Origin of the sequence: Brachybacterium sp. (genome assembly GCF_052095815.1) — a bacterium.
Taxonomy (GTDB): Bacteria; Actinomycetota; Actinomycetes; order Actinomycetales; family Dermabacteraceae; genus Brachybacterium.
This window is the reverse complement of the sequence record NZ_JBQDLF010000004.1, coordinates 14,515-70,591: the sequence shown is the minus strand read 5'-3', so window position 1 is coordinate 70,591 and position 56,077 is coordinate 14,515. Positions and strand designations below refer to the sequence as shown.

Here is a 56,077-nt window from a genome sequence, read left to right as displayed (position 1 = left end):
GACGTCAGCGACGAGGTCTGGGTGACGGTCACCGACTTCATCGAGCCCACCACCCTCCAGCTCGGGGACCTCGCCGACGTCGCGGGCGGCGGCGAGCCGGGCGAGCTCGCGGTCATCAAGTCCGCCCCGGCCCGCTTCGAGTCGGAGGGCCTGGACGTCAGCCAGCACTTCGCGACCAGCGACGATGGCACCCGCATCCCGTACTTCGAGATCACCCGGATCGGGGAGACGGACGCCGAGGGCTCCGACGAGCCCCGACCCACCCTGCTCTACGGCTACGGCGGTTTCGAGATCTCCTTGACGCCCTCCTATCTCGGGGCGATCGGTAAGACCTGGCTCGAGCGCGGCGGCACCTACGTGCTGGCCAACATCCGTGGCGGCGGAGAGTACGGCCCCCGCTGGCACCAGGCCGCGCTCAAGGAGAACCGACACCGTGCCTATGAGGACTTCTCCTCGGTGGCGAAGGACCTGATCGAGCGCGGCGTCACCGACCGCGCCCACCTCGCGGTGCGCGGCGGCTCCAACGGCGGGCTGCTCACCGGGAACATGGTCACCCTGTACCCGGAGCTGTTCGGCGCGGTGATCATCCAGGTCCCGCTGCTGGACATGAAGCGGTACAGCCACCTGCTGGCGGGCGCCTCCTGGATGGCCGAGTACGGGGATCCCGACACCGAGGACTGGGAGTACATCCGCACGTTCAGCCCCTACCACCTGCTGCAGGAGGGCAAGGGCGCCCAGTATCCGCCGACGTTCGTGCTCACCTCCACGCGGGATGATCGCGTCCACCCCGGACACGCCCGGAAGTTCGCCGCCGCCATGGAATCCCTGGGAGCCGACGTGCGCTACTGGGAGAACATCGAGGGCGGCCACGGGGGAGCGGCCAACAATGAGCAGGCCGCACGGATGAACGCGCTGCTGTACACCTTCCTGTGGAACACCATCGGAGATCGTTCGTGAACGTCCCCGCCTCAACTCCGCACGGGCCCGGCGCTGATCCTGCGGGATCAGATCCTGAGGACGCCCGACCTGCGAACCCCGGCCCCGCGAATCCCGGCCCTGCAGACCAGGTCGAAGGGCTCGACGACCTCGTGGACCGGCTCGCTGCGGAGCAGCGGGACGCCGTCGCCGCAGAAGAAGCGCAGGCGCAGGAGATCGCCGACGAACCCGGCGAGCAGCGACCCGAGCCGCCGCTGCTGAGCGGAGAGCGGGAGACCCTCGAGGGGTTCCTCGACTTCCTGCGCGCCACCATGCTCTGGAAGACCGAACGGCTGAACGATGAGCAGGCCGCCCGACGACTGGTCGGCTCGGAGACCACGGTGACCGGGATGCTGCGACATCTGGCCGATATCGAGCGCTACTGGTTCCGGGAGGTGCTCGGCGGGGTTCCGCTCGAAGACGTCGGCTACCGCTGGTCAGACGGTCGTGACCCCGGCGGCCAGTGGGCGCTCCCGGTGGGGGCCTCGCTCACGGAGGCGCGCGAGGACTACCGCAGCGCCACCGCGCAGTCACGGGACCAGCTGGTCGGCCGCGAGCCGGAAGAGGAGCTGCGTGGCGGCGGCGAGGTGCGCACCGTGCGCTGGGTGCTGGCCCATATGGTCGAGGAGACCGCGCGACATGCCGGACAGCTGGACATCCTGGTGGAGCTGCTCGATGGGAGGATCGGCGAGTGATCGCTCTGCCCGGACTCCGCTCCACCCGTTCTCGACCCTCGGAGTTCTTCGACCGCGCCGCACAGGACGATCTGCTCCAGCTGCGCAACGACCTGATGACGGTCTACCGCGAGTTCTCCGCCGAGGACCCGCGGCTGTTCCCGCTGCGCTACGCCCGCACGGTCCCGCGCCGCGCACATGCGGTCCGGGCATCGGCCGAATCCGGCGCAGCGGGCGCTCGGCCCCTCGCGGGGCCTGCCCCGCGCAACACTGCCGCGCCGCAGGTGCCTGTGCTGCTGATCCCCGACGGTCCCGCGCGGGCCTCGGTGCTGCCCTATGACGTGCTGCGCCGCAGCCTCGCAGGGCGGGGCCTGGACGTGCTCATGATGGAGCACCGCGGGGTGGGTCTGTCGCGGCTCGACGCGGAGGGCGAGGACCTCCCGCCGCATGCGATGTCCCTGCGTGAGGTGGTCGGCGACCTGGTGGCGGTGCTCGACCACGCCCGGGTCCCGCGGGCGGCGGTGGTGGGCAGCGGCTACGGCGCCTATCTCGCGCAGCTGCTCGCGATCTTCCACCCGGAGCGGGTGCACTCGCTGGTGCTGGACTCCCCGTTGACCGGTGCGGGGGACGAGGTGATCGCCCAGGAGGCGCTGCGCGCGCTGTACTGGGAGGGCACCGAGCCGTCCACCGGTACCACCGCCCGCACGCTGCGCAGGCTCGCGCAGGAGGGCACGGTCGACGCCTCTCGGGCGGGGCCGGTGGTGCTCGCCGTCCACGAGCACGGCGGGCCGGAGGCGGTGCGTGATCTGGTGGATCTGCTGGCCGTGGGGCGCGGGCATCTGACCTGGACCAGCGTCCGCCAGGTCCTGAACCAGTCCTGGCTGCAGTCCACCCCGTACGTGATCGAGCACGACCTCACCGCACGGATCCTGCACACCGAGCTCGGCGGCGGGCATCACGCCGATGGCGGCCCGCTGGATCCGCTCCTGCTGGAGGCGGAGCAGGCACGGGCGGTGCCCCCGTTCACCGGGGAGCAGCTGAACCTGCATGAGCTGGCACCGGCGATCACCGCACCGACACTCGTGATCACCGGTTCCCAGGACCTGATCTCACCCCCGTGCATCGCGCGTGAGCTCGCGGAGCGCATTCCCGGTGCCCAGCTGCTCGAGATCCCCGGCGCCCGGCATTCGATCCTCGACACCCGCAGTCGGATCCTGCAGGTCGCCGCGCGCTGGAGCGCCTGCGGAGCAGCGGCCCAACTGCCGGGGCGCGCCGCCGAGCTCGCGGCGCTGCCGGCGTCGGCGACCGATCTCGCGCTCTCGCGGGGGCTGCAGATCGCGCTCGCCGCAGAACGCTATTCTCCGTGGCGGCTGCGCCTGGAGTCGGCGCGCGCCGAGCGTGAACGACTGCTGCGGGAACGCGCCCGCTCCGATCCCCGGCCCCATCGGGGTCGCCGTCCGCCGCACGAGCGGGCGGATCCGGTGTGAGCCCTGCCCCTCAGCAGATCATCGGAGGGCATGCGCCAGTATTCTGAGCCGAGCACAGCACAGCACAGTCAGGGAGAGCATCGATGAGGTCTGGGTCGAGCAGGCGACGCGCCACCGGCATCCGCAGCAGCGCGCCGCTGACGACCCATCAGGGCCTGCTGCGTGCACTGGCGATCGCGAGCATCGTCGGGGTCGGTACGGTGACCGGTTTCGGAGCCGCCGGGATGGGACCGCTCGCCGCCCTCGCCGGTGACGCCGGGGAGAGCCCCGCCGAGCTCCCCGTCGCGACCGATCCCGCGACGCCCGCCCCCTCGGACGGCGGCGGAGCCCCGGACCCCGCCGGCACGCCGATCGCACCGGTGCCGACCGAGCCCGCCGCAGAGACCACGCCGGCGGAGACCGAGAGCGCCTCGCCCGAGGAGACGCAGCCGGCACCCACCGAACCTGCGGAGGATGACCCCGGGCGTGAGGCCGAGGGTGGGCGTGACGACGGCTCCACCGGCAATGACTCGCCCCGCGGCGGCAATGGCGGCTCCTCCGACGGCGGCACCAAGCCGGGCAACGGCTCCGGCGGCGGTAGCTCGACCCCGCCCTCGGCGCCGGAGACTGGAACTACCTCGCCTCCCGCGGAATCCACGACGCCGAGCGACGATCCTGAGTCTGGGAGCCCGGACCCCGGGCAGGAGACACCTGAAGACGGTGACTCTTCGACTCCCGGGGACGGTGACTCCTCGACGCCGGGGCAAGGCGACTCCACCACGCCAGGGGCTGGCACCGGCGAAGAGACCGCAACGAACCCGGAGAGTTCCGCCGATCCCGATCCCGAAGGCGCTGAGGGCGGCAACGGTTCAGGCGGCGCTGAGGGCGAGGGCGCCAGCGATCACGGAGCGAACCAGCGGGGAACGAACCCGCAGGGGCTGAATCAGCAGAGCACTACGGCCGGCACACGACGGTGAAGCCGCCGTCCTCGAACTCCGTCTGATACTCCGCGTCCCACTGCTGCTGTGCCCAGCTCGGCAGATCCTGCGGCGGGCCCTCGCCCCAGGAGAAGGCGTAGTCGTCGCTGAGCACGCAGTCCGGCACCCGTTGATTGGGTCCGTGCAGCCACTGCACGTCATGGTCCGGGACCGCCTGGGCCATCAGCGTGATGTCCACCGCGAGCACTGACCCGTCGGGCACTGCCGCGAGCGCCTCCGCTGCGGGCTCCGCCCGCCAGGTCGGCTCCCACAGCTGGGGCCGCAGCACGTCGAGCACCGGCATCGCCGGGCCGAGCAGCAGGGTGACCGCTGCGGAGGCGGCGACCGCGGTGATGCGGATCCGGCGCACCGGGAGCGGAGCATCCCGCCGCCACCAGGCGGTCGCGCGTCCTGTGCGTCGATCCCCGAGGGCGTCCAGCATCGCGGCCAGCGCGATCGGCATCAGCACCGCGTTGTAGTGCCAGTACCAGTCCCAGTAGAACTCGACGGTCCCGGTGAAACGCCAGGCGAGGGTGGGCAGCATCAGCGCGATCAGCGGTGAGCGGCCACCGATCAGGCCCGCGACCAGCAGCAGCATGAGCACTGTCAGCCACTTCACCGGCGGCCAGAACACCTCGAGCGGGGAGCCGAGGTTGTCGGTGTAGTCGTACTGACCGGCAGTGTTCAGCAGCGGCAGGAGCACGAAGGTCGACAGCACGAACCACCCCGCGCCCCACCCGGCCAGCGCCCATCCCGCACGGCGGTCGCGCGAGTGCTCGCGGTGGCGCAGCGCGATCAGCACCCCGAGCAGGGCGACGGTGAGCCCCAGATCCTCCTTGACGAAGACCAGCGGCGCCGCCCACAGCACTGCGTCGAGCACCCTGCCGCGCAGCAGCGCCGTCAGCGACAGCGCCAGCAGCGGCACCGCGAAGGCGATCTCATGGAACTGGACCGATGCTGCGGACTGCAGCCCGAAGGAGAACACATATGCGCCCCCGGCGAGGGAGCCGAGCCCCGGGCCCAGGCGGTCGATCGCGAGGCGGGTCAGCGGGATCGCGGACACCCCGAACAGCAGCGCCTGCGTCCACAGCAGCGCCTCACCGGAGGGCCAGGCCCACCACACCGGGGCCAGCATCACCAGCAGCGGATGGAAGTGATCGCCCAGCAGATTCACCTCGTCCCCCTTGATGGGGACGATCGGGGCACGCAGCTCCCCGTAAGCGCGTGCGAGCTGGGTGAAGATCCCCAGATCCCACGAGCGGGCGACGAGATGGTGGAACTGCTGGGAGCCCAGCATCCCGTAGGCGAGGGTCGCGGCGAGGGCGAGCAGTCCGGGCACCAGCCGTCGCGAGAGTCCGCCAGCATCGGGGGTCTCCGCTGTTCCGTGCTGGGTCACGGAGCGGGCGTCGGCCGGAGTATCCACGGTGCGAGGGTATATGCCATGACCGGAGGAGCCTCCACGCTCTACGATTCGCCTATGACCTCGAACTCCACGGCTTCCCTGCTCCGCTCCGCCGCCGCTGCGGCCACCATCGGCGGGCTCAGCCTCATCGAACCCCGACGGCTGGGCCCATGGTCGCGCGCCGCGTACCGGATCGGTACGGCAGGGGTGAGCGGTCTGCTCGTCGCTGACACCACGCGCGAGGAGGAGGTGATGCTCTCGCGAGGCCTGGACGGTGTGATCATCGGCGCCGCGACGCTCGGCCTGATGGATCTTGTCGAGCATCTCGATGCCCGGATCGTCGATGCGATGGGCCGCCGCGGGATCTCCCGGCCTCGCCTGGTGCTCGCCGCGCTCGGCGCGGCCGGAACTGTCGCGATGTACGCACTCGACACGTACCGGGCCTCGGAGGAGCACGGCACGGAGATCGAGGAAGACGTCGAGGAGCGCGAGCTGCCCACCCCGGTCCGGGACCTCGTGGACCTGTTGCTGGCGGCGGAGGGTACGGACCTTCCCGGTGCGGCGGCACTGCATGCCCAGCTGCCGGAGGCGAACGCACACGGTCCCTCCGAGGAAGCTGCAGAGGTGTGGCTCTCCGTGCCCGAAACCGCCGAGCGCGCGGTTCCGCGCCAACAGACCTGGCCGGTGCGTGGCGTCTTCACCCAGAAGGGCCATCGCTTCCAGGCCGAGCTGCAGATCGACGACGGTCTGCTGAGCATGCTCAGCATCGTCCTCGCCGACGACATCGAGGAGGCCGACGTGGATGCGGCGCTCGAGCACCTCTCGGGCACGGACTTCTCGCTGCCCGGGTCCGACGAGATCAAGATCGTCCGCGAGACGGCGACGCCCTGACCGGCCGAGGCCGCCCCAGCTTCCGCGGGAATTCTTCGGTTCTCGGCTTCGAATCGCTGATTCTCCCTCCTCGGCTGGGCAGTTCGTGATGGAATGCTGAGCGCCGGTGCGCACCGGAGGGCCCGGGCGCGATGATGCGCAGCGCACCGCTCATCCCATCCCCGGAGGAATGCAACGATGCACTTCAACCGTTCACGTCTGCTCAGACTCCGCGGCGCGCTCGCGGCCGGCGCCGGTGCGGCCCTCGTGGCCGGCCTGCTGGTCGCCCCGCCCGCTCTGGCCGAGGGAGGCTCTCCCGAGCTCCTCGGCACCGCTTCCGAGCTCGGCGTCGAGGTTCCCACCCCCGACGACGTGCTCGATGTGGCCGAGACCGCGATCCCAGGCCGCTGGCTCGTCCAGGTCGATGGCGCCCCCACGCTCCGCGGCGGCAGCGCCTCGACGAACTCCCGCGCCCAGGAGCAGGTCCACGAGCGTGCGGAAGCCGCCCAGATCCCGATGGAGGTCGAGGAGACCTTCGTGGCCGGCTGGAACGGCATGTCCGTCGTCATGGACGATGCCGACGTCGCCAAGCTGCGCGATGTCGCCGGCGTGACCGCCGTCTACCCGGTGCTCGAGGTCTCGATGCCCGAGCCCGTCGACGCCGCACCGAAGGACGTCTACGGCAACGCCATGACCGGCGTGGACCAGGTCCAGCAGGTCGACGGCCTCACCGGTGAGGGCGTCACCGTCGCCGTCATCGACTCCGGCATCGACTACAACCACCCCGATTTCGGGGGCTCCGGCACCAACGACCAGACGGCGGACTTCCCGGGTGAGCGGGTGGTGGGCGGTTACGACTTCGTGGGAGATGACTACGACTCCCAGACCGGGGTCCCCGTCGCCCCCGACGAGTACCCCGACGACTGCGGCGGCCACGGCTCCCATGTCGCCGGCATCATCGGCGCCGACGGCGAGGTGCTCGGCGTGGCACCCAAGGTGGACCTGCTGTCCTATCGCGTGTTCGGCTGCGACGGCTCCAGCAGCACCGAGGTGATCCTCGCAGCGATGGAGCAGGCGATGGAGGACGGCGCCGACGTGGTGAACATGTCCCTCGGCGCGAGCTTCGTGACCTGGCAGGACTACCCGACCGCACAGATGTCCGATGTGCTCACCGATAACGGGGTCACCATGGTGATCTCCGCCGGGAACGAGGGCGTCGCAGGCACGTTCTCGAGCGGCGCCCCCGGGGTCGCGGCCGACGCGATCACCGTCGCATCGGTGGACAACACCCACTTCCGCTCGCCCTACGCGACTGCGGCGGATGCCGAGATCGCCTACAGCGGCGCCACCGGCGGAGCGGCGATCCCGACCTCCGGTGAGTTCGCCCTGATCTCCGCTGGAGCCCCGGGCAGCGCAGCAGGTCAGGCCTGCGACCCCTCCGCCGTCGTTCCGGCCTCCGGTCCAGGTCAGGCACTGCTGGTCGAGCGCGGGGTCTGCTCCTTCTACGAGAAGGCCTTCTCCGGCCAGGCCGCCGGATATGACGCCGTGATCCTGTACAACAACGCTCCCGGCGCCGTGAACCCGACGGTCGAGGGCGATCCGGCGATCACGATCCCCGTGGTGATGATCAGCCAGGATGACGGCCTGGCGCTGCAGGAGGCGGCCGCCGCCGGCGACGTCACCTGGGCCTGGCAGGACGGCACCGTGACCCTCGAGAACCCGACCGCGGGCCTGGTCTCGGACTTCTCCTCCTACGGCCTCACCGCAGAGCTGCAGCTCAAGCCCGACATCGCCGCCCCCGGCGGTTCGATCTGGTCGACCGTCCCGCTCGAGCAGGGCGGTCACGGCGCCAAGTCCGGTACGTCGATGGCGGCGCCCCATGTCGCCGGCGCCGCGGCGCTGCTGCTGGAATCCTCTCCGGAGCTCACCCCTCGTGACGTGAAGACCGCGATGATGAACACCGCAGATCAGCTGACCTGGTCGCTGATCCCGGACGTCGGCTACCTCGAGCCGGTCCACCGTCAGGGTGCGGGCCTGCTGGACATGGTCGGCGCCGTGCACACCGCTACCCGCGTCGATGAGCCCTCGATCTCCCTCGGCGAGGGTGAGGACGGCCCGAAGACCGTCACCCTCACGGTCCACAACGATTCCGAGGCGGAGCAGACCTACCAGGTCGGCGTCCGCCACGGCATCGCCACCGGCCACCCCGCCTATGACCCGGCGTTCTATGACGCCGCAGGCATCGCCGAGCCCGCCGCCGACACGGTGGCGGTGCCCGCCGGGAGCAGCACCGAGCTCGACGTGGTCCTCGGTGAGGCCTTCGGCGAGGACGGCATCATCTACGGCGGCTGGATCACCCTGACCGGCGCGGAGGATGACATCGTCGTCCCCTTCGCGGGGCTCTCCGGTGACTACCAGGCGCTGCCGGTGCTGGATCCCCAGGGCCTGGGCCTGCCCGTCCTCGGCGTCTCCGACGGGGCCGGCAGCGTTCTGCTGGATCCCGATGGCGGCCACACGTACACGATGCAGGACGGGGACATCCCCTACCTCGCGTACTACTTCGGATACCCGGTCGAGCGGCTCGAGATCAAGGCCTACTCGATCAACGGGGGAGGGAAGGCCAAGCCGGTCAACCCCTCCGTCGGCCTGATCGACGCCGGCGATCACCTCGGCCGTTCGGCCGCACCCGAGGTCTACGGCTGGGACGGCAGCTACGCGCTGAAGAACCAGAAGTTCAAGACCGTGAAGAACGGGGACTACATCCTCGAGATGCGGGTGCTGAAGCCCCTGGGTGATCCGGCGAACCCGGACCACTGGGAGACCTTCACCTCCCCGCAGTTCACGATCGACAACCCGAACCCGGGCAAGCCCGGAGCTCGCTGAGCGGGGCCTCGCTGAGCGGGAGCGCACTGAAACGGAGCGCACCGAGTCGCGGCCCGCTGAGCCTGACCCAGCGGACCGCATGACGGAGGGCGGCGGCACCATCACGGTGCCGCCGCCCTCTGCCTGCGAAATCGGCTCCGAGCTCCGAGCTCCGAGCTGCGAGCTGCGAGCTGCGAGCTGCGAGCTGCGAGCTGCGAGCTGCGTCCGGCGGTCGCTCAGGCTGGCAGCTGATCCGCGGTGATCCGTGCGAAGCGGATCTCGCGGGCCTCGACCTCCCAGAGCACTCCGATCACGCCGTCATCCAGCGCCTGGACCACGGAGTAGTCCAGCGGACCGGGTTCGAACACGAGCACCTTCTGCCAGGTCTCCCCGTCATCGTGCGAGGCGCTGAGCGTGCCGCGGATCCGGGCGAAGCGGTCGTGGGCACCGGTGAACAGCAGCTCCCGTGCCCGTGGGTCCTCGGCGCCGGCATCCGGCCAGCGGCTCGCCAGCTGGGCGTTGTTGCCGGGATCGAGGAACTGCACATCGATCCCGGGGTTCTGCCAGCTCTCCCCGCCGTCGGCGGAGACCGCGATCCGTCGGTGCCCGCCGCGGGCGTGATCGCGCGAGTTCAGCAGCACCCGGCCGTCCGAGAGCTCCACGATCGTGGTCTCGTCCATGTCCTCGCCCACCGGGGCTCCGCGCTGCCAGCTCTCGCCATGGTCGTCGGAGAAGAGCACATAGGAGCGCACCACCTCACCGGCGGCCGGTCCCTCTCCCGCACGGCCACCCTCGCGGAACCAGCCGCAGTAGGGCTGCAGCAGTCTGCCGGCGTGCGGTCCGCGACACAGCACGATTCCGGCACCGGAGGTCGGGAATGCGGTGCGGAGCAGCTCCGGGGGAGCGGCGACCGCGGTCACGGAGCGGAACTCCCAGCTGCGGCCGGAGTCATCGGAGAGGCCGACGGCGGAGCCCATCACGTCCCGGTCCGCGTCATCGGTGCCGGCCACCGCGTCCCAGACCCCGCGGTCCTTCGCATGGGTGTGGAAGACGAACAGCCTGCCGGTGGCGGGGTCGTGGAGATAGCTGGGATCGCAGTACCACTGGCGGTCTTCGCGATCCGCCGCGCGGAGATCCTCGAAGGGGCCCCAGCTGCGGCCTCCGTCCAGGGAGCGTCGCTGCACCAGGCCCGTCGGATCCGGGACGTCCTGACCGGTGTCGCGGCCGTCGAAGGCCGCCAGCAGGTGCCCGTCGCCGAGATGGATGAGCCCCACGATCCGGTACCGGGGCCAGGGCCCTTCCCCGGCGCGGGCGAGCACGGTGTGCGGGACCGGGGCGTCGGGGACCGGCGCAGGGGAGGAGCCCAGTGAGATCATCGCAGCCGAGTGCCCGAGGCGGCAGTGTCCGCAGCATCCTCCACTGCGGTGCGGAACCAGCGGGTGATGCTCGTGGGATGCGTGATCGCGGTGCCGACCACGATGGCGAAGGCCCCGGCGGCGCGGGCGTCGGACGCCTCCTGCGGGGTGTGGACCCGCCCCTCGGCCACCAGTGCCGAGGTCGCGGGCAGCTGCTGCGCGAGCTCGCCGAGCAGCTCGAGATCGGGTCCGTCCGTCGTCGGGCGCGCCGCGGTGTAGCCGGCGAGGGTCGTGCCGATCAGCTCGATCCCGAGATCCGCGGCGATATGCGCCGACTCGAGGCTGTCGCAGTCCGCCATCAGCGGTCCGTCGAAGCGCTCGCGCACGGCCGTGACGGTCTGGGCGAAGGTGCGCCCGTCAGGGCGGGGACGGGTGGTGCCGTCCAGGGCGAGGATGTCCGCGCCCGCGTCGATCACCGCGAGGCAGTGATCGAGGGTGGGAGTGATGAAGACTCCCTCCTCCCCGTCCTTCCAGATGCCGATCACCGGCACCTCGACGGCGGAGCTGACCTGGCGGATGTCGTCGAGCCCCTGCGCGCGCACCGCTGAGGCGCCGCCCTGTTCCACTGCGGCGGCGATCTGCGCCATGGTGCGGGGATCGCGCATCGGCTCTCCGGGATAGGCCTGGCAGGAGACGATCAGTGAGCCCTCGAGCGGGGCGACCAGAGGATGCAAGAGAAGTCCTATCGGCGGAGTGGACGGTCGGTGTCAGGCGGTGAGGTCGTCGAGCGCTCGAGCGGCGGCACCCAGCAGCGCGGCATGCTCTCCGGCGCTCGCTGACAGCACAGGGGTGGACGCGACGACGTCCATCGCCTCCTGCGCGATGCCAGCGGTCACGGCATCGCGCCACGGCGCTCCGGCTCCGTGGACACCGCCGGTCAGGGCCACCACCTCGGGATCCAGCACGTTCAACAGCGCCCCGATCACCCGCCCGGTCGCGATACCGGCGACCCGGTAGGCCTCCAGCGCCGTGGCGTCCCCGGCGATGGCCGCGGCGGCGAGCGCTCGGCCGTCGCTCAGCGAGCTGTCTGCGCCGAGGCGGGTGGCCAGCTGGAGGATCCCCGGCCCGGAGGCCAGTCCCTCCAGATGTCCCACCCGGCCGCAGGGGCAGGGCACCCCTGCGGCCTCGGGGACCGGCACATGGCCGACGTGGCCGGCGGCGCCGTGCGCGCCGAGGACCCCCCGCCCGCCGAGCACGTGGCAACCGCCGATGCCGGTGCCCACGGCGATCAGCAGGAGCGAGTCCCGGTCGCGACCGGTCCCGAATCGGGCTTCGCCGAGCCCGTGGGCGTGGACGTCGTTGAGCGCGCTGACCGGCACTCCGAAGCGGTCGGCGAGGGGGGTGAGGAGGTCGGTCCCGGCCCAGCCGGTCAGGGAGGCGGTGGCGTGCGAGACCCGTCCTCGGCCGCTGTCGATGACACCCGCTGAGGAGAGGCCCACCGCCTGCACCCGTGAGCCTGAGCGCACCTGGTCGGCGAGGTCCGCCGCGGCGCCGAGGATCGCGGCCGGTCCGGCGGTCGCGGGCGTCGGCACCTCGGCCACTCGTTCGAGCCGGGGCGCGATGCCTCGCTGGGCGTCGTCGGCTCCCGCGCCGTGCACCAGCGCGGCGCGGATCTTGGTGCCCCCGAGGTCGAGGGCGAGGACAGGATCAGGCATCCGTGCCCCCGTCGGTGAACGCCCCCTCGAGCAGCCCCGTCTGCTCGAGGATCGCGCGGATGCGACCCACCGCGTCCCCCTCGATCGGGGACATCGGCGTGGCCATCGTGTTGGTGGAGAAGATCCCCAGCTCCCGCAGCGCGGTCTTGAAAGCGCCGACGCCGGCGGCCGGGCCGACCTTGTCGGTGGGCTGGAAGACGATCTCGAACAGCTGCGCGAGGTGCTCCTGTTCGCGACGCACCTGCTCCCAGTCGCCGGCCTGGGCGGCCTGGTGCATGCGCACATAGCCGGCGGGGTCCACGTTGCCGAGCCCTGGCACGGAGCCGTCGGCCCCGGCGAGGTAGGCGCCGTCGACAACCACCTCGTGGCCGGTCAGCAGCGTCAGCGGGGAGCCCGCAGCACGGTTCGCGGCAGCGAGCCGCCGGAAGCCCACATCGTCGCCGCTGGAATCCTTCACCCCCGTGATGATGCCATCGTTTCCGAGCCGCAGCATCTGCGCGGCGGAGAGCTTCGTGTGCACGCAGACGGGGATGTCGTAGGCCCAGATCGGGCGCTCGGTCACGGCGGCGACGGCGCGGAAGTGGGTATCGATCTCCTCCGGTCCGGTGATCGCGTAGAACGGAGCGGTGACCACATAGCCGGCCAGATCGAAGCGCTCGGCGGCGCGGACGTGCTGGATCACGCGGTCGGTCTGCATATCGATGACGCCGGCGATCACCGGGACCTGGCCGGCGACGGTGCCGGTGACGGCCTCGAGCACGGCGGCGCGGCGGGCGTCGTCCCAGAAGGCGACCTCCCCGCTCGAGCCGAGGGAGAAGATCCCGTCCACTCCGCCCTCGAGCAGGTGGGCGACCAGCCGCTCGAGCGAGGGCAGGTCGATGTCGCCGTTGGCGGTCAGCGGGGTCAGCAGCGGGGGGACCACACCGGTGAGGGTGGAGGGGGAGGTCATGGCGGTGGTGCTCCTTCGAAGAACGGTGGATATCAGGATGTTCGGAGTGGGGCTGTCACAGCAGCGATGTCACAGCAGTGCCGTCACAGCTGGGCTGTCACAGCAGCGACGGGGCTGCGGCCAGCAGGGCTCGGGTGTATTCGTCCTCGGCGCCCTCGAAGATCTGCTCGACGCTGCCATGCTCGATGACCTTCCCGTGGTGCATCACGGCGATGGTGTCGGAGATGAAGCGGACGGTGCTGATGTCATGGGAGATGAACACCAGTCCCAGCCCCAGCTCGTGCTTGAGGTCGGTGAGCAGGTTCAGCACCTGGGCGCGGACGGAGACGTCCAGGGCGCTGGTGGGCTCGTCGGCGACGATGATCTCGGGCTCGAGCGCGAGGGCGCGGGCGATCGCGACGCGTTGCCGCTGCCCGCCGGAGAGCTGGCGCGGCAGCACCTCGAGCGCGGACTGGGGCAGCCCCACCAGGTGGAGGAGGTCCTTCACCCGGGCCAGGCGCTCGGGCTCGGTGCCGATCCCGTGCACGCGCAGCGGGTCGACCAGCGTCTCCCGCACCGCCAGGCGCGGGTTCAGCGCCGTCGCGGGATCCTGGAAGACGACGGACACCTTCCGGCCCAGCTGCTTGCGGGCCGCGCCTCCGCGCCGCAGCGGCTGGCCGTCGAAGAAGACGTGACCGCTGGTGACGGGCTGCAGCCCGGTCATCACCCGGGCCAGGGTGGACTTCCCGGAACCGGATTCGCCGACGATGCCGAGCACCTCGCCGCGGCGCACGGAGACGCTCACCCCGTCGACGGCGCGGATGGTGTCGGGATGCAGCAGGCTTCCGCTGCGCAGGCGGTGGACGACGTGGACGTCGACCAGCTCGATCGTGGGCTGCTCCCGGCCGGCGGTGTCCGAGGTGAACTGCGGGGTGGAGTCGGTGGTCATCGCGGATCTCCTGCCAGAGGTGTGGGGACGGTGCCGGTGGTGGCCACGAGGTGACCGCTCATCCCGATCTCGACCAGTCGCGGGTGCGCGGTGGGATCGGCCGACGGATCCAGCGAACGCGGGGCGAAACGGTCTCCGGCGGCGAAGTCGCGGGGTGAGGGGACGGTGCCGGGGACCTGGTGCAGGCGCTCGGCGCCGGCCTCGATCGACAGCACCGAGCCCAGCAGGCCGCGGGTGTACTCGTGGCGGGGATCGATGAGCAGCTCGTGGGTGGTGGCCTGCTCCATGACCTGACCGGCGTACATCACGGTGATCCGGTCGGCGAGCTGGGACACCAGGGCGAGGTCGTGGCTGACGAACACCATCGCGAAGCCGAGCTCCTCCCGCAGCCGGTTCAGCAGGTCCACGACCTGCTTCTGCACGGTGACGTCCAGGGCGGTGGTGGGCTCGTCGGCGATCACCAGCTTCGGGTCGCGGGTCAGGGCCATTGCGATCAGCACCCGCTGGCGCTGACCGCCGGAGAGCTCATGCGGGTAGGAGTTCAGCATGCGCTTCGGATCCAGGCCCACCAGCTCCAGCAGCTCCTCCGCGCTGCGGGTCCCGCCGCGGCGGGTCAGCTGGGCCATCTGGGAGCGGATCAGCATCGAGGGGTTCAGCGAGCTGAGCGCGTCCTGGTAGATCAGCGATCTCGTGGCCGCGCAGGGCGTTCATCTGCTTCGCGGGCAGGGACAGCAGGTCCACACCGTTCAGCAGCACCTTCCCGCTGATCCGTGCGGTGCGGGGCAGCAGACCCATCACCGCGAGGCTCGCCACGGACTTGCCGGAGCCGGACTCGCCGACCAGTCCCATCGTCTCGCCGGGTCGCACCTGGAAGGAGATCCCGTCGAGGATGTCCGTCCCGCCGTGCGCGGAGGGGAAGGCGACCCGCAGGTCCTGCACCTCGAGCAGAGGCGCGGACACGGTCTCGGAGGCGACGCGCTCGGGCCGGGACAGCTCGGCGCTGCGCAGGGCGGAGAGCGACTCGAGCAGCAGCCGCTGGGCGGTCTCCTCGTCGGTCGCACCGAGCACCTCGTGAGGGATCTCGTGCGCAGTGCTGGCGGGGCCAGCGGCAGCAGCGACGGCGGACCCGGACCCGGACCCGGACCCGGCGTCGAACCCGGACCCGGACCCGGCGCCGGCGTCGGTACCAGTGCCGGGTCCGGTGCCAGCCTTCCGGCCGTCGACCGCGGCCTCGACGAGGGACTGCTCATCGGCCTCGACGTCGACCTTGACCTTGACGCGGGGGCTCGCCATCGCGTCGGTCAGGCCTTCGGAGAGGATGTTCAGGGCGAGCACGGTCAGCAGGATCGACAACCCGGGGAAGAAGGTGGGCCACCAGTAGCCCGACAGCAGCAGCTGCTTGCCGTCGGCCAGGATGTTGCCCCAGGAGGGGCTGGGCGGCTGCACACCCGCGTTGATGAAGGACAGCGAGGCCTCGAGCACGATCGCATCGGCGACCAGCACGGTCGCGAACACCATGATCGGGGCGATGCAGTTGCGTGCCACGTGCTTGATCGACGATCTTCGAGGCGGCGGAGTTGTCGGTCATCTTCCAGGGGCCCGAGCCCACCGGGTTCGAATCGAAGGCCTTCGGATCAGCTTCGACAGCAGCCTTCGGCACGATCTTCACCGTCGACAGCCGCTCGGCGAACACTCCGGTGGGGTGGAGGAGGGTGAAGGTGACGGTGGTGTCGTCCTTCTTCTCGATCGTGTCGATGAAGGGGATGAACTGCGAGTACAGCGACGCGTTCGCCGGGTCCTTGACCCGCTCGAAGGAGAAGACGACGTCGTCGACGGTGACGGGGGAGCCGTCGTGGAAGACCGCACCCTCGCGCAGGGTGACGTCGACGGTGTCGCCCTCGGCCGAGGGGACCTCGGTGGCGAGCGCCGCGTACACCTCACGCGTCACGGGGTGCAGCTCCGTCAGGCCCTCGAGGGTGTGCCAGTTAACCGCGACGGTCAGCGCCGCCGAGGTGGTCATCGGGTCGTAGCCGTTGGTGCCAAGCTCGTAGCTGATGGCGGCGTTGATGTGGCCGTCCGGATTCGCCTCCCCCGCGGGGGCACCGCCGCCGTCGGAGCCGCTGCCGCCGTTGCCGCCGTCACCTCCGCTGTCGCTGGGTGCGCAGGTGCCGATGCCGGCGACGATGCCGGCCGCGCCGGCGATGGCGGCGGTGCCGCGGAGGAAGCCGCGTCGGCCGAGCCGACCAGTGGAGTTGGAGATCACCGTTGATACATCCCTTCGGAGGGTGGTCCCGGCGCCGGTGGCGACGGGGATGGTCACGCCGTCTTCGCGAGTCGGCGGGAAGTCCGCCACCTCGCGAAGATCAGACGTATGATGTCTGATGACTGGGAAGAGTGCATCACGGATGGCGTGATCGCCACCACCCCAGAGAGCGGTCGTCACCGAATGGTGACCACGCGGCTGTGAGGTCGCCACGCACGAGGAAGACCCTCCGGACCGGAACGCGGCGGAGGGCCGGGCACGGCATGATGAGACCTGTGTCGCACACTGCGGCGGGTCCGAGAGGAAGAGGCATGGTGCGCAGCAGAGGCACGGGCAACAGCGCTGTCGAGCGGATCCAGGACCTGATCCTCGTCGAAGGGCTGGTGCCGGGAGATCCCATGCCCACCGAGAGCGCGCTGTGCGAGCGGCTCGAGATCTCACGCTCCTCGGTGCGCGAGGCCATGCGCACGCTGGCCTCGCTGGACATCGTCGAGGTGCGGCACGGGCACGGCACCTTCGTGGGGCAGCTCTCGCTCTCCCCGCTGGTGGACGGGCTGCTGTTCCGGGCGCGGCTCGACGACGGCAACGACCTGCGGGCCCTGCGAGAGGTGGTCGAGCTGCGAATAGCCCTCGATCTCTCGGTCGCGGATCAGCTGGTGGCGTCCTATCAGGACACCACGAACCCCGAGCTCGAGGGGCTGGTCGAGCAGATGCGGGATCTCGCCTCCGCGGGCCGCCCCTTCCCCGAGGCGGATGCCGCCTTCCATACGGCGCTGTTCTCACACCTGGACAACGGGCTGCTGCGCCAGCTCGCGCAGGCCTTCTGGGAGATCCACACCGTCGCCGTCCCGCTGCTCGAGCTCCCCCCGGCCGAGGACATCCTGGACACCGTCAACGCCCATCAGGCCATGCTCACCGCCCTCGAGACCGGCGACGCGGACGCCTATCGCCAGGCCGTCCACGCGCACTACCTCCCGCTGGGAAGGGTGCTGGACGCAGCGGCGAAAGCTCAGAGCTCGGCCGCGGAGCCCGCCGCAGCAGAAACGGTCTGAGGCCTGTGCACCTGAGCGAGGTGCTCGACGACGCGAGGGCTCGTCCCTGGGCCGCGCAGCCCTGGGCGCGGGACCTCCTCGATGCACTCCCGGATCGGCTGCGGGCGGTGCTGTCCCGCTGGGAGCTCACCGTGGTCCGGACCTTCGCCGACGGGGCCGAGCTGCCCGTGCTCGAGGTGCACGGACGCACCACCGGCCCCGCCGTCCTGAAGCTCAGCGGACACGGCTCAGATCATGCCCAGCAGGTGCGGATTCTCCAGGCGGCCGACGGGCGCGGCTATGTGCGAGTGCTCGAGCAGGCCGACGACCTCCGTGCGGTGCTGCTGGAACGTCTCGGCCCCTCGCTGTGGGCGTCCGTCCCCGACCCCGTCGCCCAGTCCCTGGCCCTCGCCGACCTGCTGCCCACCACCTGGGAGCTTCCCGTCGCCGTCGGCGCACCCTTCACCCCCGCCCAGAAGGCCACCTCGCTGCTGGCCCTTGTGGACGGCGCGCTCGAGAGCGGGCTCGCGAACGACGTGCTCGAGGGCGCGAGCGGTGGGGCGCTGGAGCGCGCGAGCGGTGGGGTACTGGAGGGTGCGGGCGGTGGGGTGCTCGGGGGCGTGGGCATTGAGCCGGGGGAGCGCGAGGTCCTCGAGCGGGCGCGGGCCCTCGCCCTCGAGCTGATCGCCGATCCCTCTCCGCGCCAGGTGGTGCTGCACGGAGATCCGCATCCGGGAAATGTGCTGCGTCGTGGGCCGGAGCATGTGTTCATCGACCCTGACGGATTCCTCGGAGAGCCGGAGTATGACCTCGGGGTGGCGCTGCGGGACCACCAGCGGGTGATCGACGACCTCGATCATCGCGAGGGAGTCGGTGCAGGGCGGCGCTGGCATGCACGGCTCGTCGCGCAGCTCGCGGAGCGGCTCGAGCTCGACGCGGAGCGGACCGCGGCCTGGGCAGGGCTCGAACGCGTCACCACCGCGATCCACCTGGCGAAACTGGGCTGGGCCGAGGAGTCCAGGGCCTGGCTGCGCACCGCGCAGCGGATGCTTCGGTGACCGCCAGACTCAGTTGTTGCGCGACTTCTTCTGCCGGATCAGGTCCAGCACGATGCAGCCGCCGATGACCGCCAGCCGCAGCTGAGGCGGCGCCGTCGGGTCCATCGCGAGCACATAGCGGCTGTGGCCGAGGAAGCCACGGGAGAGCCCGCCCCACTGCCGGGCGACCGTCGCGGCGACGAATCCCTCGACCTCGACGGTGAAGTCCATCCCCAGCATGTCCCCTTTGAGCTCGAGCGAGGGTCCGCCCACCACCGAGATCCCCACACGTGTCGAGAAGAGCGCGAAGTGACTGATCACCTCGGCGAGCGGAGCGCCCTCGGGGGTCGAGAGCTCGAAGCGGTCGAAGCCGATGCCCGGCGGATCCTGGACGTGCAGCAGCGGTGTGCCGTCGGCGTCGGCGACATCGAGCGCGCGGCTCCCTGCGAAGAGCCGTGACACCCCGCTTCCCGAGGTCGTGACGTGCCCGATCACCTGCTCGCCGGTGGCATCGAGGATGTCGAAGTCGTTGGACATGAACCCGGTGATCTGCTGCATCACCAGGGTGTCGTGGCCGAGGAGCACGGAGCCGGGAGCTGGGTTGGGCATAGGGGTGGGTGCGGAGGAGTCCATCGCCACAGTGTGCCAGGCGTCCAGGGCGCTACCGTGGTGCTCATGAACGTTGTGGACGAGTCTGCGCAGCAGGCCGCACTGGACATCTTCCTGCCCTCCCCGCCGCCCGACGTCGAGCAGCAGGAGGCCTTCCTCGACGAGGCCGCGGCCCTCGCGCTCGCCGGCCAGCCGATCACCGTCTACCTGCAGGACGAGGACGCCTGGGCCTTCGAGGAGTGCGAGCCGGTGCGTGCGCTGCTGGAGTCCGCAGGGGAATCCGCGCTGCCGGTGACGCTGCTGGGCTTGGACATCGTGGTCAGCTCCGTCTACCCCACCACGGAGCAGATGACGCGCTTCGCCCAGGAGGGAGGTGCACCGCGGGCACCCCGCTCAGCGGCGGCGTCGGCCTGCGGACCTGGCGGTGCTCCCGGCGCGGGCGCTGTTCCGCTGCCGCGCGAGGCGGGTGGCTTCGCGGCGCAGCTGCTGGGTGTCGCCCCGGCTCCGGCACGGCCCGAGGGTGGGCCGGACATCGGCGCACGACGGAACCTCATGGGCGGGGACCACGGCGACGGGCTGCCCGGCCAGGAGGCCCCGGCCCGCTGAGTCGCTCAGAGCGAGCAGGCCACCCCGTTGAACCCGTGGTTGCAGTAGCCGCCGGGATTCTTCTCCAGGAACTGCTGCTGCTCGGGCTCCGCCGTGTAGTACACGCCGTTGCCGGCCTCGGACAGCGGTGACAGCTCGGTGGTGATGGCACCTCGCCCGGCCTCGTCAAGCGCCTGCTGATAGCGCTCTGCCGAGCTGCGCACGACCTCGCCCTGCGCTGTGGACGTCCAGTACACGGCGCTGCGGTACTCGGTGCCGACGTCATTGCCCTGACGGTTGGCGGTGGTGGGGTCGTGCTGCTCCCAGAACTGTGTGAGCAGGGCGCGCAGCGTCGGCTCTCCACCGGAGTAGATGACGCGCACAGCCTCGGTGTGACCGGTCTTGGCGGAGAAGACCTCTTCATAGGTGGGATGCGGCGTATATCCGCCGGCATAGCCCGAGGAAGTGGTGTGCACGCCAGGGACCTGCCAGGCGATGCGCTCGATGCCCCAGAAGCAGCCGCCGGCGAGGATGATCTCCTCGGTGCCCGCGGGCCAGGGACGCGGATCGACGGGGGAGTCCGGCCCGAGCATGTCGGTCCCGAGCACGAGGTGCTCGCGCGCGAGCGGGTAGGGATAGCGGTCGCGGCCGGGGAGGGCGTCTTCCCGCGCGACCATTTCCTTCTTGTGCCCGTACAGGAGGTCCATCATCTGCCACATGCCCCTCACGGTAGTCCTCGCCGACCTGCCGTGGAGGTCTGGAGCGACGTGGAACACCTGGGTTCCGCCCAGGGCGTGACGCACGGCGTGACCCTTCCTCCCCACCACCCCTTCGTCCACATTCGGGATGCAGACCTGGTGCTGCCACGGAGCGGAGCGCACGCTTGTTCGAACAGCACGACAGCCCCGGACACAGTCGTCCAGGACCGTGACCAGGCGTGAAGGAGGGCAGAGGCATGAGCGCCAGCGCGATGCAGTGGACCACTGACCTCGAGCTCCTTCTCGACGCTGCACCGTCCCTGGAACAGCTCCCCAGGGGGCATGACGACGCCCTCATCGATCTCATCACCGCCATGGAGCACGGCAAGGCCCGCCTCGCCGCCGTGCAGGCGCAGGCAGAGACTGTCTTTCACGACTCTCAGATCCGGGAGCAGAAGCGCCTCGGGGTGCCGCGCGATGAGCTCGGACGTGGCATCGCCGACCAGATCGGTCTCGCGCGCAGGATCGCCCCCAAGCAGGCCTCCGATGAGCTTGCGCTGCGACGGATACTCGTCACCTCGATGCCGCGCACCACTGCGCTGCTCGGCGCCGGGAAGATCAGCGAGTGGGCCGCCCACATGGTGGCGGCCAATGTGGTGGTCCTCGACGACGAGGACCGTGCCACCATCGATGCCGAGTTCGAGGCCCGGCTCCCGAAGGTCACCGCAGGCCGCGCGAGCGACATCACGCGGGCGCGGGCTATGGAGCTCGACCCTGGAGCGGCGGTGGCTCGGAACCAGCGAGCGGTCAGCGGCCGACGGGTCACGCTGCGCCCCGCCGTGGATGGGATGTCGGTGCTGCGAGCGGTCCTCCCGGTGAAGGACGGCGTCGCCAGCTTCGACGCCCTCACTCGCGCCGCCAAGGCCGCCAAGAGCGGGGGTGATCCTCGGGGGAAGGGTCAGATCATGGCCGATACGCTCGTCGAGCGGACCACCGGGGTGGAGACCGTGGACGACGTTCCGGTGGAGGTCCAGCTGCTCATGACCGATCTGACGCTGCTCGGCGAGGACGTCGAGACTGCCTGGATGGGCGGGATTCCGATCCCTGGCCCGGTCGCTCGCGACATCGCCCTCGGCACCCGCACAGCGCCCTCCCGGCGCCAGCCGGATGTGCACGAAACGCCACCGTCTGAGCTCGGAGATGAGCCTGCCGCGCTCGCCCTGCCTGCCCTGCCTGTCGACGACGCCGAATCACGCTCCGCTCACGCGCACCCTGCCGAGCTGGCCGCGTCGGATGGACCGGCACTCGCCGGTTCGCCCGAACAGCCGATAGTGCCTTCGCCGCCGACCGAGGTGACCGCAGAGCCGTCGACCACTTCACCTGCCGGCCTGCCGAACGAAGCCTCCGCAGGCCCGAAGAATGTCATGCCCGCAGCACCGTCGGCCGGTCCTCCTGAGGAAGAGCTCGAGACCAGCCCACCGGATCCCGCGACGGCCGCAACAGATTCGCGGGAGGTGACCGAGGCGAAGCGCTGGATCAGACGCCTCTACACCGACTCGCCCACGGGCGATCTGACAGAGGTGGACGGCCGCCGTCGGCTCTTCCGCGGCGAGGTCCGACGCTTCATCCTCACGCGGGACCAGCGCTGCCGCACGCCCTTCTGCGATGCCGCGATCCATGACGTCGACCATGCGCACCGCCACGCCGATGGGGGCAGCACCGACGTCGGCAACGGCGTGGGCCACTGCCAACGGTTCAACCTGGCCAAGGAGATGCCCGGATGGACCTCGACCTTGGACCCCGCCGCCGATGAGGAACCAGGTCTGCTCACCATCGAGACGCCCACCGGGCACCGATATACCTCGACCTCGCCGCTGCTGAGGCGGCTCCTCGACGGGCCCGACGGAGAGCGGGCCAGGATCCTCCCGAACGCGCCGGAGGAGTCTCAGGACGCTCAGGGCCAGACGGACGCTCAGGCCCAGCCGGACGTTCAGCAGCGCACGGAGGACGAAGCGCCGCCGGACTTTGCAGCCTCAAGGTGAGGCGGTGACCCAGTGCTCTTTCGCTGCGATCTCACCGCTCGCGGGGCAGCACCGTGATGAACAGTCCGATCGCCGCGAGCACTCCGAGCACCATCATCCAGGGACCGAGCTGCACCCCTGCGAGCCCTGCCACCAGCAGCCCGCCCAGCAGGCTCAGGACGAGCACCGGGAGCAGCCCCTTGCCGGCGAGTAACCAGGCGCTGCGGGCAAACACGCCGTGCACGGGAATCGTCGCCGCGAGGGCGAAGGCGCTGTGCGCGATCAGCAGCAGGAGCCCGATCCCGGCGGTGCGCAGCATCGAGACCTCGCCCAGGCCGAGGACTCCCAGCACGATCCCCGCCGGTGCCAGCAGCCCCAGATCGGTGTCCGGGTTGCGGAACTGGAACAGGAGCCCCAGCGCGACCGTGAGGGTGATCAGGACGGTGCCGACGTGGGTGAACAGCCCCGTGACCCCGAACAGCATCAGCAGCGCGAACACCGTCGCGGCGGTGCCGGTGATGCGCAGCAGCCACTGCGTGGCGCTCACCTTCTGCAGCTCGAGCAGCCGCTGGGCGACGGGATCGACCACCTGTCCCATCCGCATCAGGACCTCCTCATCCGGGGCGCCGTACGGGCCGCCGAGAGTGACAGCAGCACGGGGGCGAGAGAGCTCGGACCTTCCCAGGCCGTGACCGGCACACCGGCTTCGCGCAGCTCGCGCACCGTCTTCTCGCGCAGCAGGCGGCGCATCGCCCAGGCTTCGGGCCAGAACCGGTCGGAGACCTTGCCATCGATACGCAGCGGCTTCCCGTGCAGCACCGAGGTGTCGCCGATGCTCGGCGGCAGGGTGTCGACCACGATGACGTCGGCCCCATGCGAGACCAGCACTCCGATCTGCGCGATCGTGTCCCGGCTCAGCAGCGGCGTGCACACCACGGTGAGGGTGCCCGAGCGCACCGAGCGCAGGCGCCGCGCCGGGCGCAGCGCGCCGGCATCCCGGCTGGCCCGTGACAGGGCGGCGGTCAGCACGCGCAGCTGGCGGGGACCGGAGCCGGGCGGCACCGGGCCGATGAGATGACCGATGTCGAACACCGAGACGCGGTCCCCGGCGGTGAGATAGTGACGGGCGATCGCCGAGGTCGCCCGGATGGTCATGTCCAGGCTGGTGGGCGCCTCCGCATCGGACCAGGGCGCGGGAGCGATATCCGCAATGGTGTCGGTGACGATCAGGACCTCGGTGTCCTGCTCGGTGAAGGTGGCGTTGGTGTGCAGCTCGCCGGTGCGGCTGGTGACGCGCCAGTTGATGCGATGCAGGCGGTCACCGGGGCGGAAGGTCCGCACCTCGGAGAGCGCGGTGCCATCGCCGCGGCGGCGGGACAGGTGCACCCCGCTGACCCCGATCGGGGTGGGCACCTCGACGGGGGCGTCGAGCACGGTGGAGGCGGGGACCACCTGCACCTCGGCAGGGGCGAGGGTCCGCTGGGCGCGGTAGGCGCCGAGTGCGTCGGCCACCAGCACGTGCATCGGGCCCACCCGGACCTTTCCCCAGCGCTGCGCGCTGACCCGCATCTGCAGCTCCCCGTCGCCGGCGAGGGAGCCGTGGCGCGGGGCGATGTCGGCGTGGGGCGGCATCGGCAGCGTCGCCGCGGTGAGCACCCCAGGGTCCGTGCGCACGGTGACGGCTGCGGTGCCACCCTCTTCGATGCTGCGGCGGTTCACCCGCTGCTGCGGATCCACCACCGCCCGCTCCTCACCGCGCAGGGTCCGTCGAGCCAGTGCCACCAGGGCCCAGACCAGCAACGGCAGCCCGACCAGGATGATGTCGGGCCGGCCCATGACCAGGGCGAGTGCGAGGGCGGCACCGCCGATGATCGCGGCCCGCACCAGCGCCGCCGTCGGCCGGGTCCGCAGCTCGATCTGCCGTGAGTCCCCGGAGCTCACGCCGAGGCCTGGGGGACCGGTTCGACCGCTGCGGGGACCGGCACCTGCCCGAGGACCGCGTCGACCACGCCGGCGCCGGTCGCGTTCTGGAGCCACAGCTCGGGCTTGACGGTGACGCGGTGGTCCAGGGCGGGATGGGCGAGTGCCTTGATGTCCTCGGGGACCACGTAGGAGCGCCCCCGGATCACCGCGAGCGCGCGGGCACAGGTGATCAGGGCGAGGGTGCCTCGCGGTGAGGCGCCGACCAGGGCGTGCTGGTGGCTGCGGGTCGCGGCGGTGAGCTCGACCGCGTAATGACCCACCGAGTCCTCGACGTGGACATCCTCGACGGCCTGCTGCACGCCGAGCAGCCCGGCGGCATCCAGCACCTCGGGCACGATCTGCTCCTCGCGGCGGCGATCGATGCGGCGGGAGACCACCTCCCACTCCTGTGCGGCGGTGGGATAGCCGAAGGAGAGCCGCAGCAGGAAACGGTCCAGCTGCGCCTCGGGCAGGGGATAGGTGCCCTCATGCTCGATGGGGTTCGCGGTGGCGAGCACGTGGAACGGGTTGGGCAGCTTCCGGGTGGTGCCCTCGACGGAGACCTGCCGCTCCTGCATCGCCTCCAGCAGCGCGGACTGGGTCTTCGGCGGGGTGCGGTTGATCTCGTCGGCCAGCAGCAGCCCGGTGAACACCGGGCCCGGACGGAACACGAACTCGCCGGTGCGCTGGTCGAACACCTCGGCGCCGGTGAGATCCGCAGGCAGCAGGTCGGGAGTGAACTGGGCACGCTTGAAAGGCAGTCCGAGCGCCTGCGCGAACGACCTCGCGGCGAGGGTCTTGCCCAGGCCCGGGAGATCCTCGAGGAGCACGTGCCCGCCGGCGAGGATGCCGGTGAGGACCAGTTCGAGGGACTCGCGCTTGCCGACCACGGCGGTCTCGACGGCGTCCAGCACGGTGGCGGCGGCAGCGGTGGCTTCCTGGGGCGACATCGCCCGGGGCGTGAGAGCAGTGGGGGAATCAGGGGTGGGGTCGGTCATCGGTCCCTCTCCTCGCGCGAGGCGAGCTCGGTCAGGCAGCGGTGCAGGGCACGTCGGTCGATGGGGCCGACGGGATGGGTCTCGGCATCGGAGTGGCGGGCGATCTCGAGCAGCCGCTCCAGACCCGTGCTGAGTGCGGGGGCTTCGGGGTCGCGGGCACGTTCCTCCGCGATCTCACCGAGCGTGCGGGCGAGGCCGCGGCTGGTCATGCGGCGGCTGGGCTGGGCGCCATGGGCGAGATCCTCGAGCCGGCGCACCCGCGTGTCCTGGGCATGGGGCAGCGCGTAGTCGGCGTCGAGATCGAGTTCGGGGGCATGGAGCTGATCGGCGCGGTCAGCGCCCTCGTCGATGATCCACCAGATCGCGCCGCAGGCCAGGCCCACGGAGAACAGGATCGGCAGCGGCAGGTACAGCCCGAATAGCGTGCAGATGAAGTACAGCACCAGGGCGAGCACCACGGCGATCGCCAGCTTCACCAGCAGCGGCAGCCAGGAACGGATCATGCGTAGCCCTCCTCAGCCGGGCCGTTCCCAGCCGGGCCGTTCCCAGCCGGGCCGTTCTCCGTCGTGCCGCCGCCGAGATCCGCGGTCAGCCCGTCGAGCAGGGCGAGTGCCTCCTCGCGGTCCGACTCCACCAGGGGCTGGGGGTCGAACAGCGCCCGACGGTACAGATGTGCGAGCCGATCCAGCGCCGAACGGTCGAGGTCCAGGGCGCCGAGCACGGCGACGACGAACTCGAGCGTGGTCTGGGAGGGGGCGCGCCGCACCCCGGCCTCGGCGATCGCGCGCTCCAGCGCCAGCCAGGCCGCGATCACCGCGTCATGGGCGTCGACCACGGTGGACAGATGCGCACGGGCATCCTCGAGCGCGGCCATCGCCTGCTCGGCGGTGAGCTCATCCTCATCGGCGTATCCGGCCAGCGCAGGCGCAGGCCGGGCGAGCTTCCGCATCCGGTACGCCACCCAGATGGCGAGGGCGAGGAGGATCACACCGAGCACCACCAGGGCGATGATCAGCCCGGTGTTCGGACCGTCGGGATCCGGCGGCTGGGTGGGGAGGTCCTGGGTGGCCCAGTCCGGCTCGTTGTAGTCCTCACGAGCGGGAGCGAACTTGTACTCGCCCTCGGTCTCCCCGGTGTACACCGCGCCGGGGCCCCGGTCCGCGGCGGCGCCGAGGGCGACCAGGCCGATCGCGCCGAGGGAGACCACCAGCAGCAGCACCGCGACCAGACGGCGGTGGGCATCGACGCGGGGGGAGCTGTCCGTGCTGCGGGCAGCGTCAGCTCCGGCGTCGGCGTCGGCGTCAGCGTCAGCAGTGGTGGTGGTGCTGCTGCTGGCGCCGTTCCCGGTACTCATCGGACGGCCTCCTGCGCGGTTCCCTGGGCGGCGGGGCTCGGATGCGGGGAGGCGACGATCACGGACTGCTCCCCGCCGATGCGGGTGAGGATCAGGGTCGCGGATTCGTCGCCGAAGCGGCGCGGGCGCAGTTTGCGACGCAGCTCGTCGGGCTCCACGGCGGTGCCGCGCTTCTTGATCTCCAGAACGCCCAGGCGATGCTCCCGCAGGTAGGCGGTCAGCCGCTTGAGGCCGAAGGGCATCACGTCACGCACTGTGTAGCCCCGGACGAAGGGGGTGCTCACCAGGCGGTCGCCGGTGAGATAGGCGATCGTCTCATCCAGGGTGTGGGCGCCGAGGTGCTCGGCGAGAGTGCCGATCAGTCCGGCCCGGATCACGGCGCCGTCGGGCTCGTAGAAGTGGTCCCCGACCGTGCCCGGCGTGGGATCGCCGGCGGAGTCGACGCCCCGGTCCAGGCGGTGCGCACCGGCGTGGTCGATGAGCAGGGCGGAAGAGAGCACTCCCTCGCGTGCGAGCGGCCCGCACCAGGCGGCGGCCTCGAGGACCTGCCCGTGGTAGGACAGCCACTGGACCTCCACCTCGCGCGGCAGCGCCTCCCGGGAGACGGCAGGGCCGAGCTTCGCGCCGAGCGGTCCCAGCTCGTCGGCGGTGCCGAGCCGGCGCGCCAGGTCCAGGACAGCGGACAGCGGCGGCTCGTACTCCTCGGGGTCGTGCAGGCGCCGGGTGCCGCCGCGGGAGGGGGCTCGGCGGGCGGGATCCAGCCAGATACCGTCGGTCGACGTCGGGTCGTGCTCCGCGGCGTCACCCAGCTGGGCGCGCGCGTTCGGGAAGGGGCGCAGGTTCACGGTGGCCACGGTGACTGCCGCGGGATCGCGATCCACCGCCGTCACCTCGAGCCCCAGCCCCGCCATCGCCATCGAGTCACCGCCGATGCCGCAGCCGAGGTCGGCGACGCTGCCCACTGCGGCGCGCTGGAAGCGCTTGGCGTGGAGCGCCGCGATCGGCAGACGGGTGGCCTGCTCGAGACCGTGCGGGGTGAACAGCATGGAGGAGGCGAACTCCCCGAACTTGTCCGCAGCGCGTGCGCGCAGCCGCGACTGGGTCAGCACGGCGGCGACCAGCTCGGGGGAATGCCCGGCCTCACGCAGCTGCGTCGAGTGCCGCAGCACGTCGTCCTCACGATAAGGAGGCAGGGAGTTCAGCAGCGCCCAACCGCTGGGATGCAGCACCGGCTCCAGGGCACGGAGGGCGGCGTCGGCATCATCGGCAGAGGGCACAGGCATGAGAAAAGGGTACCTGCTGGACATGTGTCCGGGCTCACCGCCGCGAGCCGGTACGTGCCCCGCGGCTCAGGCGCCGATGTCCAGCACCAGCTTCCCGCGGGTGTGGCCCTCCTGGAGCCGCACATGCGCCTGGTCGATCTGACTCATGGGCAGCACCTCGGAGACCTCGAGCGGGTAGCGACCAGCGCGGATGCCCTGAGCCAGGCGGTCCAGCCGCTCCCGGCTCTGCACGATCGACGGGATCCTAGCCTCGATGCCCCGCTCGAGCGCCGGGGTGAGATCCGCGAGCGTGGGCAGGGCGACGATCCGGCCGCCGGGGGCGAGCTGGTCGAGGCTGGGCAGGAAAGTCGCGTGATAGTGGGTGTCGAGCACGACGTCGACCCCGCGGCCTTCCGTGAGGCGCTGCAGCTCGGAGCCCCACTCGCCGGTGTCATAGGGGATGGGCACCGCGCCGAGCTCACGGATCCGCTCGACGTTCGCGGACCGTCCGGTGGCATAGACGGCAGAGGCGCCGGCCTCGAGCGCCATCGGGATCAGCAGCTGTCCCACCCCGCCGCTGCCACCGTGGATCAGCACCGTCTCGCCCTTCTCGATCCCGGCGGTGTCCCGCACGGTGGCGATCGCGGTGAGTCCCACCAGCGCCAGCCCCGCCCAGCGCGGCAGGTCCTCCTCGGGGATCTCCCCGGGCACTGGGGCGAGGTCATCCGCCGAGATCGCGATCACCTCGGCGGCCACCCCGCGGTGATCGCCGGGGCCGCGCATCCCGAACACCCGCGTGCCCTCGGTGAGGCCGCGAGAGCCCAGCTCGGCCTGATCGAGCCCGGAGCCGGCCCCGACCACGGTGCCGACCATCTCCCGACCGGTGCCCGCCGGCAGCGGCAGATCCTTCGCCCGCCCGGAGGAGCCGTCGCGGATCTTGAAGTCCAGCGGGTTCAGGCCCGCGAACAGCACCTGAACGAGCACCTCGTCGGGCGCGGGCTCAGGGGTGGGGGCGTCGGTGTGCAGGGTCAGGACCTCTGGGCCGCCGAAGCGGTCGAAACGAATCTCACGCATGGACCCATCATGCACCCCGCACCTGGCAGTGGCCACGGCAGAAGGTCGATGGTCGGGTTCGCGGGGCCGGCGATGGGGGATCATGGAGCGATCGCCTGCCCGGACACTACCCCTGGAGGACCATGAGCGCCCACCGTCTCTCGCCGTGGCAGTGGCGTGAGCTCCTGACCCGCGAGATCACGCTGCCGCTCGAGACCGAGCAGGTGCCGCTCCAGCAGGCGAGAGGCCGGTATCTCGCCGCTGAGGTTCGCAGCCCCGAGGCGATGCCGGCCCTGCCCATCGCCGCGATGGACGGCTTCGCCGTGCGTCGTGCGGACCTGAAGGCGCCGGGCGCCACCACCCTCCCGGTGAGCACCGAGATCCCCGCCCGCCCCGGTCAGGTCCGAGCCCTGGCGCTCGGCACCGCCGCCCGGATCATGACCGGCGGAGCGGTCCCGGCAGGAGCGGACGCCGTGATCGAGGTCGAGGCGACGGATGCCGACCCCTTCGGACGGGTCCCCGCCGCCGTGACCCTCACCCTCGATGCCCTTCCCGCCGCCGGGCGCCACGTGCGCTTCCCCGGCGAGGAGGTCGCTGCGGACGAGCTGCTCGCCGGGGAGGGAGACCTCGTGGGACCGGGACTGGTAGGACTGGCCCGCGCGCTCGGACTCGCCCAGCTGCCGGTGCGCCGCCGCCACCGGGTGACCGTGGTGGTCACCGGGGACGAGCTCGCCGCTGAGGCGACTGCGATCGGCAGCGTGCGCGAATCCAACGGCACGATGCTCGCCGCGGCGTTGGAGGTCGACGGCGCGCAGGCACTGCCCCCGCTGCACAGCAGCGACGACCACACCCAGCTTCGTGAGACGCTCACCAGGGCCGCGGCGGAGTCCGACCTCGTGCTCACCACCGGCGGGATCGGCCACGGCGCCTTCGACGTGGTCAAGACCCTGCTCGGCGAGCACGGCAGCAGCACCTCCCGCTTCGAGCATCTCGCACTGCGCCCCGGCGGACCGCAAGGGTGGGGACTGCTCCGCGGCGGGGTGCCCGTCGTCCACCTTCCCGGCACCCCGGTGGGGGCATTGGTCGGCTACCACCTGTTCATCCGTCCCCTGCTGGTGGGGGAGCGCGCCGCCCCGCGCAGGATGCCGCTCGGCGACACCGCCGCAGATCACGGGCATCGCCGACCCGGCACTGTGTATGCGCTGCCCGGGAGGCTGCGCCTCGGGGCCGACGGCCGGGAGGTGGTCGACCTGCTGCCCGGGCGGCGCCTTGCCCCCTATGGGCGAGCTGATGCGATCGTGCTGCGCAGGGACATCGACGCCGCGGACGGCACGGTGGCCGTGCTCAGGATCTGAGCCGCCCCTGCATTACCGTGGCTCCATGCCGTCCACCAGCCCAGCCCCCGTTCACGATCCGGGAGGCACCCTCCACCTGCGCCCTCACGGGGCGACAGTGCTCTGTGCGGTCGTCGGGCTGCTCGGTCTCGGTCTTGCCATCGACGCAGTAGTCCGCGCGGGCTGGCAGGGTGTGCTGACCCTGCCGGTGCTGCTGCTGATCATGGCGCTGGTGTGGATGGTGCTGTGGGCACCGCGGGTGGTCCTCCACGAGGACTCCGTCGAGGTGCGCAACATCGTGGTCACCCACCAGATCCCCTTCGCGATGATCGAAGAAGTGCGGGTCGGCGCGATGCTGCGCCTCGAGACCGCGGGCCGCGACGGCACGACGAAGACCATCACCGCCTGGAACGCCCCGGCGCTGAGCCGGGATGCGCCCTGGCGGCGGCAGGCACAGATCCATGAGCAGGATCTGCGCGGCCGACGGCTCACCCCGCAGGAGCGCCTGGTCAACGACCAGCAGTCCAGCCGGTCCGCCGTGATCAAGCTGCGCTGGGAGCGCTGGCAGGACCGCCGCGAGGGGCAGCCGGGACAGCCCGCGCTGGACCGCGCAGCCGGGACCGACGCTGACACCGGCGCGGTGATGACCACGCGGCCCAACATCGTGCAGATCGCGGTGGTGGCGGTGTTCGCGGTGTTCGCCGTGGCGCGCATCGTGCTGTGAGCCACAGAGCCTGCTGACGCGGGCACCACACGCTCTGCGTGGCACAGAGAAGGGGCCGAACCGCTGCTGCGGTCCGGCCCCTGCTCTTGAGAGTTCGTCGATCAGACTGAATCTTCCGCCTGGTCTCCTGTCCCTCGCAAGCTCGCGATACGTCGATCAGGCCTTGATACCGACCTGGGTCCAGTCGGTGGTCTCGAACTGCGAGGCACCGGTGTTCACGACGCCGTTCTTCACCGCGAAGATGATCGGAGTCGCGTAGAAGGGGATGACCACGAAGGACTCGGCGATGATCGTCGAGATCTCATTGGCGACCTTGCGACGCTCCTCCTCATCGAAGGCACCCTTGATCTGCTCATTGAGCGGCCCGAGGCGATCGTCGGCGAAGCCGGTGTAGTTCTGACCCGACTCGAGCGGGTACATGAGGTTCACCGAGGAGGTCTCGGGGAAGGCGGTGCCCACCCACGAGAAGGTCACCATGTCGAAGGACTTCGGCATGACGTAGTCGGGGAAGTAGCCGTCGGACGGCACCGTCTGCAGCTCGACGTTGAAGCCGATCGCGTTGAGGTTCGTCTGCACCTGACGGGCACGGTCGGAGTTCGACTTGGTGTCCGCGGGAATGATGACACTGAGGTCCAGCCCCTTGCCGTCCTTGGTGCGCTTGTCGCCCTCGAGCGCCCAACCGGCCTCGTCGAGGATCTTGCCCGCAGCCTCGGGGTCGAAGGTGAGGCTGCCCATGGACTCGTAGGAGTCCTGGTAGCCGTCCTGGCCGGGCATGTAGACGAAGTTGTCGACCAGCACGATCGGGGCCTCGAGCGGGCCCACCACGGCGCGGCCGATGGCGTCGCGGTCGATGCCACGAGCCATCGCCTCGCGGACCTTGACGTCCTCGAGGAGGCCGTCGCCGCCATTGACGTTGATCGTCAGGTGCGTCCAGGTCAGGCCGTTGGTGGCCTGGATGGTTGCATCCGAACGGGTCTTCGCCTGGCTGAGCACGTCGCCGGTGCCGACTTCGAGCCAGTCGATCTCGCCGTTGGCGAAGGACTGGGGCTGGGTGGTCTGGTCGACGACCTGGAAGATGACGGTCTCCAGCTTCGGCGCACGACCCCACCAGTGCTCGTTGCGCTCGAGGGTGACCACGCCGCCGCCCTGGTCCATGGTCCCGACCTTGAAGGGGCCCTTGCCCGGGGTCGGGCCATCGGCGAAGCCGGTGTTGAAGGTCTCCGGGTCGGCGTACACCGACGCCGGGGACACGGGGTGGAGCACGGTGATCCAGTCGATGAACGGGCTGGAGAATACGATCTCTGCGGAGTACTCGTCATCGGTCTGGGTGATCGACTCGATCTGGTCCCAGCCCACGGTGGAGACGACGAGGAACTCCTCGTTGGTGCCGTTCAGCGCCTTCCACTGCGCGATGAGGTCCTCGACCACGATCGGGGTGCCGTCGTCCCACTTCCCGTTCGGGTTGAACTTGACGGCGATGGTCTGCGGGTCCTCGGAGGTCATCTCTGCGGACTCGATGTAGTCGGGGTTCAGCGACTTCTCACCGGTCTCGGAGAGGATGAGCTCGCCGCCACCTCCGCAGGGGTCGGCGATGTCGGAGGTGTCGGCGTTGTTGCCGTCGACCTGGCTGCGGTTCCAGTTGGCCGGGAAGGTGAGGATGGCCTTGCGCAGGGATCCACCGTCGGGGACCTGGTCGTACTCCATGCGCTCCCAGGCGGTCGAAGGCAGCTCCCCCTGTTCCTCCGCAGCCTTGTCGTTCTCCTCAGCAGCCTGCGACTGCTGCTCCTCCTCGGTGGCCTGGCCGCCGCACGCGGCGAGGGCGGCGGCGGAGCCGACCACGCCGGTTCCGGCGAGGAAAAGACGACGAGTGCTCGTGATCTTCATGGGTTTCTCTCTTCCTGGGTGAGATGTGCTGCTCGGCACGGGGTCTCGGGGTCGTGGGGTGGGTACTGCGGTTCTGGGGGCGCTGGACGCGGCGCGTCAGTCGCCGGGGGTGGGGGACAGGGCGGAGATGTCCACATCATCGAGCCGATGGATCTCCTCGACGTGATGGCAGGCCACCTTGGACTTCCCGTGCACGATCGCTGCCGGATCATCGCCGAGGCACTGCGCCTGGCGGGTCTCGTCGAGCATCCGGAACAACGGGCAGCGCGAGGCGAAGTTGCAGCCGGGGATGTCCTCGGTGGGGCTGGGGAGGTCTCCCGTGAGCAGGATCCGTCGGCGTTCACGCTCGATCGTCGGATCCGGCACCGGCACCGCGCTCATGAGCGCACGGGTGTAGGGGTGACGAGGGGTCTCGTACACCTCCTGCACCGGGCCGTACTCGACGATCCTGCCCAGGTACATCACCGCGATCTTGTCGGCGATCTCCCGGACGATCGCGAGGTCATGCGCGACGAACAGATAGGACAGTCCCATCCGGTCGCGCAGATCCTCGAGCAGGTTGACGACGCCGGCCTGGACCGAGACGTCGAGGGCGGAGACCGGCTCGTCGAGCACCAGCACCTTGGGGTTGGTGATCAGCGAGCGGGCGATGCCGATGCGCTGGCGCTGACCGCCCGAGAACTCGTGCGGGTAGCGGTCGGTCATCTCCGGGTCCAGGCCCACCAGCTCGAGCATCTCCACCACGCGGCGGTCGCGTTCGGCGCGGGGGACCTTATGGACCGTCAGCGGCTCCGCGACGATGTCGCCGACGGGCATGCGCGGGTCCACCGCCGCCATCGGGTCCTGGAAGACGATCTGCACGTCCTGGCGCATCGCCAGCCGTTCGCTCCGGGAGAGCGTGCTGACGTCCTTGCCCGTCACCTCGAGGCTGCCGCGCTGCGGGCTGACCAGCTCCATGATCTCGAGCGCGGTGGTGGACTTGCCCGAACCGGACTCGCCCACCAGGCCCAGGGTCTCGCCCGGCAGGACTTCGAAGTCCACTCCGTCGACGGCCTTGACCTTGCCGACCACGCGGCGGAACACCGACCCCTTGTACAGCGGGAAGTGACGGATCAGATCCTCTGCCCGGACCACCGGCTCCAGGCCGGTGGAGTCCTTGACCGCACGCTCCTCGTGCGGGGGGCGCGGGAAGATGTCCGAGGGCTTCAGAGTGCCCGCAGCGATCTCGTCGGACCGGTGGCAGGCGACCTCGCGGCCGTCGCCGAGCTCCGCGAGGAGCTCCGGCTCGGTGGTGCGGCAACGATCCTGGACCGCCGGGCAGCGATCCGCGAACGGGCAGCCCACGGGCAGGTTCGCGAGGTTCGGCGGTCGCCCCTCGAGAGGCACCAGCCTCTCCTTGCCAGCGGTGAGCATGTTCGGCACCGAGCGCAGCAGGCCCATCGTGTACGGCATCCGCGGGGAGTGGAAGACTTCCTCGACGGGGCCCTTCTCGACGAGCTTGCCCGCGTACATCACGGCGACGCGGTCCACATTGCCGGCGACCACGCCGAGGTCGTGGGTGATCAGCACGACGGCTGCGCCGGTGACCTCCTTGGCCTTCTGCAGGACCTCGAGGATCTGCGCCTGGATGGTCACATCCAGCGCGGTGGTGGGCTCGTCCGCGACGATCAGCGCCGGGTCGTTGGCGATCGCGATCGCGATCATCGCGCGCTGGCGCATACCGCCGGAGAATTCGTGGGGGAAGGCTTTGACACGACGCTCCGCCGCGGGGATCCCGACGATCTTCAGCAGCTCGACGGCGCGCTTCTCCGCGCTGCGCTGAGGGATGCTCTTGTCGTGGAGGGTCAGCGCCTCCACGATCTGCTGGCCCACGGTGTAGACGGGCGTCAGCGCAGAGAGCGGATCCTGGAAGATCATCGCCATCTCGCGGCCGCGCAGCTTCGACAGCGCACGGTCGCTCATCCCCAGCAGCGACTCACCGCGGAAGGTGATGTCGCCGGTGATCTTCGCGGAGGACGGGAGCAGTCCCATCACCGCGAGGGAGGAGACAGACTTCCCGGAGCCGGATTCGCCGACGATGCCGAGGAACTCGCCCTCGTCCACGGTGTAGTCGACGCCGCGCACGGCGCGGACGCCGCCCTTCGCGTTCGGGAAGGTGACGGTCAGGTCCTTGACCTGCAGCAGTGGCTCAAGCACGGTTCACCTCACTGGTGGGGTCGATGGCATCGCGCAGGGCGTCGCCCACGAGCGCGACTCCGGTCAGCAGGGCGATCAGGAACGATGCGGGGATGATGAACAGCCAGGGCCGGGAGACCGCAGCGCCGGTGCCGTCCTGCAGCAGGGTTCCCAGGGAGACGTCTGGAGCCTGGATCCCCAGGCCGAAGAAGGACAGCGAGGTCTCGGCCAGGATCGCGCCGGCGACGCCGAGGGCGCCGTCGATGATCAGCAGCGAGGCGACGTTGGGGATGATGTGGCGGCGCAGGATGGTCGGGGTGCTCACGCCCATGTAGCGGGCGGCCTTGACGTACTCGCGCTCCTTGAGCGACTTGGTCTGGTTCTTCACGATCTGGGCCATGATCATCCAGCTGAACAGGCCGATCGCGATGACCAGCAGGCCCCAGGCGGGCATGAAGCCGAGCCACTGGATCGCGCCGGGCAGGTTGCTCGGATCAGCGATCGCGGGGGAGACGATCATCAGGACGTAGAAGACCGGCAGCACCAGCAGCAGGTTGATCAGCCAGTTCGTGAACATCTCGAACGGCCCGCCGAGATAGCCGGCCAACGACCCCATGACCGCCGCGACCAGCGTGGCGGTGGGGGCCGCGAGGAAGCCGATCAGCAGCGAGGTGCGCAGCGCCGAGGTCATCGAGGCGTACAGATCCACCCCGATCGCATCCGTGCCGAAGAAGTGCTGCGCGCTCGGCGGGGAGTTGAAGTTGAACGAGTCCTGCTGACCCTGGGTGTAGATGTTGAAGAAGTCGCCGAAGAGGGCGAAGGCCACGATCGCGGCCACGATCGCGCCGCCGATGTAGAAGTTCGGCTTGCTCTTCAGACGGCGCCATACCAGGCGGCCACGAGAGATCGGGCGGTGCGCCTGCTGCGGCGAGGCGGGTGAGCCACCGGCCGAATCGGCGATCAGGCTCGCCGTGGGCTCGATGTCCTCGGCGAGATCGGCGCTGTGGTCAGCGGGCTGCTGTGCGTTCATCGACATGTCAGACCCTCACTCTCGGGTCGAGCGCCGCGTACAGCACTTCGGACAGGGTGGAGCTGAACAGCAGCAGGATCGCGGTGAAGCAGACGTTGCCGGCCAGCGCATTGACGTCGGAGGTCTGGACGGCGACGATGCCGTATTTCCCCATGCCCTCCCACGAGAAGATGATCTCGAGGAACGCCGAGCCCGCGACCAGGGTGCCGAAGCTGTAGGCGAAATAGGTCGACATCGGGATCAGCGCGACGCGCACCCCGTGCTTGACCAAGGCATGGTTGCGGGTGGCGCCCTTCGCCCGGGCAGTGCGGATGAAGTCGCTGCCCAGCACGTCCAGCATCAGCGAGCGCTGATAGCGGGAGTAGCCGGCCGCGCCGAACAGCATCAGCGCGATCGTGGGCAGCAGCAGATGCACGAACCCGTCCCATAGCTGGGGGAAGAACCCTGTGATGCCAGGCGTGTAGGACCCGGTGAAGCGGATCACCTGGAAGCCCAGCAGCTGGTTGAAGTTCGTCGCCAGGATCATCAGGATCACGCCGCCGACGAAGGTCGGGGTCGAGATCAGGATGAAGGAGGCGTAGGAGACGATCTGGTCGGATGCCTTGTACTGCCGCACCGCGCCCCAGACGCCGAGGGTGACGCCGAGGAGCGCAGCCAGCAGAGCGCCCAGCAGGAGCAGGCGGAGGCTGGTCCCGGCGCGTCCGACGATCTCGTTGATGACCCAGTTCCCCTGGAGGTCCTGACCCAGCTTCTGCGAGAGCGGCTCGAACAGGACGCGTTCGATCCACCACCAGGTGCGCAGCAGCACCGGGTCCTTGTCGTTGACGCCGTAGGCGCTGAGGATGCCGTCGACCGACTCCTCGGGGATCGGAGGGTTGACCCCGAGGTAGCGCCGGCGCGGGTAGAAGAAGAGGCTCGCGGCGATGTACGAGAACACGGTCGCGATCACCGTGAGGATCAGGTAGTTGACGAACCGCCGCAGGATGTACTTGGTCATGCACGGACTCCCGAGATGAGATTCGGGATCATCGCACCGGGGACGCCGAGCATCCGGGCGCCCTCACGGCAGCTCAGACGACTCCAGGCAGACGAAGGTGATCGCATCGTCAGAATTCCTCACATGATCGGTGCTCGGTCCGCAACCGCGCGGGTCCTCTGAGCAGGTTTCTGCACTGTAGGTCACTCGGACACGCATCTTCGCGCCGGGATCGGCTCCATGGCCGAATCGTTATCCACCTGCCACAGTGCGTGGCCGTGGGGGAGACTACCTCACATGGTGGAAAGACATGGAGATTTCGAGAGGTCTGTGCATATCGAAGGTTCCCGAGCGGTCACTTCGCCCGGCACAGGGGAGCGGCCTTCGCCCGGGGCGGCACGGCGACCGGAGTCCGGACGTGGACGCGGGCTGCCGGACATCGGCGACCTCGCGATCGCACCGGCTGCGGAGGTGGCGGCGGGGCTCCCGGAGCGCTACCTCCGCCAGATGCGCCTGCCGCAGCTGGGCGCCCTCGGGCAGCGGCGGCTTGCCGCCTCACGGGTCGCGGTGATTGGCGCCGGCGGCCTCGGAGCGCCGGTGCTCTCCTATCTGGCCGCGGCCGGGATCGGGGAGATCACGGTGTTCGATCCGGATACCGTTGACACGACCAACCTGCACCGGCAGGTGCTCTTCGGCGATGCGGACGTGGGCCGCTCCAAGGCGATCGCCGCGGCAGAACGGCTGCAGGCGCTGAACCCGGAGATCTCCGTGCGGGCGGAGGTCGAGACGGTCACCCCCGCCAATGCGCTCGAGAAGCTCTCCGGCCACCATCTCGTGCTCGATGGCACCGATAACTTCCCCACCCGCTATATGGCCTCCGACGCGTGCGAGATCCTCGACCTCCCCCTGGTGTGGGGATCGATCCTGGCGTTCTCCGGACAGGTCAGCGTGTTCTGGGGAGCGAGCGGCCGCGGGGTGACATACCGCGACGTGCACCCGGTCCCGCCCCGGCCCGGGGAGGTCCCCAGCTGCTCCGAGGCCGGAGTGCTCGGGATGCTGTGCGGGGTGATCGGCGCGACCATGGCGATGGAGGCGGTCAAGGTCCTGGCCGGCCTCGGGGACGTGCTCTTCGGCCGCCTCGCCCTCTATGACGCGCTCCGCGCCCGCTGGGACGAGCTGCCGCTGGCCCGGGACCCGCAGCGCCTCGCGGTGAGCGAGGTCGAGGACGTGATGGTGACCTGCGGGCTGCCGGGGCCGACGGGGCCCGCGACCGATGAGCTCACCGTCGCCGAGCTGCCGGCGCTGCTGGCCGCCGGGGTGCGGGTGATCGACATCCGGGAGGCTCATGAACTGGCCGGCGGGATGGTGCGCGGCGCCGAGCACGTGCCGATGGCCGAGCTGCTCGCGCAGCACGGACCGACGGACTCGTCGAGCGCGTCAGCGGCGCTTGAGGGCACCGTGCTCTACTGCGCGGCCGGCTCACGTTCGGCGAGCGCGCAGCAGGTGCTGGCGGGGAGGGGCATCTCCGTGCGCTCGCTGCGCGGCGGCTTCGGCGCAGTGGAGGGCAGCGGGATCGCGGTGACGCTGCCGGAGTGACTGCGCCGCCAGAGTGACTGCAAGGTCGCGCTCGGAGTGCGCCGCGAGAGGGTTCACCCTCCGGCGAAGGGCGGGAGCACATCCATCCGGTCGCCGCCAGCGAGAACCTGGGTGCGGTCCGTGCAGGCCACGGCGTTGATCAGGAAGCTCGAGCGGCCGATCACGCGGGCAGCCTCCGCGGAGGCATCTGCCAGCAGCGCGTCCACGGCGTCCTGCACGGTCGCCGCCCGGACGGTCGTGGCGTCGGCCCCGTATTCGGCGGCGGCCCCCGCGAACAGCCGCACGGCGATGCGCGGTGCGGTGGCGGGGGAGCCCTCGGTGGTCCCGCCGGTGGTTCCCTCGGTGGTGATGTCGATGCTGGTCATCTCGTCCTCTCTCAGCCGCCGATCGCGCTCATCGGGCGCTCCGGCTGCACGAAGTCCTCGCGGTCCATGCCGTGACCGGCCTTCTTGCCCCACTGGGCGGCGCGCCAGATCTCGGCGATGGTCTCGTCCTCGGCCCCGGAGCGCAGCGCGCCGCGCAGATCCGTCTCCTCACGGGAGAACAGGCAGGTGCGTACCCGGCCCTCGGCGGTGAGGCGGGTGCGTCGGCAGTCGGCGCAGAAGGGCCGGGTGACCGAGGCGATGATGCCGACCCGTCCGCGATGGCGACCGGTGGCGCGGTCCTCGACCTCGAACAGCTCCGCCGGTGCACCGTTCCGGGCCTCGGCCACCGGGGTGAGGACGTAGCGGGGGGCCAGCAGTGCCTGCATGTCGCCGGCGGTGAGCATCGAGCTGCGGTCCCAGATGTGGTCCGCATCCAGCGGCATCTGCTCGATCACGCGCAGCTGCAGATCCCGGTCCAGGCACCAGTCCAGCAGATCAGGCAGCTCATGGTCGTTGACGCCGGGCAGGAGGACAGCATTGACCTTGATCGGGTCGAGCCCGGCCTGCCGGGCACCCTCGATCCCGTCCAGCACCCGGTGCAGCAGCGGGCGTCGGGTCAGCCGCTCGAAGGTCTCGGACACCACGGAGTCGAGGGAGACGTTGATCCGGTCCAGCCCCGCTTCGCGCAGTGGTGCGGCGCGATGGTCCAGGCCGATCGCATTGGTGGTCAGCGAGATGTCCGGGCGCTGGGGGAGCGCGGCGACGCCCGCGATGATCTGCTCGAGATCGGGGCGGGTCAGCGGCTCGCCGCCGGTGAAGCGCACCTGGTCGATGCCCAGGCGCTCCACCCCGATCCGCACCAGGCGCACCACCTCGTCCACGCTCAGCAGCTGATCCTTCTTCAGGAACGTCATCCCGGACGCGGGCATGCAGTAGGTGCAGCGCAGGTTGCAGAAATCCGTGAGCGAGAGGCGGAGGTCCGTCGCCTCCCGGCCGAACCGGTCGGCGAGAGCAGGCGTGTCAGGACGGTCCGAGGTGTCGGGCAGCTCGGACGCGGTCTCGTCGGTCCTGCGTGGTGTCGGCATCCCCAGCGAGATGCGGCGCGATGCCATCTGCTCACCCCTTTCCGTCCGGGCCCGGCGACGCCGGGATGTCGCTCCAGGATAGGGGGCGCACCGGCGCGGGGGGCAGGGACCTCGGACGCACACCGGTCGCAGGGGCGGTGCGGTCCGGTCGGCACGGGCGCCGTGGCGACCTCCGCGGCGCCGGGGCTGGACCCGGCGCGCCATACTGGTGAGGCGTCACGGAGACGCCCGAACGTGCAGACGGGAGCGAGTGCAGATGTCCGGTGCCCAACGGATCCCCCTGGCCGATCATGTGGCCGATGCCGTCGCCCTGCTCGGCAGCATCCGCACCACCGAGGTGATCCCTCTGGACGGCCGCGCGGTGGGGCGGGTCGCCGTCTCGGAGCGACGTGCGCTGGTGGACGTCCCCGGTCACGACAATTCTCAGATGGATGGCTTCGCCCTTGCAGCGGGTGACCTCGAGGGGCCTGGCGTGCGCGTGACGCTCCCGCTGGGGCCGACGATCGCCGCTGGGGACGAGCCCGCCGTGCTCGCACCCGGCACCGCGCGAGCGATCATGACCGGTGCACCCATCCCGGCGGGCGCGGAGCTGGTGATCCCCGTCGAGGAGAGCGCCGAGGGGCGCTTCGCAGCTGCCGAGAGTGTGCCTGCTCAGAACCCGGCCGCGACGATCACGCTCACCCCCTCCTCCATCATGACCGGCCGGTTCGTGCGCCGTCGCGGCTCCGACACCCGCCGCGGGGACACCGTGCTGCGCGAGGGCCGCCTGCTCACCCCGGCCCGGATCGCCCACCTCGCCGCCTGCGGGGTGGGGGACGTCGAGGTCGACGTCCCGCTGCGCACGATGGTGCTCTCGACCGGCACCGAGGTGCAGTCCCGGGACCCCCGGAACAGCGGAGCGCCCGCCCCCGGCGGCGTCTTCGACGCCAACGGTCCCGGGCTGGCAGCCGCCCTCACCGACGCGGGAGCCGAGGTGGTGCACGTCGGTGCGGTGCCCGACGATGCCGACGCCCTGCTCACGCATCTGCGCCGGGAGATCCGGGCACTGAACATCGATCTCGTGGTCACCAGCGGCGGGGTGAGCATGGGCGCCTTCGAGGTGGTCCGCCACGCGGCCGGGCGCGACGGCGTCACCCTCGCCTTCCCGAAGGTCGCCCTGCAGCCGGGCGGCCCCCAGGGCATCGGCTTCCTGGACGTGGACGGGCGCCGGGTCCCCTGGCTGGCCTTCCCCGGCAATCCCGTCTCCGCGCTGCTGAGCTGCGAGCTGATCGCCCGGCCGGCCCTCGGCGCACCCGCTCGTCGTCGGCTGCAGCTGGCGGTGCAGCTCGAGGCCGAGGAGTCCTCGCCGCCTGCGGTGGATCAGTACCGTCGGGCCCGGGTGCTGCCTTCGGGCCGGGTGCGCCTGGTGGGCGGTGCCTCCTCCCACCTGATCGGCGGCTATGCGGCTGCTGATGCGTTGGTGCTGGTCCCGCGCGGTACCAAGACCGTGCGTGACGGCGACCAGCTCGAGACCCTGCTGATCCCTGGAGGAGACTCATGAACGACGTCGCTGCCGACGGCACCACCGGTGACCTGTCCCATGTGCGTGCGGACGGCTCCGCCCACATGGTCGACGTGACCGACAAGGCTGTCACCTCCCGAGAGGCGAGCGCCCGAGCCGTGCTGCGCACTCGGCCCGACGTGGTCGCCCGCATCGCCGAGGGGAACCTGCCCAAGGGCGAGGCCCTGGCCACGGCTCGGATCGCCGGGATCATGGGCGCCAAGCGCACCCCGGAGCTGATCCCGCTGTGCCATCCGCTGCCGCTGTCCGGAGTGGAGCTGGACCTGGTGCCTCGCGAGGACCGGGTGGAGATCACCGCGCGGGTGCGCACCAAGGGCGTCACCGGGGTCGAGATGGAGGCGCTGACCGCTGCCACGGTGGCCGCGCTGACCGTCTACGACATGATCAAGGCCGTGGACCATCTCGCGACCATCGAGGGCATCCAGGTGCTCGCGAAGTCCGGCGGCAAGAGCGGTGACTGGACGCGTGAGTCGGCGGCGCGCCCGGAACCCGCGGGGCAGGACGGGACGGCAGGACGCCCGGGGCTGCCTGCGGGACCGGGGGCGGACCGCTGATGGTGAAGCACATCCCGGCCCGTCGCACCGATGAGGACTGCACCGTGCGCGAGGATTCGGCGCCCGCGCCGCTGCTGAAGGGCAGCGCCCGGGTGATCATCGCGTCCACCCGGGCAGCCGACGGCACCTATGAGGACCGCACCGGCCCGCTGCTGGTGCAATGGCTCAGCGAGCGAGGCCTCCAGCAGGTCCAAGCGCGCATCGTCAGCGACGGACCCGAGGTCGGAGCCGCCCTCGCCGAGGCGATCGCGGAGGGGATCGACATCGTCGTCACCTCCGGCGGCACCGGCATCAGCCCTACCGACGTCACCCCCGAGCAGACCGCCCCGCTGATCGAGCGCGAGATGCCCGGCATCCTCGAGGCGGTGCGCCGGCTCGGAGCCCGGAAGATCCCGACCGCGCTGCTCAGCCGCGGACTGGCCGGCATGGCCGGGCGCAGCTTCGTGGTGAACCTTCCCGGTTCCCGCGGGGGAGTGCGCGACGGAATCGAGGTGCTCGACCCGATACTCGACCATCTGCTGGAACAGCGCGACGGAGGCGACCACGCATGAACGGCACTGGACCTACCGGGACCACTGGAAGCACTGGACCTACCGGAACCACCGCGGACCCGACCCGTGGCACCACGCCCTTCGGCACTGCATCCTCCGGAGCCGCACCCTCCGGCACCACACCCTTTGGCACTGCGCCCTTCGGCGCCGCGCCTTCCGGCATTGCGGCGGAGCAGCTCCGCATCGCTGGGGATCCCGCGATGGGCGACGGCGCAGAACGGGCCCGGCTCGCCGAGGTCCGCCGGGACGAGATCACGGTGGCTCAGATGATCCAGGCGGTGACCGATCCACGCTGCGGCGCCGTGGTCACCTTCGATGGAGTGGTGCGCGACCACGACGGCGGGCGGGGCGTCGAGCGCTTGGAGTACTCCGCCCATCCCACCGCCGGGGAGGTGATCGCCCAGGTCGCCCGGGAGATCGCAGAGCGTTATCCCGATATTCTCATCGCCGTCGCCCACCGGTTCGGTCCGCTCGAGATCGGCGACTCCGCGCTCGTCTGCGCCGTCGCCGCACCGCATCGCAAGCAGGCCTTTGTCGCCTGCGACGAGCTGGTCGACACCGTCAAGCAGCGGGTCCCGATCTGGAAGCACCAGGTCTTCGACGACGGCGAGAGCGAATGGGTCGGCGCGCTGGGCTGAGTCCGGCCAGCAGGCCCTGGGCTGAGTTCGGCCAGCAGGAGGCGCCCGTCGGCGCACTTCGCGGGCTTCACCTGCCGGACACCCGCGATGGCTACGGTGCCCCCATGCGCATCCTGCACCTGACCGACACCCATCTCTACGGCGATCCGTCGGCCCGCCATTACGACCGCATCGACACCACCGCCGCCCTGGCCGGCGTGCTGACCCGCCTCGAGGGCTTGCGCGACATCGATGTGGTGGTCCACACCGGGGACGCCTCCGAGGACGGCACCGCGGAGAGCTACCGCCTGCTGCACGAGATCCTCGATCCTTTCGCGGCGTCGCTCGGGGCGCCGCTGGTCGTCGTGATGGGCAACCATGACGTCTCCAGCGTCTACAGCGAGGAGATCGACCCCGGTCAGCACCTCGCCTCCCGCCAGGACCGGGTGGTGCAGGTGGGCGGGGGCGGCCGCGTGGTGGTGCTGGATTCGAGCGTCCCCGGGGCCGGCTACGGACACCTCGAGCCGGCACAGCTCCAGTGGCTGCGGGACGTGCTGGCCGAGCCCGTCGCCGCCGGGACGGTGCTCGCGATCCATCATCCCCCGCTCGTGGGAGCGACCACCCTGCTGCGCGGACTGGACCTCGACGGGCTCGACGAGCTCGCCGCCGTGCTCGAGGGGACGGACGTGCGCATCGTGCTCTCCGGCCACTACCACCACGAGATGAACGGGGCGATCGCCGGGATCCCGGTCCACGTTGCCCCGGGGATCACCAATGTGGTGGACCCCGTCACCGCAGCTGCCAGCGAGAAGGCGCTGGCGCTGTCCGGCGCGAGCGTGGTCGAGCTCGGCCAGGGTGCGCCGCGGGTGTTCAGCTCTGTGTTCCCGAACCTGGGGGATACCGCAGAAGACGCCGAGGTCCCCGTCTACCGCTTCAGTCCCGAGCAGGTCGCGCAGATCGTGGAGGCTGCAGGGCGCTGAGGCTGCAGGGCGCTGAGGCTGCAGGGCGCTGAGGCGGAGCATCCGGACGGACCCGACCTGACCCGGGAGCGGAGTCAGCATCGGCCCCGGGGATGAACCAGCATCCGGACACGAAAAAGCCCCTGCAGACGAGTTCTGCAGGGGCTTCGTGAAGATGCTCGGGTGGCGTCAGCGACCCATGCCGAGAGGGCTGATGCCCTGGCTGGAGCGAGCGCGTGCCACTGCGGTGTAGTCCCCGCCGAGGCGGTTGTTCGGCACGGCGTTGTGGCGCTCGACGTCCTGTCCCTGCATGCGTTCGGAGAGTCGGCTCAGTGCGGAGCTGAGAGAGCGGAGGAAAGTCATGATCGGGGTCCCCTTCGGTTCGGAGTGAGGTGATCGGCCGGGCCCTGGATCGCAGGTGCCTCGACGTCATCGATACTTCTGTTATAACGCGCGGCCGGGCGGCTCCGCATTCACTCCGACCGCACAAGTTGCCAGCCTCACAAAAAGTGTGTGACCTGGTGCTCGTCCTGCCGACACGACCCGCCGACATGACCCGCTGACAGGAGAGGGCCCCACCCATGCGCGACTGGCTGCTGGAGCGGTTCCTGGCTCGGCTCTCGGAGCGGGGGCCCGGCGGCGGCGGACGGCTGCCCCGCTGGGTCCGCGCGCTCCTGGACGAGACCTTCCTCTGGGTGGCGCTCGGACAGCTGCTCCTCGCCCTGGGAGTGCGTCGCTCGAGCGTGCGCCGGCTCGCCGTGGTCCAGGCGACCCTCGACGAGGCCCGGGAGGTCTTCGGGAAGGCCGGATACGTGATCCCGCGCCTCGAAGGCATCGAGACCGATCGGGACCTGGAACGCCTCGAGGACGCGATGAGCCGCTTCGAGTCCCGGGAATTCACCGAGGAGGAGCTCAGTGCCATCCTGCCGGCCCCGCACGCCGTGCGCTGGGCCCGCGAGGCGGGCACTGTCGTGCTCGACCTCCTCGAGGAGACGCTGGGTCGGCTGCGGACCCTCAGGATCCGCACCGAGCTGATCGGCATCGACCATCGTGCCGCCCGCTCCTGGATCGTGGCGCTGCGTGAAGTCCTCGCCCGTTCCGATCTCGACACGGCTGCTGCTGAGGGATATGCGGCCCTGGCGAAGAGTCTCGAAACGCACGAGGGGGAGGGCCTCTTCGCCGCCTCGGAGCTCGAGACCAGACCTCGCGCACCGGGCCTCGGCGAGATGGGGCGCCTGGTCGGAGTGATCCGGTCGATCCCGCGCGAGACCCTCGATCGCCTGCTGCCCCTGCGCGTGCTCTCCTCCCGGGTCGTGCTGACCGCTGCGATCACCAAGGGGCTCAAGCTGCTCCGGCAAGACTGGGTTCCTCCGGGGGAGCGGCCTGATCCCGTCGAGGACGCGGAGGTGGCCCGCCATCAGGACTACCAGCGCCGCTGGCGACGGGCCCACTCGACGTTCTTCCGAGAGATCGATGAGCGGGATGCGCGTCCCGGCGCGCGACGGGCGCTGATGGGGTCCACGGCGATCCTGTGGGCGCTGAGCCTGGTGGTCCTCGGCTGGCTCCTGCTGTGGTTCCTCGGAGCCGGTGGGGTCGACCTGCCGGGAATCCTCGGTCGGTCCGCGGAGCTCCCGCCGCTCTGGCCGGGGCCGACGGTGCTGGTGCTGATCGCCGTCCTGCCGCTGTCGTACTGGACCGGATGGCTCGCCCCGATCGATCAGTCCGAACTGGTGCAGCCGGGGATGCGCACCGTCGCCGACGCCACGCCCGCTCGCCGGACTCGGGTGACGGCAGCGCGCTTCGGCTCGGTGATCTCCAGCCTGCTGTTCTTCCTGCCGTTCCTGGTGGCACTCCTGATCGATCCGAAGGACACCTTCCCGTGGGACGCCTTCGGCCCATGGCGGAACGAGAAGCTGGACGTCGGGTGGTGGGCCGTGTGGGCGCTGGCCCTGCCTGCGGCGGCCACGATCCTCGGCGGAATCGCCGGCTCGGTCCGGGGTGAGGCGCGGGCAAGGACCCTGCGGCCGAAGCTGGGATAGAGCCGAAACCGGGCCGCGGGACGACATCGTTCTAGCACTCGTCTTGCATGAGTGCCAGCGAGGGTTCTACAGTGGGGCTCGTTGGCAGTCGACGGCCGAGAGTGCCAGAGACTGCCGCAGAGGGATCTTCCCCCGGTCGGCACCGCGACGACGATCGGGAACGGATCCCCACCACCCAGAACTCAAGCAGAGTCATCTCTTCATGAAGGAGTGAGCCGCATGTCGGTCTCCATCAAGCCCCTCGAGGATCGCGTCGTCGTCAAGCCGCTCGAGGCGGAGCAGACCACCGCCTCCGGCCTGGTCATCCCGGACACCGCGAAGGAGAAGCCCCAGGAGGGCGAGGTCGTCGCCATCGGCGCCGGCCGCTTCGACGATAACGGTCAGCGCGTCCCGATGGACGTCAAGGTCGGCGACAAGGTCGTCTTCTCCAAGTACGGCGGCACCGAGCTGAAGTACGGCGGCGAGGAGTTCCTCGTCCTCGGCGCCCGCGACATCCTCGCAATCATCGAGAACTGAGCGGACTGAGCTTTATGGCCAAGGAGATTATCTACAACGAGGACGCCCGGCGCGCCCTCGAGCGTGGCGTCGACAAGCTCGCCAACACCGTCAAGGTGACGCTCGGCCCCCGCGGCCGCAACGTCGTCCTCGACAAGAAGTGGGGCGCACCCACCATCACGAACGACGGCGTGACCATCGCCCGTGAGATCGAGCTCGAGGATCCCTACGAGAACCTCGGCGCTCAGCTCACCAAGGAGGTCGCGACCAAGACCAACGACGTGGCCGGCGACGGCACCACCACCGCCACCGTCCTCGCCCAGGCCATCGTGCACGAAGGTCTGCGCAACGTCACCTCCGGCGCTGCCCCGGCAGCGCTGAAGCGCGGCATCGAGAAGGCCGTCGAGGCGCTCTCCGAGAAGCTCGGCGAGATCGCCACGCCGGTCGACGGGAAGGCCCAGATCGCCTCCGTCGCCTCCGTCTCGAGCCAGGACACCGAGATCGGCGACCTGCTCGCCGAGGCGTTCGACAAGGTCGGCAAGGACGGCGTCATCACCGTGGAGGAGTCCTCCACCACGGCGATGGAGCTCGACTTCACCGAGGGCATGCAGTTCGACAAGGGCTACATCTCCCCGCACTTCGTCACCGACGCAGACCGCCAGGAGACCGTCCTCGAGGACGCCCAGGTGCTGCTGCACCAGGGCAAGATCTCGGCCGTGGCGGACATCCTGCCGCTGCTGGAGAAGGTCGTCGAGGGTGGCAAGCCGCTGTTCATCATCGCGGAGGACGTCGACGGCGAGGCCCTGTCCACGCTGGTCGTCAACAAGATCCGTGGCACCTTCAAGGGTGCAGCGGTCAAGGCTCCCGCGTTCGGCGATCGCCGCAAGGCGATGCTGCAGGACATCGCGGTGCTCACCGGCGCCCAGGTGGTCACCTCTGACCTCGGTCTGGATCTCAAGACCGTCGGCACCGAGGTGCTCGGCCAGGCCGGCCGCATCGTCGTCACCAAGGATTCGACCACCATCGTGGGCGGCGCTGGCGATGACCAGGCCGTCGCCGATCGGGTCGCGCAGATCCGCGCCGAGATCGAGAACACCGACTCCGACTGGGATCGTGAGAAGCTCCAGGAGCGTCTCGCGAAGCTGGCCGGCGGTGTCGCCGTGATCAAGGTCGGGGCTCACACCGAGGTGGAGCTCAAGGAGAAGAAGATGCGCATCGAGGACGCGGTCTCCGCGACCCGCGCTGCGATCGAGGAGGGCATCGTCTCCGGTGGCGGAAGCGCCATCGTCCAGGCGTCCTCCATCCTTGAGGACGGCCTCGGCCTCGAGGGCGATGAGGCTGTCGGCGTGCGCGCCGTCGCCCGCGCCGTCGTCGAGCCGCTGCGCTGGATCGCCGAGAACGCCGGCCTCGAGGGCTACGTCGTGGTCGAGAAGGTCCGGGAGGCCGCTCTCGGCACCGGCCTGAACGCCGCGACCGGCGAGTACGTCGACCTGGTGGCAGCCGGCATCATCGACCCCGTCAAGGTCACGCGCTCCGCCCTGCGGAACGCCGCCTCGATCGCGGCCATGGTGCTGACCACCGAAACCCTCATCATCGACAAGCGCGACGACGAGGACGAGTGACCGCTCGACAGAGCATCGACTGATCAGCTGATCAGCTCGCACCGAACGGGCGGGTGATCCGGGGAGACCCGGGCCACCCGCCCGTTCTGCATGCCGGGCCCGTTCTGCATGCCGGGCCGCGTGACATCGGCCGAGATCGGAAGACCTCCATCGCGGCGACCGCCCCCGCATGTGAATGTTGGGATGGGTCATCGTTGCTGGTGAGGTACGGGGACTGCGGCGCGTCCGAGGTGTGGCGAGCCGCGTCTGAACCATGTCTCCTGGACGTAAGATGGGCTGAATCACAACCAGGGCGACGGTCGGAGGAGAAGTGGTGATCAGTACACCGGATGTCGCGATCCCGGCGCAGGATGGAGACCTCCCCACCCGCACCTACGGGCCCCCCGCCTCTGTGGTGATCGGTTCCCTCGTGGTGGGCTTCGTGTTCCTGGTGGTGCTCGAGTTCCTGGTCATCATCAGCTTCGTCGGCCAGAGGCTCTGGAACCACCCTGAGCTGATGCACGATCTCGTGTTCACCCTGCCGCTGCTGATCTGGGTGCTGATCGCCGTGACGGTGACCGTGGCGGTGCTGCGGGTGATCACCTCCTGGCTGCAGATCGATGAGGACGGCTTCGAGCTGCGGAGCCTGTTCCGGCGTACGCGGAAGACCAGCTGGGACGAGGTCGGGCAGGTCATCGCGGCGCGTGACATCGATCGCGGTGCGAGCGCAGCGGAAGCGCTCGATGCGCCCGAGACCGCCTACGACGGTGTCTACATCCTGGATCCGCAGGGGCGCCGGATCCTTGCGGTCACAAGCCGCTTGTTCGGTCAGCGGGCCCAGGCGATGACGCTCCACCGTGCGCGGGAGGCTGGAGTGGACATCGTGCACATCGACGCCATCACCCCCGCTGAGCTGATACGCCAGGCGCCGCAGGCGATGACCTTCGTGGATCGCCATCCCAACCCGCTGCTCCTGGCGCTGCTGCTGTTCTACATCGGCCACAACGTGCTGACCTTCATCGTGTGGGGGCTGTGAACGCAGTCTCCGAAGGGCCAGGCCCGGGAGCCAGTTCTGGAACCGGCTCCGGAGCCGACGCCGGATCCGGCTCCGGCCACGACCTCAGTACTGGAGCGCCGGCTGAGGCTGCTGTCCGGCCCGGGCGCGCGGCACGGAGGCGCGCCCGTCGACGCCCGCCTCCGCTCCCGCAGCGCGAGGGCCTGGACGCCGTGCGCTGGCGGGTGCCACAGGACGGGACCTCAGCTGGTCCCGCTCTCGAGGCGCTCAGCAGACGATTCCCGGCGCTCGGCGATCCGGAGGCTACCCCGCTTCCCGCTCGGTTCGCCGCCGGAGAGATCGTCGACTCCGAGGGCAGGGCATGGGGTCCGCAGGACGCCCTCAGCCCCGGGGACGAGCTGTGGTTCCATCGCGAGCTGCGCCCCGAGCAGGTCCCCCCGATCGAGGTGAAGATCCTGCACCAGGATGCGCACCTGCTGGTCCTCGACAAACCCCACGACATGGCCACCATGCCCCGCGGCGCGCACATCCTGGCCAGTGCGCTGGTGAGGCTGCGCCGCCAGACCGGTATCGAGACGCTGGTTCCGCTTCACCGGCTGGACCGGCGCACGGCCGGGGTGCTCGCCTTCGGGATCCGCCCTGAGGAACGCGCCGGATATCAGCAGCTGTTCGCCCGCACGGAGGTGGACAAGGAGTACGAAGCGCGGATCCTTCCCTCGATCTCGTCGTCCCTGCCGATCCTGCCCGGGGAGAGCTGCCGGCTGCAGGATCATCTGGTCAAGCGACGCGGCGAGCTGACCGCGCAGGTTCTGCCTGGTGAGATCAATGCTGAGAGCGACGTCGAGGTGCTCGGCGCAGAGACAGGGGAGGCCGACGGAGTGCTGAGGGTGCTCCTGCGGCCGCGCACCGGACGCACCCATCAGCTGCGCATCCAGCTCGCCTCGCGCGGTGCACCGATCCTTGGGGAGGACCTCTACTGGCCAGCCCAGAGGCCTCAGCCGTCCTCACAGGTCTGGCCTGAGCAGCTGCCCTTGCAGCTGCTGGCGCGCCGCCTCCGCTTCCTCGATCCGTTCACCGGCGCGCAGCGGGACTTCCACAGCTCCCAGGTGCTTCCGGCGGGGTCTCGTACCCTGGGGCAGTGACCGTCCCCCGCTTCCCCGAGCCCGCCGATCCGGATCCTTCACCGCGGCGCACCCGGGCAGGTGCAGTGATCGTCGGTCCGACTGTGCGGGCACGCTATACGCCGGGTGCCCTCATCGGCCTGCCGCTGGTCTCGCTGCTGCTGAGTCCCTTCGCGGGGGCCGGGATCCAGCAATGGCGCTACTCCCGGCTGCGCGACGGGCAGGATGGCCTGCTCGAACAGCTCCTCGCCCCTGCCTGGGTGCAGCTGCTGCTCGGCGCCGCGATGCTGTGGGTGCTGTTCGCGCTGTGGGCACTGGTGCCGCTGCTGCTGACGCAGCGTGTGGTGCTGCTGGACGAGGACCAGGGGAGCGTCGCCCTGCGCAAGGGCCTGCGCATCATCCAGCGGGCACCGGTCTCACAGGTCGATCATGCGGTGGGGGAGGCGGAACGCGGCGGAATGGCCCTGATCGGGATCCGCACACCGGGCGGAGTAGGTCAGCCCGTGCAGCAGTGGGTGATCCCCGAAGTGGGCTGGGACGCCGCCTCGTTCGACGGTCTGCGCGTCCTGCAGGCGGCGGCCGGCCTGCGGCCCGCCCCGCCCAGGGCCGAGCTGGTGCGGGAGAACCGTCGGGTACGTCGGGCCCGCTCTCACCGCGAGCTCGCGGACCGCCTCGGCATGCCCTGGCGCGAGGAATACGAGCACGACGATGCCGCATTCCAGGCCGAGTTCGATCGGGTGCGCCGGGTGCTCGGCGGCAAGGAGCAGGCCCGCGACGCGGACCCGAGGCCCTGAGCCTCGCTCAGAAGATCGCGCGCAGGAGCAGGACCACCACGGCGCCGATGCCGGCGGCGGCCGGAAGGGTGATGATCCAGGCCAGGAAGATCGGCCGCATCAGCTTCCAGTTGGCCGCGTGGTTCACCATCCCGACGCCGAGCACGGCGCCGATCAGGATGTGCGTGGAGGAGACAGGCAAGCCCAGCACCGAGGCCAAGAGCACCACGGTGGCTGCGGCGAGCTCGGCGGCGAATCCTGAGGAGGGGTGCATCGCGGTGAGCCCGGTGCCTACGGTGTGGATCACCTTGCGTCCCACGAACCAGAGCCCGGAGACCAGGGCGATGCCGAAGGCGATCAGCGCCGCTGTGGGGACCGCGGCCTCCTGCGAGATCACCCCGGTGCGCAGCACGTCGAGGACGGCCACGAAGGGGCCGATGGCGTTGGCGATGTCGTTGGCGCCGTGGCTGAAGGCGAAGGCGCACGCGGTGAAGACCTGCATCCAGCTGAACATGATGAAGGTCGCCCGCGAGATCGACTGCTTCTTCAGAGCGCGGGCGAAGACGGTCGTGGCCATCCAGACGCCCAGGGCGAGCATCACGAGCAGCAGCACCCCGCTGCCGGCCGAGATGTCCAGGCCCACGTTCTTCAGACCCTTGAACACGAGCATCGCCGCGAGCAGCACAGCGGCAGCCGCTGCGAGTGGGGGGACCCGCTTCTCCAGTGCGTGGTAGGCAGCGCGTCGCTCGACCTTGCGGGCCGCCTTGCGCTCCTTCTTGGACAGATGCGAGGCGTGCTCAGCGAGCTCCGCGCCCGGCCCGCCGGGGGTGAGATCCAACGCTGCGGACTCGGCGAAGGCGCTCTGCTGGAGTTCGGAGACTCGCTCGTAGCCGGGCACGTGGCGGCTGGGACCGTCCTCCGAGTCCTCGTCGTCCTCGTCGTCGTCGTCCTCGTCGTCGTCGTCCTCGGCGTCGTCGAACCCGCGTGATCCCAGGGCGATGGCTCGCGCGGCGGGCGCCAGGATGTGGCGCTTGATCGCTCCGAACAACAGGTACGCAGACACGCCGCCGAGCAGCGGCGAGAGGATCCAGGAGATGGCGATCTTCCCGATCTCGCTCCACTGCACCATCTCGAAGCCGCCGGTGCCGGTGACGATGCCGGTGGTGACGGCGGCGCCCACGATGCCGCCGATGATCGCGTGGGTGGTCGAGACCGGCCAGCCCATCCTGGTGGCGAGCAGCAGCCACACGGCCGCGCCCAGCAGGGCGGCCATCATGATGAAGGCGAAGGACAGCGGGTCCATGTGCATGGCGCTGATGTCGACGATGCCGCTGCGCACGGTCTCGGTGACCGAGCCGCCCGCGAGGACCGCGCCGGAGACCTCGAAGACGGCGGCGACCACGAGCGCCTGCTTCATCGTGAGCGTGCCCGCCCCGACGCTGGTGCCGAAGGAGTTGGCGACGTCGTTGCCGCCGATGTTGAACGCCATGAACAGTCCGAAGGCGACCGCCAGGATCAGCAGGAAGGCGTTGGTCCCGGTGCCGGTGTGGGCGAATGCCCAGATGGTGAAGGCGACAACGGTCGCCGCCGTCATCAGACCGGCGCCGAGGTGCCAGTTGCGGTCGGGGCCGAGGAAGCCCGTGGAGGGAGGGGCATCAGTGGTCTTCTGAGCGGGCGTGCCAGGCATCGTCGAGTTCCCGGGGATGAGGAGGATGGGGGAGGGGCCGCGCACGTGCTGGCGCTCGGACTCCCCGACAGGGCCGCCGCCACTGTAGGCCGTCAAGGGCTCCGGGGTGAACATCCGTCGAACATCACGAGACCAGCTCGCCCGAGATCACAGAGCCGGGACCTCGGGAGGTGATCGATCGCTCGCTCCTGCTCCTGCCTGCGTGATCCCGCCCACCGCCAACATCGGCGCAGGTCAAGGAGCGAGATGTTGGTCCTGCCTGTGGTGGGCGAGACAGCGCGACGGGCGCCCGCGCCGCTACCATCGGGGCATGACGAGCGCGGATCCCTTCGGTTTCATCGGACTCACCTACGACGACGTTCTGCTTCTCCCGGGGGAGACGGATGTGATCCCCTCGGAGGCGGACACCTCCAGTCGCCTCACGCGGGAGATCTCCCTGAAGATCCCCTTGGCGAGTGCGGCGATGGACACCGTCACCGAGTCCCGGATGGCGATCGCGATGGCCCGCCACGGCGGCATCGGCATCCTCCACCGCAACCTCTCCATCGAGGACCAGGCCCATCAGGTGGATCTGGTCAAGCGCACCCAGACCGGCCGCATCACCAACCCGGTCACCATCGGCCCCGACGCCACCCTCGAGGACTTCGACGCGGTGTGCGGGCAGTTCCGGGTCTCCGGCCTGCCCGTGGTGGATGCGGACCTGCGCCTGCTGGGCATCTGCACCAACCGCGACCTGCGCTTCATCCCCGTCGCCGAGTGGGCCGCCACCAAGGTCGGCGACGTCATGACCACCGAGCTCTTCACCGCGCCCGAGGACGTCACCCCGGAGCAGGCCACCGCCATGCTGCGCAAGAACAAGCGCGAGCGGCTGCCTCTGGTCGATGCCGACGGCCGTCTCACGGGCCTGATCACCGTGAAGGACTTCGTGAAGTCCGAGCAGTTCCCCGACGCTTCCAAGGACGGCCAGGGCCGGCTCCTGGTCGGCGCGGGCGTGGGCTTCTTCGGTGACTCCCTCGAGCGCGCCGGTGCGCTGCGCGAGGCCGGGGTGGACGTCCTCGTCGTCGACACCGCCAACGGACACGCCCGCCTGGCGCTGGAGATGATCCGCACCATCAAGAACGACCCGTACTTCGCCGACGTCCAGGTGATCGGCGGCAACGTCGCCACCCGCGCCGGGGCACAGGCTCTGGTCGACGCCGGTGCCGACGCGGTCAAGGTCGGCGTGGGCCCGGGCTCCATCTGCACCACCCGCGTCGTCGCCGGTGTCGGCGTCCCGCAGGTCACGGCGATCTATGAGGCCTCCAAGGCCTGCGGCCCCGCCGGCGTCCCGCTGATCGGCGACGGCGGCCTGCAGTACTCCGGAGACATCGCCAAGGCCCTGGTCGCCGGCGCGGACACCGTGATGGTCGGCTCGCTGCTGGCCGGCACCGAGGAGTCCCCGGGCGAAGTGGTGCTGGTGGGCGGCAAGCAGTACAAGGCCTACCGCGGCATGGGTTCGCTGGGCGCGATGTCCTCGCGCGGCAAGAAGTCCTTCTCCAAGGATCGCTACTTCCAGGCCGACGTCCCCAGCGACGACAAGATCGTGCCCGAGGGCATCGAGGGTCGGGTCTCCTACAAGGGCCAGCTCGGCTCCGTCGTGCACCAGCTCACCGGCGGCCTGCACCAGTCGATGTTCTACGTCGGCGCGAACACCGTGCCCGAGCTCAAGGAGCGCGGCCAGTTCGTGCGCATCACCGCCGCCGGGCTCAAGGAATCCCACCCGCACGACATGGCCGCGATCATCGAGGCGCCGAACTACAGCTCACGCTGAGCCGGGGCAGGGGGGTATCCCCCTGCGCGGCCGGAGGAGGTCACCGTGGCAGAGCGCGGGGGACGGTTCCTAGGATTGTGGGCATGACCTCGTACAACATCCCCGCATTCCCCGCTGTACCGTCCTCCTACGCTCCCGAGAAATCGGCCCGGGCGTCATCCTGGGCGCTCGGGCTCTCGCTCCTCGCCCTGATCGGAGGCATCGTTGCGATGGGTGCGGTCGGGGCCTCGGTGGCGCCCATGGAAGCGGCGTCCGGCTACTACTTCACCGACACGCCCCTCTGGTATCAGGTCGCGGTCCTCGTGGGCTTCGCCTCTCTGCTGATCTGGACCGTCGCGGGGCTCGCCGGGATCGTGCTGGCCGTGCTCGGCCTCCGCGCCGGGAGCGGACGGGCGCGGGCGATCTCTGCGATCGTCCTCGCGGTCCTCGCACCGGTCCTCACCCTCGCCGTTCTGCTCGCGGCCATGGGAGCGGGGATCGTGCTGCTCTGAGCTGGTGAGCTGGTGAGCTGGTGAGCTGGTGAGCTGGTGAGCTGGTGAGCTGGCCTGCGCCGGCGTTCGGCGCCGACTCACTCCTGGGTGGTCGCCGCCTGGGCCGACGGATCGCTCGCGTGCTCATAGCCGATCAGCCACAGCACCCCGAAGCGGTCCCGGACCTGCCCGTCGGAGGCTCCCCAAGGACGGCGCTGGAGCGGATCGACGACCTCCCCGCCCTCGGCGAGGGCGGCGAACCAGGTGCGCAGGGTGGTCGGCTCGGCATGGCCGAGCAGCGCGACCATCAGCCCTTCGGCGTGGAACGGCCGGTCCTGCTCTCCGGTATCGGAGACATACAGGTCCACCGGCCCGCGCAGCACACCGTGGGCGATCGACGCAGCCGGACCGTCCGTGCGTTCGAACTGCGCGAAGGTGTGCACCTCGATCTCGCCGCCGAAGACCGCGTGGTAGAAGTCCAGTGCGCCCTGCGCGGTGCCGGGCAGGTGGAGGTACAGAGCCGGTGCGGGCATGAGGGTCCCCTCGGTCACGCGACCGGATCGGGTCCGGGATCGCTGTGGGGACGAGGGTAGACGCCTGGGCGCGCTG

At 70.4% G+C, this 56,077-nt stretch carries 50 protein-coding genes and 2 pseudogenes (1 of these 52 cut by a window edge); 26 read left to right on the top strand and 26 right to left on the bottom strand.

Annotated features, from left to right (window positions below):
• The 4 genes from ACTH43_RS02820 to ACTH43_RS02805 form a co-directional block, all read left to right on the top strand.
• Positions 1-957, top strand: the final stretch of a protein-coding gene (locus tag ACTH43_RS02820; protein WP_441443407.1) for a prolyl oligopeptidase family serine peptidase. Its footprint begins 1,257 nt before the window's first position; 957 of the gene's 2,214 nt are visible here — the last part of the coding sequence; its start codon lies off the left edge, out of view; its stop codon occupies positions 955-957.
• Positions 954-1,670: a DinB family protein gene (locus ACTH43_RS02815; RefSeq protein ID WP_441443406.1), complete on the top strand. Its 717-nt coding sequence runs from the start codon at positions 954-956 to the stop codon at positions 1,668-1,670. The genes ACTH43_RS02820 and ACTH43_RS02815 overlap by 4 nt, the downstream gene beginning before the upstream one ends.
• Positions 1,667-3,136 carry an alpha/beta fold hydrolase gene (locus ACTH43_RS02810; protein WP_441443405.1) on the top strand — a complete coding sequence of 490 codons (1,470 nt, stop codon included), beginning with the start codon at positions 1,667-1,669 and terminating at the stop codon, positions 3,134-3,136. Before ACTH43_RS02815 ends, ACTH43_RS02810 begins: the two co-directional genes overlap by 4 nt.
• Before the next feature lie 83 nt (positions 3,137-3,219).
• The gene (locus ACTH43_RS02805) at positions 3,220-4,092 is read left to right on the top strand and encodes a hypothetical protein (protein WP_441443404.1); all 873 of its coding nucleotides are present in this window, start codon (positions 3,220-3,222) and stop codon (positions 4,090-4,092) included.
• Here ACTH43_RS02805 and ACTH43_RS02800 read toward each other — a convergent pair.
• On the bottom strand, positions 4,070-5,515 hold the full coding sequence (locus tag ACTH43_RS02800; RefSeq protein WP_345082086.1) for a DUF2079 domain-containing protein: 1,446 nt from the start codon (positions 5,513-5,515) through the stop codon (positions 4,070-4,072). The two genes, ACTH43_RS02805 and ACTH43_RS02800, sit on opposite strands and share 23 nt — an antisense overlap.
• A gap of 54 nt (positions 5,516-5,569) precedes the next feature.
• Between ACTH43_RS02800 and ACTH43_RS02795 the strand changes: the two genes are divergently transcribed.
• Both ACTH43_RS02795 and ACTH43_RS02790 read left to right on the top strand, forming a co-directional pair.
• Positions 5,570-6,385 (top strand): hypothetical protein, encoded by an 816-nt coding sequence (locus ACTH43_RS02795; protein WP_441443403.1) that lies wholly within the window; start codon positions 5,570-5,572, stop codon positions 6,383-6,385.
• 177 nt (positions 6,386-6,562) lie between these two features.
• Positions 6,563-9,247 (top strand): S8 family serine peptidase, encoded by a 2,685-nt coding sequence (locus tag ACTH43_RS02790; RefSeq protein ID WP_441443402.1) that lies wholly within the window; start codon positions 6,563-6,565, stop codon positions 9,245-9,247.
• A 215-nt stretch (positions 9,248-9,462) separates the two neighbouring features.
• On the opposite strand, the gene ACTH43_RS02785 is transcribed toward ACTH43_RS02790, so the two are convergent.
• The 7 genes and pseudogenes from ACTH43_RS02785 to ACTH43_RS02755 all read right to left on the bottom strand — a co-directional run.
• Positions 9,463-10,602 (bottom strand): sialidase family protein, encoded by a 1,140-nt coding sequence (locus tag ACTH43_RS02785; RefSeq protein WP_441443401.1) that lies wholly within the window; start codon positions 10,600-10,602, stop codon positions 9,463-9,465.
• Entirely contained in the window at positions 10,599-11,315 is a 717-nt protein-coding gene (locus ACTH43_RS02780; RefSeq protein WP_441443400.1) for an N-acetylmannosamine-6-phosphate 2-epimerase, read from the bottom strand. Before ACTH43_RS02780 ends, ACTH43_RS02785 begins: the two co-directional genes overlap by 4 nt.
• Before the next feature lie 33 nt (positions 11,316-11,348).
• Entirely contained in the window at positions 11,349-12,296 is a 948-nt protein-coding gene (locus tag ACTH43_RS02775; protein ID WP_441443399.1) for an ROK family protein, read from the bottom strand.
• Positions 12,289-13,245 (bottom strand): dihydrodipicolinate synthase family protein, encoded by a 957-nt coding sequence (locus ACTH43_RS02770; protein WP_441443398.1) that lies wholly within the window; start codon positions 13,243-13,245, stop codon positions 12,289-12,291. Before ACTH43_RS02770 ends, ACTH43_RS02775 begins: the two co-directional genes overlap by 8 nt.
• A 97-nt stretch (positions 13,246-13,342) precedes the next feature.
• Entirely contained in the window at positions 13,343-14,173 is an 831-nt protein-coding gene (locus tag ACTH43_RS02765) for an ABC transporter ATP-binding protein (protein ID WP_441443397.1), read from the bottom strand.
• Positions 14,170-15,727, bottom strand: a pseudogene (locus ACTH43_RS02760) (dipeptide/oligopeptide/nickel ABC transporter permease/ATP-binding protein); the annotation flags it as partial. The gene ACTH43_RS02765 and the pseudogene ACTH43_RS02760, both read right to left, overlap by 4 nt.
• Before the next feature lie 61 nt (positions 15,728-15,788).
• A pseudogene (locus tag ACTH43_RS02755) lies at positions 15,789-16,193 on the bottom strand (ABC transporter substrate-binding protein); the annotation flags it as partial.
• A 554-nt stretch (positions 16,194-16,747) separates the two neighbouring features.
• Here ACTH43_RS02755 and ACTH43_RS02750 point away from each other — a divergent pair.
• Both ACTH43_RS02750 and ACTH43_RS02745 read left to right on the top strand, forming a co-directional pair.
• Positions 16,748-17,488, top strand: coding sequence for a FadR/GntR family transcriptional regulator (locus tag ACTH43_RS02750; RefSeq protein ID WP_441443396.1), 741 nt, complete (start codon positions 16,748-16,750; stop codon positions 17,486-17,488).
• Positions 17,489-17,493: 5 nt separating this feature from the next.
• The gene (locus tag ACTH43_RS02745) at positions 17,494-18,525 is read left to right on the top strand and encodes an aminoglycoside phosphotransferase family protein (RefSeq protein ID WP_441443394.1); all 1,032 of its coding nucleotides are present in this window, start codon (positions 17,494-17,496) and stop codon (positions 18,523-18,525) included.
• 9 nt (positions 18,526-18,534) lie between these two features.
• Here the strand turns inward: ACTH43_RS02745 and ACTH43_RS02740 are convergent, their stop codons facing one another.
• Positions 18,535-19,137, bottom strand: a complete 603-nt coding sequence (locus ACTH43_RS02740) for an LURP-one-related/scramblase family protein (RefSeq protein WP_441443393.1) — start codon at positions 19,135-19,137, stop codon at positions 18,535-18,537.
• A gap of 42 nt (positions 19,138-19,179) precedes the next feature.
• Here ACTH43_RS02740 and ACTH43_RS02735 point away from each other — a divergent pair, with 42 nt between their 5' ends.
• Positions 19,180-19,719, top strand: a complete 540-nt coding sequence (locus ACTH43_RS02735; RefSeq protein ID WP_441443392.1) for an arsenic metallochaperone ArsD family protein — start codon at positions 19,180-19,182, stop codon at positions 19,717-19,719.
• 5 nt (positions 19,720-19,724) lie between these two features.
• Here the strand turns inward: ACTH43_RS02735 and msrA are convergent, their stop codons facing one another.
• Positions 19,725-20,417: a peptide-methionine (S)-S-oxide reductase MsrA gene (gene msrA, locus ACTH43_RS02730; RefSeq protein WP_441443391.1), complete on the bottom strand. Its 693-nt coding sequence runs from the start codon at positions 20,415-20,417 to the stop codon at positions 19,725-19,727.
• Positions 20,418-20,653: 236 nt separating this feature from the next.
• Between msrA and ACTH43_RS02725 the strand changes: the two genes are divergently transcribed.
• Entirely contained in the window at positions 20,654-22,438 is a 1,785-nt protein-coding gene (locus ACTH43_RS02725; protein ID WP_441443390.1) for a hypothetical protein, read from the top strand.
• Between the two features lie 31 nt (positions 22,439-22,469).
• Here the strand turns inward: ACTH43_RS02725 and ACTH43_RS02720 are convergent, their stop codons facing one another.
• The 7 genes from ACTH43_RS02720 to ACTH43_RS02690 form a co-directional block, all read right to left on the bottom strand.
• Positions 22,470-23,021, bottom strand: a complete 552-nt coding sequence (locus ACTH43_RS02720) for a hypothetical protein (RefSeq protein ID WP_441443389.1) — start codon at positions 23,019-23,021, stop codon at positions 22,470-22,472.
• Positions 23,021-24,358 carry a DUF58 domain-containing protein gene (locus ACTH43_RS02715; protein ID WP_441443388.1) on the bottom strand — a complete coding sequence of 446 codons (1,338 nt, stop codon included), beginning with the start codon at positions 24,356-24,358 and terminating at the stop codon, positions 23,021-23,023. The genes ACTH43_RS02720 and ACTH43_RS02715 overlap by 1 nt, the downstream gene beginning before the upstream one ends.
• A complete protein-coding gene (locus ACTH43_RS02710; RefSeq protein WP_441443387.1) occupies positions 24,355-25,377 on the bottom strand; it encodes an AAA family ATPase in 1,023 nt (340 codons plus the stop codon). Before ACTH43_RS02710 ends, ACTH43_RS02715 begins: the two co-directional genes overlap by 4 nt.
• Positions 25,374-25,880, bottom strand: coding sequence for a hypothetical protein (locus tag ACTH43_RS02705; RefSeq protein ID WP_441443386.1), 507 nt, complete (start codon positions 25,878-25,880; stop codon positions 25,374-25,376). Before ACTH43_RS02705 ends, ACTH43_RS02710 begins: the two co-directional genes overlap by 4 nt.
• Positions 25,877-26,731: a DUF4129 domain-containing protein gene (locus tag ACTH43_RS02700; RefSeq protein WP_441443385.1), complete on the bottom strand. Its 855-nt coding sequence runs from the start codon at positions 26,729-26,731 to the stop codon at positions 25,877-25,879. The genes ACTH43_RS02705 and ACTH43_RS02700 overlap by 4 nt, the downstream gene beginning before the upstream one ends.
• The gene (locus ACTH43_RS02695; RefSeq protein ID WP_441443384.1) at positions 26,728-28,014 is read right to left on the bottom strand and encodes a THUMP-like domain-containing protein; all 1,287 of its coding nucleotides are present in this window, start codon (positions 28,012-28,014) and stop codon (positions 26,728-26,730) included. The genes ACTH43_RS02700 and ACTH43_RS02695 overlap by 4 nt, the downstream gene beginning before the upstream one ends.
• 66 nt (positions 28,015-28,080) lie before the next feature.
• Positions 28,081-29,067 carry an NADP-dependent oxidoreductase gene (locus ACTH43_RS02690; protein WP_441443383.1) on the bottom strand — a complete coding sequence of 329 codons (987 nt, stop codon included), beginning with the start codon at positions 29,065-29,067 and terminating at the stop codon, positions 28,081-28,083.
• 122 nt (positions 29,068-29,189) lie between these two features.
• Between ACTH43_RS02690 and ACTH43_RS02685 the strand changes: the two genes are divergently transcribed.
• Entirely contained in the window at positions 29,190-30,401 is a 1,212-nt protein-coding gene (locus ACTH43_RS02685) for a molybdopterin molybdotransferase MoeA (RefSeq protein WP_441443382.1), read from the top strand.
• A gap of 25 nt (positions 30,402-30,426) precedes the next feature.
• Positions 30,427-31,104: a PH domain-containing protein gene (locus ACTH43_RS02680; protein ID WP_441443381.1), complete on the top strand. Its 678-nt coding sequence runs from the start codon at positions 30,427-30,429 to the stop codon at positions 31,102-31,104.
• A gap of 156 nt (positions 31,105-31,260) precedes the next feature.
• Here ACTH43_RS02680 and ACTH43_RS02675 read toward each other — a convergent pair whose 3' ends face one another.
• From ACTH43_RS02675 to ACTH43_RS02660, 4 genes are all read right to left on the bottom strand, one after another.
• A complete protein-coding gene (locus ACTH43_RS02675; RefSeq protein WP_441443380.1) occupies positions 31,261-32,988 on the bottom strand; it encodes an ABC transporter family substrate-binding protein in 1,728 nt (575 codons plus the stop codon).
• 96 nt (positions 32,989-33,084) lie between these two features.
• Positions 33,085-35,184, bottom strand: a complete 2,100-nt coding sequence (locus ACTH43_RS02670; protein ID WP_441443379.1) for an ABC transporter ATP-binding protein — start codon at positions 35,182-35,184, stop codon at positions 33,085-33,087.
• Entirely contained in the window at positions 35,177-36,199 is a 1,023-nt protein-coding gene (locus ACTH43_RS02665; protein WP_441443378.1) for an ABC transporter permease, read from the bottom strand. The genes ACTH43_RS02670 and ACTH43_RS02665 overlap by 8 nt, the downstream gene beginning before the upstream one ends.
• A gap of 1 nt (position 36,200) precedes the next feature.
• The gene (locus tag ACTH43_RS02660) at positions 36,201-37,190 is read right to left on the bottom strand and encodes an ABC transporter permease (RefSeq protein WP_441443377.1); all 990 of its coding nucleotides are present in this window, start codon (positions 37,188-37,190) and stop codon (positions 36,201-36,203) included.
• Between the two features lie 486 nt (positions 37,191-37,676).
• On the opposite strand from ACTH43_RS02660, the gene ACTH43_RS02655 reads away from it, so the two are divergent.
• A complete protein-coding gene (locus ACTH43_RS02655) occupies positions 37,677-38,765 on the top strand; it encodes a ThiF family adenylyltransferase (protein WP_441443376.1) in 1,089 nt (362 codons plus the stop codon).
• Between the two features lie 53 nt (positions 38,766-38,818).
• Here ACTH43_RS02655 and ACTH43_RS02650 read toward each other — a convergent pair whose 3' ends face one another.
• Both ACTH43_RS02650 and moaA read right to left on the bottom strand, forming a co-directional pair.
• Positions 38,819-39,130 carry a MoaD/ThiS family protein gene (locus ACTH43_RS02650; RefSeq protein ID WP_441443375.1) on the bottom strand — a complete coding sequence of 104 codons (312 nt, stop codon included), beginning with the start codon at positions 39,128-39,130 and terminating at the stop codon, positions 38,819-38,821.
• 11 nt (positions 39,131-39,141) lie between these two features.
• Positions 39,142-40,242 carry a GTP 3',8-cyclase MoaA gene (moaA, locus tag ACTH43_RS02645; RefSeq protein ID WP_441443374.1) on the bottom strand — a complete coding sequence of 367 codons (1,101 nt, stop codon included), beginning with the start codon at positions 40,240-40,242 and terminating at the stop codon, positions 39,142-39,144.
• 229 nt (positions 40,243-40,471) lie between these two features.
• Between moaA and ACTH43_RS02640 the strand changes: the two genes are divergently transcribed.
• The 5 genes from ACTH43_RS02640 to ACTH43_RS02620 all read left to right on the top strand — a co-directional run bounded on the left by ACTH43_RS02640 (position 40,472) and on the right by ACTH43_RS02620 (position 44,478).
• The gene (locus tag ACTH43_RS02640) at positions 40,472-41,755 is read left to right on the top strand and encodes a molybdopterin molybdotransferase MoeA (protein WP_441443373.1); all 1,284 of its coding nucleotides are present in this window, start codon (positions 40,472-40,474) and stop codon (positions 41,753-41,755) included.
• A complete protein-coding gene (gene moaC, locus ACTH43_RS02635) occupies positions 41,752-42,330 on the top strand; it encodes a cyclic pyranopterin monophosphate synthase MoaC (RefSeq protein WP_441443372.1) in 579 nt (192 codons plus the stop codon). Before ACTH43_RS02640 ends, moaC begins: the two co-directional genes overlap by 4 nt.
• Positions 42,330-42,881 (top strand): MogA/MoaB family molybdenum cofactor biosynthesis protein, encoded by a 552-nt coding sequence (locus ACTH43_RS02630; RefSeq protein ID WP_441443371.1) that lies wholly within the window; start codon positions 42,330-42,332, stop codon positions 42,879-42,881. The genes moaC and ACTH43_RS02630 overlap by 1 nt, the downstream gene beginning before the upstream one ends.
• 200 nt (positions 42,882-43,081) lie before the next feature.
• Positions 43,082-43,519: a molybdenum cofactor biosynthesis protein MoaE gene (locus ACTH43_RS02625; protein WP_441443497.1), complete on the top strand. Its 438-nt coding sequence runs from the start codon at positions 43,082-43,084 to the stop codon at positions 43,517-43,519.
• A 104-nt stretch (positions 43,520-43,623) separates the two neighbouring features.
• Entirely contained in the window at positions 43,624-44,478 is an 855-nt protein-coding gene (locus ACTH43_RS02620; protein WP_441443370.1) for a metallophosphoesterase family protein, read from the top strand.
• Between the two features lie 168 nt (positions 44,479-44,646).
• Here the strand turns inward: ACTH43_RS02620 and ACTH43_RS02615 are convergent, their stop codons facing one another.
• On the bottom strand, positions 44,647-44,820 hold the full coding sequence (locus tag ACTH43_RS02615) for a hypothetical protein (protein WP_441443369.1): 174 nt from the start codon (positions 44,818-44,820) through the stop codon (positions 44,647-44,649).
• A gap of 218 nt (positions 44,821-45,038) precedes the next feature.
• On the opposite strand from ACTH43_RS02615, the gene ACTH43_RS02610 reads away from it, so the two are divergent.
• The 6 genes from ACTH43_RS02610 (at position 45,039) to ACTH43_RS02585 (ending at position 51,522) form a co-directional block, all read left to right on the top strand.
• Positions 45,039-46,496, top strand: a complete 1,458-nt coding sequence (locus ACTH43_RS02610; protein ID WP_441443368.1) for a hypothetical protein — start codon at positions 45,039-45,041, stop codon at positions 46,494-46,496.
• A gap of 219 nt (positions 46,497-46,715) precedes the next feature.
• The gene (gene groES, locus ACTH43_RS02605; protein WP_441443367.1) at positions 46,716-47,012 is read left to right on the top strand and encodes a co-chaperone GroES; all 297 of its coding nucleotides are present in this window, start codon (positions 46,716-46,718) and stop codon (positions 47,010-47,012) included.
• A gap of 14 nt (positions 47,013-47,026) precedes the next feature.
• Positions 47,027-48,613 carry a chaperonin GroEL gene (gene groL / locus ACTH43_RS02600; RefSeq protein WP_441443366.1) on the top strand — a complete coding sequence of 529 codons (1,587 nt, stop codon included), beginning with the start codon at positions 47,027-47,029 and terminating at the stop codon, positions 48,611-48,613.
• Positions 48,614-48,926: 313 nt separating this feature from the next.
• Positions 48,927-49,628, top strand: coding sequence for a hypothetical protein (locus ACTH43_RS02595; RefSeq protein ID WP_441443365.1), 702 nt, complete (start codon positions 48,927-48,929; stop codon positions 49,626-49,628).
• A 203-nt stretch (positions 49,629-49,831) separates the two neighbouring features.
• Positions 49,832-50,749: a pseudouridine synthase gene (locus ACTH43_RS02590; RefSeq protein ID WP_441443364.1), complete on the top strand. Its 918-nt coding sequence runs from the start codon at positions 49,832-49,834 to the stop codon at positions 50,747-50,749.
• Entirely contained in the window at positions 50,746-51,522 is a 777-nt protein-coding gene (locus ACTH43_RS02585; RefSeq protein WP_441443363.1) for a hypothetical protein, read from the top strand. The genes ACTH43_RS02590 and ACTH43_RS02585 overlap by 4 nt, the downstream gene beginning before the upstream one ends.
• A 7-nt stretch (positions 51,523-51,529) precedes the next feature.
• On the opposite strand, the gene ACTH43_RS02580 is transcribed toward ACTH43_RS02585, so the two are convergent.
• A complete protein-coding gene (locus ACTH43_RS02580; RefSeq protein WP_441443496.1) occupies positions 51,530-53,188 on the bottom strand; it encodes an inorganic phosphate transporter in 1,659 nt (552 codons plus the stop codon).
• 310 nt (positions 53,189-53,498) lie between these two features.
• Between ACTH43_RS02580 and guaB the strand changes: the two genes are divergently transcribed.
• Positions 53,499-54,998: an IMP dehydrogenase gene (gene guaB / locus ACTH43_RS02575; RefSeq protein WP_441443362.1), complete on the top strand. Its 1,500-nt coding sequence runs from the start codon at positions 53,499-53,501 to the stop codon at positions 54,996-54,998.
• A gap of 83 nt (positions 54,999-55,081) precedes the next feature.
• Entirely contained in the window at positions 55,082-55,489 is a 408-nt protein-coding gene (locus tag ACTH43_RS02570) for a hypothetical protein (protein WP_441443361.1), read from the top strand.
• A gap of 77 nt (positions 55,490-55,566) precedes the next feature.
• On the opposite strand, the gene ACTH43_RS02565 is transcribed toward ACTH43_RS02570, so the two are convergent.
• A complete protein-coding gene (locus tag ACTH43_RS02565) occupies positions 55,567-56,001 on the bottom strand; it encodes a VOC family protein (protein ID WP_441443360.1) in 435 nt (144 codons plus the stop codon).
• Positions 56,002-56,077: the final 76 nt, after the last annotated feature.

Excerpts from the sequence above, each read along its gene's own strand:
- ACTH43_RS02770 (WP_441443398.1), bottom strand. The coding sequence starts at position 13,245 with ATGACCTCCCCCTCCACCCTCACCGGTGTGGTCCCCCCGCTGCTGACC.
- ACTH43_RS02565 (WP_441443360.1), bottom strand. The coding sequence starts at position 56,001 with ATGCCCGCACCGGCTCTGTACCTCCACCTGCCCGGCACCGCGCAGGGC.
- groL (WP_441443366.1), top strand. The coding sequence starts at position 47,027 with ATGGCCAAGGAGATTATCTACAACGAGGACGCCCGGCGCGCCCTCGAG.
- ACTH43_RS02690 (WP_441443383.1), bottom strand. The coding sequence starts at position 29,067 with ATGCGTGAGATTCGTTTCGACCGCTTCGGCGGCCCAGAGGTCCTGACC.
- ACTH43_RS02570 (WP_441443361.1), top strand. The coding sequence starts at position 55,082 with ATGACCTCGTACAACATCCCCGCATTCCCCGCTGTACCGTCCTCCTAC.
- ACTH43_RS02620 (WP_441443370.1), top strand. The coding sequence starts at position 43,624 with ATGCGCATCCTGCACCTGACCGACACCCATCTCTACGGCGATCCGTCG.
- ACTH43_RS02775 (WP_441443399.1), bottom strand. The coding sequence starts at position 12,296 with ATGCCTGATCCTGTCCTCGCCCTCGACCTCGGGGGCACCAAGATCCGC.
- moaC (WP_441443372.1), top strand. The coding sequence starts at position 41,752 with ATGAACGACGTCGCTGCCGACGGCACCACCGGTGACCTGTCCCATGTG.
- ACTH43_RS02785 (WP_441443401.1), bottom strand. The coding sequence starts at position 10,602 with ATGATCTCACTGGGCTCCTCCCCTGCGCCGGTCCCCGACGCCCCGGTC.
- ACTH43_RS02695 (WP_441443384.1), bottom strand. The coding sequence starts at position 28,014 with ATGCCTGTGCCCTCTGCCGATGATGCCGACGCCGCCCTCCGTGCCCTG.
- ACTH43_RS02630 (WP_441443371.1), top strand. The coding sequence starts at position 42,330 with ATGGTGAAGCACATCCCGGCCCGTCGCACCGATGAGGACTGCACCGTG.
- ACTH43_RS02735 (WP_441443392.1), top strand. The coding sequence starts at position 19,180 with ATGAACGTTGTGGACGAGTCTGCGCAGCAGGCCGCACTGGACATCTTC.
- ACTH43_RS02675 (WP_441443380.1), bottom strand. The coding sequence starts at position 32,988 with ATGAAGATCACGAGCACTCGTCGTCTTTTCCTCGCCGGAACCGGCGTG.
- ACTH43_RS02720 (WP_441443389.1), bottom strand. The coding sequence starts at position 23,021 with ATGCGGATGGGACAGGTGGTCGATCCCGTCGCCCAGCGGCTGCTCGAG.
- ACTH43_RS02705 (WP_441443386.1), bottom strand. The coding sequence starts at position 25,880 with ATGATCCGTTCCTGGCTGCCGCTGCTGGTGAAGCTGGCGATCGCCGTG.
- ACTH43_RS02740 (WP_441443393.1), bottom strand. The coding sequence starts at position 19,137 with ATGGACTCCTCCGCACCCACCCCTATGCCCAACCCAGCTCCCGGCTCC.
- ACTH43_RS02805 (WP_441443404.1), top strand. The coding sequence starts at position 3,220 with ATGAGGTCTGGGTCGAGCAGGCGACGCGCCACCGGCATCCGCAGCAGC.
- ACTH43_RS02660 (WP_441443377.1), bottom strand. The coding sequence starts at position 37,190 with ATGACCAAGTACATCCTGCGGCGGTTCGTCAACTACCTGATCCTCACG.
- guaB (WP_441443362.1), top strand. The coding sequence starts at position 53,499 with ATGACGAGCGCGGATCCCTTCGGTTTCATCGGACTCACCTACGACGAC.
- ACTH43_RS02710 (WP_441443387.1), bottom strand. The coding sequence starts at position 25,377 with ATGACCGACCCCACCCCTGATTCCCCCACTGCTCTCACGCCCCGGGCG.
- msrA (WP_441443391.1), bottom strand. The coding sequence starts at position 20,417 with ATGTGGCAGATGATGGACCTCCTGTACGGGCACAAGAAGGAAATGGTC.
- ACTH43_RS02650 (WP_441443375.1), bottom strand. The coding sequence starts at position 39,130 with ATGACCAGCATCGACATCACCACCGAGGGAACCACCGGCGGGACCACC.
- ACTH43_RS02665 (WP_441443378.1), bottom strand. The coding sequence starts at position 36,199 with ATGTCGATGAACGCACAGCAGCCCGCTGACCACAGCGCCGATCTCGCC.
- ACTH43_RS02640 (WP_441443373.1), top strand. The coding sequence starts at position 40,472 with ATGTCCGGTGCCCAACGGATCCCCCTGGCCGATCATGTGGCCGATGCC.
- ACTH43_RS02615 (WP_441443369.1), bottom strand. The coding sequence starts at position 44,820 with ATGACTTTCCTCCGCTCTCTCAGCTCCGCACTGAGCCGACTCTCCGAA.
- ACTH43_RS02790 (WP_441443402.1), top strand. The coding sequence starts at position 6,563 with ATGCACTTCAACCGTTCACGTCTGCTCAGACTCCGCGGCGCGCTCGCG.
- ACTH43_RS02700 (WP_441443385.1), bottom strand. The coding sequence starts at position 26,731 with ATGAGTACCGGGAACGGCGCCAGCAGCAGCACCACCACCACTGCTGAC.
- ACTH43_RS02795 (WP_441443403.1), top strand. The coding sequence starts at position 5,570 with ATGACCTCGAACTCCACGGCTTCCCTGCTCCGCTCCGCCGCCGCTGCG.
- ACTH43_RS02725 (WP_441443390.1), top strand. The coding sequence starts at position 20,654 with ATGAGCGCCAGCGCGATGCAGTGGACCACTGACCTCGAGCTCCTTCTC.
- ACTH43_RS02765 (WP_441443397.1), bottom strand. The coding sequence starts at position 14,173 with ATGACCACCGACTCCACCCCGCAGTTCACCTCGGACACCGCCGGCCGG.
- ACTH43_RS02685 (WP_441443382.1), top strand. The coding sequence starts at position 29,190 with ATGAGCGCCCACCGTCTCTCGCCGTGGCAGTGGCGTGAGCTCCTGACC.
- moaA (WP_441443374.1), bottom strand. The coding sequence starts at position 40,242 with ATGGCATCGCGCCGCATCTCGCTGGGGATGCCGACACCACGCAGGACC.
- groES (WP_441443367.1), top strand. The coding sequence starts at position 46,716 with ATGTCGGTCTCCATCAAGCCCCTCGAGGATCGCGTCGTCGTCAAGCCG.
- ACTH43_RS02610 (WP_441443368.1), top strand. The coding sequence starts at position 45,039 with ATGCGCGACTGGCTGCTGGAGCGGTTCCTGGCTCGGCTCTCGGAGCGG.
- ACTH43_RS02625 (WP_441443497.1), top strand. The coding sequence starts at position 43,082 with ATGGGCGACGGCGCAGAACGGGCCCGGCTCGCCGAGGTCCGCCGGGAC.
- ACTH43_RS02750 (WP_441443396.1), top strand. The coding sequence starts at position 16,748 with ATGGTGCGCAGCAGAGGCACGGGCAACAGCGCTGTCGAGCGGATCCAG.
- ACTH43_RS02580 (WP_441443496.1), bottom strand. The coding sequence starts at position 53,188 with ATGCCTGGCACGCCCGCTCAGAAGACCACTGATGCCCCTCCCTCCACG.
- ACTH43_RS02680 (WP_441443381.1), top strand. The coding sequence starts at position 30,427 with ATGCCGTCCACCAGCCCAGCCCCCGTTCACGATCCGGGAGGCACCCTC.
- ACTH43_RS02655 (WP_441443376.1), top strand. The coding sequence starts at position 37,677 with ATGCGCCTGCCGCAGCTGGGCGCCCTCGGGCAGCGGCGGCTTGCCGCC.